This is a genomic window from Loktanella sp. DSM 29012 (assembly GCF_900110705.1).
GTDB lineage: Bacteria > Pseudomonadota > Alphaproteobacteria > Rhodobacterales > Rhodobacteraceae > Loktanella > Loktanella gaetbuli.
In genome coordinates this window covers 1-56819 of the sequence record NZ_FOEJ01000006.1, presented here as the reverse complement: position 1 = coordinate 56819, position 56819 = coordinate 1, and the positions used below count along the sequence as shown (strand labels likewise).

57 protein-coding genes and 1 tRNA gene (1 of these 58 running past the window's edge) are annotated in these 56819 nt (G+C 62.7%); 33 read left to right on the top strand and 25 right to left on the bottom strand.

What is annotated here, in order from left to right; genetic code table 11:
* The 6 genes from BMX27_RS14110 to tgt all read right to left on the bottom strand — a co-directional run.
* Positions 1-490: the 5' portion of a histidine phosphatase family protein gene (locus tag BMX27_RS14110; RefSeq protein ID WP_090160582.1), read on the bottom strand. 116 nt of this gene lie to the left of the window's left edge; the window shows 490 of its 606 coding nt (coding positions 1-490); the start codon lies at positions 488-490; the stop codon falls past the left edge of the window.
* Between the two features lie 70 nt (positions 491-560).
* Positions 561-635: transfer RNA gene (locus BMX27_RS14105), tRNA-Val, on the bottom strand.
* Between the two features lie 12 nt (positions 636-647).
* On the bottom strand, positions 648-1091 hold the full coding sequence (locus BMX27_RS16890) for an HU family DNA-binding protein (protein WP_177172733.1): 444 nt from the start codon (positions 1089-1091) through the stop codon (positions 648-650).
* A gap of 156 nt (positions 1092-1247) precedes the next feature.
* Positions 1248-3656, bottom strand: a complete 2409-nt coding sequence (gene lon / locus BMX27_RS14095; RefSeq protein ID WP_090160580.1) for an endopeptidase La — start codon at positions 3654-3656, stop codon at positions 1248-1250.
* Between the two features lie 266 nt (positions 3657-3922).
* Complete coding sequence (locus tag BMX27_RS14090; RefSeq protein ID WP_090160578.1) at positions 3923-4483, bottom strand: hypothetical protein; 561 nt, start codon at positions 4481-4483, stop codon at positions 3923-3925.
* 16 nt (positions 4484-4499) lie between these two features.
* The gene (tgt, locus tag BMX27_RS14085) at positions 4500-5630 is read right to left on the bottom strand and encodes a tRNA guanosine(34) transglycosylase Tgt (RefSeq protein ID WP_090160729.1); all 1131 of its coding nucleotides are present in this window, start codon (positions 5628-5630) and stop codon (positions 4500-4502) included.
* A 171-nt stretch (positions 5631-5801) separates the two neighbouring features.
* On the opposite strand from tgt, the gene BMX27_RS14080 reads away from it, so the two are divergent.
* From BMX27_RS14080 to BMX27_RS14070, 3 genes are all read left to right on the top strand, one after another.
* Positions 5802-7040 (top strand): glycerophosphodiester phosphodiesterase family protein, encoded by a 1239-nt coding sequence (locus BMX27_RS14080; RefSeq protein ID WP_090160576.1) that lies wholly within the window; start codon positions 5802-5804, stop codon positions 7038-7040.
* 80 nt (positions 7041-7120) lie between these two features.
* Positions 7121-7480, top strand: coding sequence for an SUF system Fe-S cluster assembly protein (locus BMX27_RS14075; RefSeq protein ID WP_056033526.1), 360 nt, complete (start codon positions 7121-7123; stop codon positions 7478-7480).
* Positions 7481-7653: 173 nt separating this feature from the next.
* The gene (locus tag BMX27_RS14070; protein ID WP_056033529.1) at positions 7654-8016 is read left to right on the top strand and encodes a HesB/IscA family protein; all 363 of its coding nucleotides are present in this window, start codon (positions 7654-7656) and stop codon (positions 8014-8016) included.
* On the opposite strand, the gene BMX27_RS14065 is transcribed toward BMX27_RS14070, so the two are convergent.
* Positions 8013-8933, bottom strand: coding sequence for an isopenicillin N synthase family dioxygenase (locus BMX27_RS14065; protein ID WP_090160574.1), 921 nt, complete (start codon positions 8931-8933; stop codon positions 8013-8015). The two genes, BMX27_RS14070 and BMX27_RS14065, sit on opposite strands and share 4 nt — an antisense overlap.
* A 67-nt stretch (positions 8934-9000) precedes the next feature.
* Here BMX27_RS14065 and tpiA point away from each other — a divergent pair, with 67 nt between their 5' ends.
* Positions 9001-9744 carry a triose-phosphate isomerase gene (tpiA, locus tag BMX27_RS14060; RefSeq protein ID WP_090160572.1) on the top strand — a complete coding sequence of 248 codons (744 nt, stop codon included), beginning with the start codon at positions 9001-9003 and terminating at the stop codon, positions 9742-9744.
* 2 nt (positions 9745-9746) lie between these two features.
* On the opposite strand, the gene BMX27_RS14055 is transcribed toward tpiA, so the two are convergent.
* Complete coding sequence (locus BMX27_RS14055; protein WP_143056832.1) at positions 9747-10529, bottom strand: cobalamin B12-binding domain-containing protein; 783 nt, start codon at positions 10527-10529, stop codon at positions 9747-9749.
* Positions 10530-10689: 160 nt separating this feature from the next.
* On the opposite strand from BMX27_RS14055, the gene BMX27_RS14050 reads away from it, so the two are divergent.
* A complete protein-coding gene (locus BMX27_RS14050) occupies positions 10690-11865 on the top strand; it encodes a cytochrome P450 (RefSeq protein ID WP_090160568.1) in 1176 nt (391 codons plus the stop codon).
* Between the two features lie 15 nt (positions 11866-11880).
* Here BMX27_RS14050 and BMX27_RS14045 read toward each other — a convergent pair whose 3' ends face one another.
* A complete protein-coding gene (locus tag BMX27_RS14045) occupies positions 11881-12342 on the bottom strand; it encodes an Lrp/AsnC family transcriptional regulator (RefSeq protein ID WP_090160566.1) in 462 nt (153 codons plus the stop codon).
* Between the two features lie 136 nt (positions 12343-12478).
* On the opposite strand from BMX27_RS14045, the gene cysG reads away from it, so the two are divergent.
* The 6 genes from cysG (at position 12479) to BMX27_RS14015 (ending at position 17926) form a co-directional block, all read left to right on the top strand.
* Entirely contained in the window at positions 12479-13876 is a 1398-nt protein-coding gene (gene cysG, locus BMX27_RS14040) for a siroheme synthase CysG (protein WP_090160564.1), read from the top strand.
* On the top strand, positions 13876-14175 hold the full coding sequence (locus tag BMX27_RS14035; protein ID WP_090160562.1) for a DUF2849 domain-containing protein: 300 nt from the start codon (positions 13876-13878) through the stop codon (positions 14173-14175). Before cysG ends, BMX27_RS14035 begins: the two co-directional genes overlap by 1 nt.
* 3 nt (positions 14176-14178) lie before the next feature.
* Positions 14179-15852, top strand: coding sequence for a nitrite/sulfite reductase (locus BMX27_RS14030; protein WP_090160559.1), 1674 nt, complete (start codon positions 14179-14181; stop codon positions 15850-15852).
* Positions 15842-16576, top strand: coding sequence for a phosphoadenylyl-sulfate reductase (locus BMX27_RS14025; RefSeq protein WP_090160556.1), 735 nt, complete (start codon positions 15842-15844; stop codon positions 16574-16576). Before BMX27_RS14030 ends, BMX27_RS14025 begins: the two co-directional genes overlap by 11 nt.
* Before the next feature lie 43 nt (positions 16577-16619).
* Entirely contained in the window at positions 16620-17015 is a 396-nt protein-coding gene (locus BMX27_RS14020; protein WP_090160553.1) for a DUF934 domain-containing protein, read from the top strand.
* 62 nt (positions 17016-17077) lie between these two features.
* The gene (locus BMX27_RS14015) at positions 17078-17926 is read left to right on the top strand and encodes a ferredoxin--NADP reductase (RefSeq protein WP_090160552.1); all 849 of its coding nucleotides are present in this window, start codon (positions 17078-17080) and stop codon (positions 17924-17926) included.
* A 77-nt stretch (positions 17927-18003) separates the two neighbouring features.
* Here BMX27_RS14015 and BMX27_RS14010 read toward each other — a convergent pair whose 3' ends face one another.
* Positions 18004-18933, bottom strand: coding sequence for a hypothetical protein (locus BMX27_RS14010; protein ID WP_090160550.1), 930 nt, complete (start codon positions 18931-18933; stop codon positions 18004-18006).
* Positions 18934-19107: 174 nt separating this feature from the next.
* Here BMX27_RS14010 and infC point away from each other — a divergent pair, with 174 nt between their 5' ends.
* A complete protein-coding gene (gene infC / locus BMX27_RS14005) occupies positions 19108-19653 on the top strand; it encodes a translation initiation factor IF-3 (RefSeq protein ID WP_090160727.1) in 546 nt (181 codons plus the stop codon).
* 114 nt (positions 19654-19767) lie between these two features.
* Here infC and BMX27_RS14000 read toward each other — a convergent pair whose 3' ends face one another.
* The 8 genes from BMX27_RS14000 to BMX27_RS13965 all read right to left on the bottom strand — a co-directional run bounded on the left by BMX27_RS14000 (position 19768) and on the right by BMX27_RS13965 (position 30040).
* Positions 19768-21711, bottom strand: a complete 1944-nt coding sequence (locus tag BMX27_RS14000; RefSeq protein WP_177172732.1) for an OmpA family protein — start codon at positions 21709-21711, stop codon at positions 19768-19770.
* Between the two features lie 108 nt (positions 21712-21819).
* Positions 21820-22608, bottom strand: a complete 789-nt coding sequence (locus BMX27_RS13995) for an FAD binding domain-containing protein (RefSeq protein WP_090160545.1) — start codon at positions 22606-22608, stop codon at positions 21820-21822.
* Positions 22609-22703: 95 nt separating this feature from the next.
* Positions 22704-25085 carry a xanthine dehydrogenase family protein molybdopterin-binding subunit gene (locus tag BMX27_RS13990; protein ID WP_090160544.1) on the bottom strand — a complete coding sequence of 794 codons (2382 nt, stop codon included), beginning with the start codon at positions 25083-25085 and terminating at the stop codon, positions 22704-22706.
* A gap of 105 nt (positions 25086-25190) precedes the next feature.
* Complete coding sequence (locus tag BMX27_RS13985) at positions 25191-25673, bottom strand: (2Fe-2S)-binding protein (protein WP_090160542.1); 483 nt, start codon at positions 25671-25673, stop codon at positions 25191-25193.
* A 106-nt stretch (positions 25674-25779) separates the two neighbouring features.
* Positions 25780-26784, bottom strand: coding sequence for a molybdopterin-binding protein (locus BMX27_RS13980; protein WP_090160540.1), 1005 nt, complete (start codon positions 26782-26784; stop codon positions 25780-25782).
* Positions 26781-27746, bottom strand: a complete 966-nt coding sequence (locus BMX27_RS13975) for an XdhC family protein (protein ID WP_090160538.1) — start codon at positions 27744-27746, stop codon at positions 26781-26783. The genes BMX27_RS13980 and BMX27_RS13975 overlap by 4 nt, the downstream gene beginning before the upstream one ends.
* Positions 27747-27753: 7 nt before the next feature.
* On the bottom strand, positions 27754-29073 hold the full coding sequence (locus BMX27_RS13970; protein ID WP_090160536.1) for a vWA domain-containing protein: 1320 nt from the start codon (positions 29071-29073) through the stop codon (positions 27754-27756).
* A gap of 64 nt (positions 29074-29137) precedes the next feature.
* Positions 29138-30040, bottom strand: a complete 903-nt coding sequence (locus BMX27_RS13965; RefSeq protein WP_090160534.1) for an AAA family ATPase — start codon at positions 30038-30040, stop codon at positions 29138-29140.
* Between the two features lie 194 nt (positions 30041-30234).
* On the opposite strand from BMX27_RS13965, the gene BMX27_RS13960 reads away from it, so the two are divergent.
* From BMX27_RS13960 to BMX27_RS13910, 11 genes are all read left to right on the top strand, one after another.
* Positions 30235-31188: a hypothetical protein gene (locus BMX27_RS13960; RefSeq protein WP_090160532.1), complete on the top strand. Its 954-nt coding sequence runs from the start codon at positions 30235-30237 to the stop codon at positions 31186-31188.
* Positions 31189-31238: 50 nt separating this feature from the next.
* Positions 31239-32291 (top strand): dihydroorotase, encoded by a 1053-nt coding sequence (pyrC, locus tag BMX27_RS13955; RefSeq protein WP_090160529.1) that lies wholly within the window; start codon positions 31239-31241, stop codon positions 32289-32291.
* A gap of 104 nt (positions 32292-32395) precedes the next feature.
* Positions 32396-33073, top strand: a complete 678-nt coding sequence (locus tag BMX27_RS13950) for an orotate phosphoribosyltransferase (protein ID WP_090160527.1) — start codon at positions 32396-32398, stop codon at positions 33071-33073.
* A gap of 221 nt (positions 33074-33294) precedes the next feature.
* On the top strand, positions 33295-34797 hold the full coding sequence (locus BMX27_RS13945) for a replicative DNA helicase (RefSeq protein ID WP_090160526.1): 1503 nt from the start codon (positions 33295-33297) through the stop codon (positions 34795-34797).
* A complete protein-coding gene (locus BMX27_RS13940; protein WP_090160524.1) occupies positions 34769-35179 on the top strand; it encodes a GNAT family N-acetyltransferase in 411 nt (136 codons plus the stop codon). The genes BMX27_RS13945 and BMX27_RS13940 overlap by 29 nt, the downstream gene beginning before the upstream one ends.
* Positions 35180-35255: 76 nt before the next feature.
* Positions 35256-36539 (top strand): hypothetical protein, encoded by a 1284-nt coding sequence (locus BMX27_RS13935; RefSeq protein ID WP_090160522.1) that lies wholly within the window; start codon positions 35256-35258, stop codon positions 36537-36539.
* On the top strand, positions 36536-37303 hold the full coding sequence (locus BMX27_RS13930; protein ID WP_090160520.1) for a COG3904 family protein: 768 nt from the start codon (positions 36536-36538) through the stop codon (positions 37301-37303). Before BMX27_RS13935 ends, BMX27_RS13930 begins: the two co-directional genes overlap by 4 nt.
* Before the next feature lie 152 nt (positions 37304-37455).
* Positions 37456-38511, top strand: coding sequence for an alanine racemase (gene alr, locus BMX27_RS13925; RefSeq protein WP_090160518.1), 1056 nt, complete (start codon positions 37456-37458; stop codon positions 38509-38511).
* 311 nt (positions 38512-38822) lie between these two features.
* Positions 38823-39614: a DNA repair protein gene (locus tag BMX27_RS13920; RefSeq protein WP_090160516.1), complete on the top strand. Its 792-nt coding sequence runs from the start codon at positions 38823-38825 to the stop codon at positions 39612-39614.
* A gap of 59 nt (positions 39615-39673) precedes the next feature.
* A complete protein-coding gene (gene radA / locus BMX27_RS13915) occupies positions 39674-41038 on the top strand; it encodes a DNA repair protein RadA (RefSeq protein WP_090160514.1) in 1365 nt (454 codons plus the stop codon).
* 27 nt (positions 41039-41065) lie between these two features.
* Positions 41066-41635 carry a CvpA family protein gene (locus BMX27_RS13910; RefSeq protein ID WP_056033615.1) on the top strand — a complete coding sequence of 190 codons (570 nt, stop codon included), beginning with the start codon at positions 41066-41068 and terminating at the stop codon, positions 41633-41635.
* Between the two features lie 2 nt (positions 41636-41637).
* On the opposite strand, the gene BMX27_RS13905 is transcribed toward BMX27_RS13910, so the two are convergent.
* On the bottom strand, positions 41638-42765 hold the full coding sequence (locus BMX27_RS13905) for an AI-2E family transporter (protein ID WP_090160512.1): 1128 nt from the start codon (positions 42763-42765) through the stop codon (positions 41638-41640).
* A 216-nt stretch (positions 42766-42981) separates the two neighbouring features.
* On the opposite strand from BMX27_RS13905, the gene purF reads away from it, so the two are divergent.
* From purF to BMX27_RS13870, 7 genes are all read left to right on the top strand, one after another.
* Positions 42982-44481 carry an amidophosphoribosyltransferase gene (gene purF / locus BMX27_RS13900; RefSeq protein WP_226747311.1) on the top strand — a complete coding sequence of 500 codons (1500 nt, stop codon included), beginning with the start codon at positions 42982-42984 and terminating at the stop codon, positions 44479-44481.
* Positions 44482-44606: 125 nt separating this feature from the next.
* Positions 44607-44897, top strand: a complete 291-nt coding sequence (locus tag BMX27_RS13895) for a mechanosensitive ion channel family protein (protein WP_143056831.1) — start codon at positions 44607-44609, stop codon at positions 44895-44897.
* 219 nt (positions 44898-45116) lie between these two features.
* Positions 45117-45389 carry a hypothetical protein gene (locus tag BMX27_RS13890; protein WP_090160507.1) on the top strand — a complete coding sequence of 91 codons (273 nt, stop codon included), beginning with the start codon at positions 45117-45119 and terminating at the stop codon, positions 45387-45389.
* Between the two features lie 38 nt (positions 45390-45427).
* Complete coding sequence (locus tag BMX27_RS13885; RefSeq protein ID WP_090160505.1) at positions 45428-46072, top strand: SDR family NAD(P)-dependent oxidoreductase; 645 nt, start codon at positions 45428-45430, stop codon at positions 46070-46072.
* Between the two features lie 79 nt (positions 46073-46151).
* Positions 46152-46934 carry a 5'/3'-nucleotidase SurE gene (gene surE / locus BMX27_RS13880; RefSeq protein WP_090160503.1) on the top strand — a complete coding sequence of 261 codons (783 nt, stop codon included), beginning with the start codon at positions 46152-46154 and terminating at the stop codon, positions 46932-46934.
* A 17-nt stretch (positions 46935-46951) separates the two neighbouring features.
* On the top strand, positions 46952-47572 hold the full coding sequence (locus BMX27_RS13875; protein ID WP_371260149.1) for a protein-L-isoaspartate(D-aspartate) O-methyltransferase: 621 nt from the start codon (positions 46952-46954) through the stop codon (positions 47570-47572).
* Between the two features lie 52 nt (positions 47573-47624).
* Complete coding sequence (locus BMX27_RS13870) at positions 47625-48839, top strand: peptidoglycan DD-metalloendopeptidase family protein (RefSeq protein WP_090160499.1); 1215 nt, start codon at positions 47625-47627, stop codon at positions 48837-48839.
* A gap of 57 nt (positions 48840-48896) precedes the next feature.
* Here the strand turns inward: BMX27_RS13870 and BMX27_RS13865 are convergent, their stop codons facing one another.
* Genes BMX27_RS13865 through BMX27_RS13850 form a run of 4 tightly spaced genes read right to left on the bottom strand, consistent with a single transcriptional unit; the run spans position 48897 to position 51326 of the window.
* Entirely contained in the window at positions 48897-49739 is an 843-nt protein-coding gene (locus tag BMX27_RS13865) for an ATP-binding protein (protein ID WP_090160497.1), read from the bottom strand.
* Positions 49736-50605 carry a twin-arginine translocase subunit TatC gene (tatC, locus tag BMX27_RS13860; RefSeq protein WP_090160495.1) on the bottom strand — a complete coding sequence of 290 codons (870 nt, stop codon included), beginning with the start codon at positions 50603-50605 and terminating at the stop codon, positions 49736-49738. Before tatC ends, BMX27_RS13865 begins: the two co-directional genes overlap by 4 nt.
* Positions 50602-51075 carry a Sec-independent protein translocase protein TatB gene (gene tatB, locus BMX27_RS13855; protein ID WP_090160493.1) on the bottom strand — a complete coding sequence of 158 codons (474 nt, stop codon included), beginning with the start codon at positions 51073-51075 and terminating at the stop codon, positions 50602-50604. Before tatB ends, tatC begins: the two co-directional genes overlap by 4 nt.
* A 23-nt stretch (positions 51076-51098) precedes the next feature.
* Positions 51099-51326 carry a twin-arginine translocase TatA/TatE family subunit gene (locus BMX27_RS13850; protein WP_056033637.1) on the bottom strand — a complete coding sequence of 76 codons (228 nt, stop codon included), beginning with the start codon at positions 51324-51326 and terminating at the stop codon, positions 51099-51101.
* Between the two features lie 178 nt (positions 51327-51504).
* Between BMX27_RS13850 and BMX27_RS13845 the strand changes: the two genes are divergently transcribed.
* Complete coding sequence (locus tag BMX27_RS13845; RefSeq protein WP_090160491.1) at positions 51505-52161, top strand: helix-turn-helix transcriptional regulator; 657 nt, start codon at positions 51505-51507, stop codon at positions 52159-52161.
* Here BMX27_RS13845 and BMX27_RS13840 read toward each other — a convergent pair.
* Positions 52158-52970 carry a sulfite exporter TauE/SafE family protein gene (locus BMX27_RS13840; RefSeq protein ID WP_090160489.1) on the bottom strand — a complete coding sequence of 271 codons (813 nt, stop codon included), beginning with the start codon at positions 52968-52970 and terminating at the stop codon, positions 52158-52160. The two genes, BMX27_RS13845 and BMX27_RS13840, sit on opposite strands and share 4 nt — an antisense overlap.
* A 12-nt stretch (positions 52971-52982) precedes the next feature.
* Positions 52983-53972 carry a tRNA dihydrouridine(20/20a) synthase DusA gene (gene dusA / locus BMX27_RS13835; protein ID WP_090160723.1) on the bottom strand — a complete coding sequence of 330 codons (990 nt, stop codon included), beginning with the start codon at positions 53970-53972 and terminating at the stop codon, positions 52983-52985.
* A gap of 113 nt (positions 53973-54085) precedes the next feature.
* Here dusA and BMX27_RS13830 point away from each other — a divergent pair, with 113 nt between their 5' ends.
* Positions 54086-55174 (top strand): site-specific integrase, encoded by a 1089-nt coding sequence (locus BMX27_RS13830; protein WP_090160487.1) that lies wholly within the window; start codon positions 54086-54088, stop codon positions 55172-55174.
* Positions 55175-55263: 89 nt separating this feature from the next.
* On the top strand, positions 55264-56457 hold the full coding sequence (locus BMX27_RS13825) for a DUF932 domain-containing protein (protein ID WP_090160485.1): 1194 nt from the start codon (positions 55264-55266) through the stop codon (positions 56455-56457).
* The last annotated feature ends 362 nt before the right edge of the window (positions 56458-56819 follow it).

The following is a 56819-nucleotide window of genomic DNA, read 5'->3' as shown; positions in this document are numbered from 1 at the left end:
CGGGCCCCAGTCCCAGCACCAGACGGCGCAGCACGCGGCTGATGATGCCGTGACACACGACGACGGCAGGACCGTCCAGATCATCCAGAAACGCCTGCGCGCGGGCGGTCAGTGCCGCCAGCCCCTCACCCGGTGCCCGCGCATAGAGCGTGACATCCCCGTCCGGTCCCTCGACCAGGTCACCCGTGACGAGGTCGCGTCGCAAACAGCCCTGCCACGCGCCCACGTCGATTTCCATCAGGCGGTCATCCGTGCGGATCGTGGTGGCAAGCGGTCCCAACGCGATCGCAGCCGTCTGCACAGCCCGGCCCAGCGGGCTGGTGTAGAAGGCAAATCCGGTCAGGTCCGCACCGGCCAGCAGCGCTGCCTGTGCATGGGCCTGCGCCACGCCGCGCGGTGTCAGCGGTGAATTCAGGTGGCCCTGCATGCGACCCTCGGCGTTCCAGAAGGTTTCGCCATGCCGCAGTATGTAGAGGTCCGGATAGGTCATCCCGTTGGTCCCTTGTTCATGCGCCAACAATGCAAAAAGGCGCCACCCTGCGGTGACGCCTTTTGTATTCTGGTGGGTGATAAGAGATTTGAACTCCTGACATCTTCGATGTGAACGAAGCGCTCTACCACTGAGCTAATCACCCGCGAGTGGGGATTTAGCCGTCCTCGTCGTCGTCTGCAACCCCGGTTTTTGAAGTGTTTGGCCCCGCGCCCTGACCAGCGCCATCCTTCATCGTGCGCAGCTTGAGCGTCAACATCTGCGCGCCCTCACCCAGATCCTTTGATTTGATCGATTTCAACTTGCCCATCGGTGGTAATATCAGCTCGCCACCGGCCAGCAGGATATCGGCCAGTTCCGCCATGGCGGCCTCGATCGCGGGTTTGGCGTCTTTTTTCTTGACGCCAGAGCGCGCCACGGCACGGTCGATGAATTCGGGTTTCTTGATTGGCTCGCCTGCGTCCAATGCGGTCGCGGTCCCGACCACCTTGGGCGCCGGGGCGGCCACTTGCGCCTTGGCCGGGGTCGTGTCGACCTTTGGCGTCGCAGGCTTGAGTGTGACGGTCTTGCCCTCGGTGGCGGGGTTCGTTTTCGATGACATCGCAGGCTCCGATTCCGGTTTGAACCAACCTTAGCGAAACTTTGCGGCCTGACCATGACCGATCCACAGGAATTCACGACCTGTGACGACCGTGCCGCCAAAACGCAAACAGCCCCGCCGGTGTGGCGGGGCTGCGTTGGCTAGGTTTACAGAGGGTCAGTGAAAGCCGGTCGATGCCTCCAGGCCCCGACGGGCCAGCGTGGCCGCTGCGGCGGCATCCTCTGCCTCCTGGTCCCATTCGATCGGCTCGGGCTGGCGCACCAATGCATGTTCCAGAACCTCTGACACATGCGTTACGGGGATCAGGGTCAGACCTTCCTTCACGTTGTCGGGAATATCGGCCAGATCCTTTTCGTTTTCCGCCGGAATCAGCACGGTCTTGATCCCGCCGCGCAGGGCGGCCAGCAGTTTTTCCTTGAGCCCGCCAATCGGCATCGCGTTGCCGCGCAGAGATACCTCGCCGGTCATGGCGATATCCTTGCGTACCGGAATCTGCGTCAGGACCGATACAATCGACGTGACCATCGCCAGACCGGCACTGGGTCCGTCCTTAGGCGTGGCCCCGTCGGGGACGTGCACGTGGATGTCCAGCGTGTCGAACTTGGGCGGCTTGACCCCGATCTGCGGTGCCACCGACCGGACATAGCTACTGGCGGCGTCGATGGATTCCTTCATCACGTCGCCCAGTTTTCCGGTCGTCTTCATCCGGCCCTTGCCCGGCAGGCGCAGCGCCTCGATGCTCAGCAGTTCGCCACCGACCGACGTATAGGCCAGCCCGGTGACGACACCGATCTGATCCTCTTGTTCGGCCAGACCGTAGCGATGCTTGCGCACACCCAGATAGTCGCCCAGATTTTCGGCCGTCACATCAACGGCTTCGACCTCTTTCTTGACGATCTTCGTCACCGCCTTGCGGGCAACCTTGGCCAGTTCGCGTTCAAAGTTACGCACACCGGCCTCGCGAGTGTAATACCGCGCGATATCGGTCAGGGCGCTGTCGTCGACGGCAAACTCCTTGGACTTCAACCCATGGTTTTTCATGACCTTGGGCAGCAGGTGCTGGCGCGCGATCTCGCGCTTTTCGTCCTCGGTGTAGCCGGACAGGCCGATGATCTCCATCCGGTCCAGCAACGGCCCCGGCATGTTGTAAGAGTTCGCCGTCGTCAGGAACATCACGTTCGACAGGTCGTATTCGACCTCGAGGTAGTGATCGACAAAGCTGCCGTTCTGTTCCGGGTCCAGCACCTCGAGCATGGCAGACGCAGGATCGCCACGGAAATCCTGACCCATCTTGTCGATTTCATCGAGCAGGATCAGCGGGTTTGTGGTTTTCGCCTTTTTCAGCGCCTGAATGATCTTGCCCGGCATCGACCCGATATAGGTCCGACGGTGACCGCGGATTTCGGATTCGTCGCGTACGCCACCCAGCGAGATGCGGATGAACTCGCGTCCCGTCGCCTTGGCCACGGATTTACCAAGCGAAGTTTTACCCACGCCCGGAGGGCCGACCAGACACATGATCGGGCCTTTCAGCTTTTTGCTGCGCTGCTGCACGGCGAGGTATTCGACGATGCGTTCCTTGACCTTTTCAAGGCCATAGTGGTCGTCATCCAGCACCTTTTGCGCGTGACCAAGGTCCTTTTTCGTGCGCGATTTGGTGCCCCATGGCACCGCCAGGATCCAGTCCAGGTAATTGCGCACGACAGTAGCCTCTGCCGACATAGGCGACATGTTCTTGAGCTTTTTCAGCTCGGCATCGACCTTTTCGCGGGCTTCCTTGGACAGCTTGGTGTCATTGATCCGCGCTTCCAGCTCGTCGACCTCGTTCTGGCCGTCCTCGCCGTCGCCCAGCTCCTTCTGGATCGCCTTCATCTGTTCGTTCAGATAGTATTCGCGCTGCGTGCGCTCCATCTGGGTCTTGACGCGGGTCTTGATCTTCTTCTCGACCTGCAGCACGGACATTTCGCCCTGCATCTGGCCGTAAACTTTTTCAAGACGCTCGGACACGGACAGGGTTTCCAGCAGTTTCTGCTTTTCATCCACCTCGATCCCCAGATGACCTGCGATCAGGTCGGCCAGCTTGGCAGGCTCCGTCGCTTCGCTCACGGCGGCCATGGCTTCTTCGGGGATGTTTTTCTTGACCTTGGCATAGCGTTCGAACTCTGCCGCGGCAGTGCGGGTCAGCGCCATGAGTTCGTCCTCCTGACCGGGGACTTCCTCCAGATAACGGGCCGATGCCTCAAAGAACTGGTCGTTCTCGTGGAATTCCGTGATTTCGACGCGCGCACGCCCTTCGACCAGCACCTTGACCGTACCATCGGGCAATTTGAGCAATTGCAGCACATTCGCCAGAACGCCGGTCCGGTAGATGCCGTCGATCGCGGGATCATCTTCGCCCGGATTCATCTGGCTGGACAACAGGATCTGCTTGTCGTCACGCATCACCTCTTCGAGCGCGCGGACGGATTTTTCGCGGCCGACGAACAGCGGCACGATCATGTGCGGGAACACAACGATGTCGCGCAGCGGCAGGACGGGGTATGATGTCGCAAGTGGCTCTTGCATGGTATTTTTCCTTGTTTTGGCAAGACGGACCGGCCCCAATGCGGCGGCGCTCGTCCATCTCCTCGAACACAATATCTGGGGCATCAACCGATGCATTTCAACCAGACGATTGCCGCGCACTGACGGTCATGATGAAACCTGCGCCGCACAATAACAACCCGCAGATATCAATTCAGCCGGCGCCGCACGCTCGACCCCGCAGCCCGTCCGGCCTGCCCTACAGCGCTATCAATGAAAAGGCAGGCCGATGCGGACCGCCCCATCTGTCATTCGCGGGTCAGCACCGAGGCGACGGTCACGAACAGGACCATCTCGCCCGTGTTCACGTCAAACTGATCAAGACGCAGGATGCGGTCGTCGAAATAGGGGATCAACACCACCTGCCCTTCGAACCGCACGCCATCGGTATCCGCCTGATCGAAACCGAATGTGGCCACGAATTGCGGCAACTCCTCTGGTCCGCAGGGCGTGTCCGACAGCACATCGGCCAGCACCTCGGCTTGTGTGGTCTCCAGCAGATCATCCACCTGATCCACGTTATAGACGGGGGTGGGTGACAGGACCATCGGCAGACCCTCGCCCCCCATCGCCGCCGCGATCGCCTCGACACTCAGGATACCGTCCGTCCCGATCGTGACACGTTCGGCCTCGGCGCGGGGCTGGATTTCCGTCTGGTCGATGACCGCGTTGACCGCCGACAGATAGGTGTCACCGCGCCAATCACCTGCCAGCATGTCCAGCAGGGCCGCATTGTCGGTGACGCCGCACAGGCTTTCTGCGCGCAAGCCCGCGGGCAGCAGCAAGAGGATGGCAAGAATGAAACGCATGGCTTGGCTCCTGAATTTATAGCGGGTCAATATCGCCCTGTGCGCGTCCCGCGTGAAAGCCGGCCTCCCATTCAGCAAAGGTGCCCGCTGCGATGGCCGTGCGCATCTCTTGCATGATGACTTGGAAGTAATGAAGGTTATGCCATGTCAAAAGCATGCCCGAAATCATTTCCTTGGCCCGGAACACGTGGTGCAGATAGGCGCGGGAATAGCCTGTGCAGGCCGGGCAGTTGCATCCCTCGTCCAGCGGGCGGGGATCGTCCTGATGGCGGGCGTTCTTGATGTTCACGACGCCGTAGCGGGTGAACGCCTGCCCCGTGCGCCCGGACCGGCTGGGCAGCACGCAATCCATCATGTCGATCCCGCGTTTGACCGCACCCACGATGTCGTCGGGTTTGCCCACCCCCATCAGATAGCGCGGCTTGTCCACCGGCAGCATGTCGGTCGCATAATCAAGGCAGCCAAACATCGCCTCTTGTCCTTCGCCCACGGCAAGTCCGCCGACGGCGTACCCCTCAAACCCGATGTCAATCAGGGCCTTTGCGCTTTCGGCGCGCAGGTCGCGTTCCAGACCACCCTGCTGGATGCCGAACAGCGCATATCCCGGCCGGTCACCAAAGGCCGCGCGACTGCGCGCAGCCCAGCGCATCGACAGCCGCATGCTGTCCTCGATGCGCGTGCGGTCCGCCGGCAAGGCGGGACATTCATCAAAGGCCATCACAATGTCCGACCCCAGCAGGCGCTGGATTTCCATGCTGCGTTCCGGTGAAAGATGATGGCGGGATCCGTCGACGTGACTGCGAAAGGTCACACCGTCCTCGGTCAGTTTGCGCAGCTCTGCCAGTGACATCACCTGGAACCCGCCGCTGTCGGTAAGAATGGGTTTGTTCCAGTTCATGAACCCGTGCAGCCCGCCCAGCCGGTCGATGCGTTCCGCAGTGGGGCGCAGCATCAGGTGATAGGTATTGCCCAGCAGCACATCCGCCCCGGTGGCCGCAACACTGTCCGGCAGCATCGCCTTGACCGTGGCCGCCGTCCCCACCGGCATGAAGGCCGGTGTGCGGATGTCGCCGCGCGGCGTGTGGATCACACCCGTGCGGGCCGCCCCGTCCGTCACATGCAAATCGAATGAAAAGCGGTCTGTCATTGTATTGGCCCCGGTCATGTCGCCCCTCCTTAATGCGAAGTGCGCGCGGATGGAATGCATGGGCGAAGACCTGCCACTCAGAGGATTTCATCTGGCCGTCACAAACCTGATGCGTCAGCGTTACAACTGCAGGTTCTAGACCGCCTGCGATAACCAATTAGGGAGAACCCGATGAAAACCCGCATGCTGACATGTGTTGCAGCCCTGGCCGCAACATCCGCCCTGGCCGAGACGCACAGCGCCTCTGGACCGCTGGATGGCTATGGCCCGCGCCCTGCATATCTGATCAGCCAGATGCAGGACGGCCCGCTGAAGGACGCGCTTGCCGCCTGCGAGGGTCAGCAGATCGCCCGCACCGATTTCTCGATCGGTCACCGCGGCGCGCCGCTGATGTTCCCCGAACATACCGTCGAAGCGAACCGCGCCGCCGCTGGCATGGGCGCAGGCATCCTTGAATGTGACGTGACATTTACCGCCGATCACGCACTGGTCTGCCGTCACGCGCAGAACGACCTGCACACGACGACGAACATTCTGGCTACCGATCTGGCCGAGAAATGCACCGCACCCTTTACCCCCGCCGATGGCGATACGCCGGCCAGCGCGGAATGCCGCACGTCGGATCTGACACTGGCCGAATTCCAGACCCTGCGGCCCAAGATGGACGCCGCCGATTCCACCGCCACCACGGTAGAGGCCTATCTGGGCGGCACTGCAGACTGGCGCACGAACCTGTACGACGACAACGCACAGCTGATGACCCACGCCGAGAGCATTGCGCTGTTTGCCGACCTTGGCGCAAAGTTCACCCCCGAACTGAAATCCGCCAGCGTGCCGATGCCCGACGGTGATTTCACGCAAGAGGACTATGCACAGAAACTGGTCGATGAATACGTCGCCGCCGGGGTCGATCCCGCAGATGTCTGGCTGCAATCGTTCAATCTGGACGATGTGAAATACTGGATCGCGAACACCCCGGATTTCGGCGCGCAGGCCGTTTATCTCGACGACCGCTATGAGGCATCGGACGATGACGAAGGTGCGATCGACCCGCTGGACACCGCGACTTTTCAGCCGACGATGCAGGAACTGGCCGATATGGGCGTGAACTATATCGCACCGCCGCTTTGGATGCTGATCACGCTGGACGATGCAGGCCAGATCGTTCCGTCGCCCTATGCGACTGCGGCCAAGGACGCCGGTCTGAACATCATCGCATGGAGCTACGAGCGCAGCGGTCCACTGGCCACCGGTGGTGGATGGTATTTCCAGTCCGTTGCAGACGCGATCAGCAGTGACGGCGACTACTACGAAGTGCTGGACGTTCTGGCACAAGACGTCGGCATCGAAGGCATGTTCAGCGACTGGCCTGCGACGGTCACCTATTACGCCAACTGCATGGGCCTGTAATCACGGCCGCGCGGGTCACCCTTTACGGCCCGCGCCGCTAATCCTATATGATTGGTCAGGAATAGCCGGGAATCGAAGACATGACCGATCAGACACCGATGGAAGGCACGCCACTGATTGCGCCCTCCTCTACCGATCATCCACTGCACGAAAAGATCGTCGAGGCCTGCCGGTCCGTCTATGATCCCGAAATCCCGGTCAATATCTATGACCTGGGCCTGATCTATACGATCGCGATCGACGACGAAAACGCAGTGAACATCACGATGACACTGACGGCCCCGGGTTGCCCCGTGGCTGGCGAAATGCCGGGCTGGGTCGCCGATGCGGTCGAACCTCTCGAAGGTGTGAAGCACGTCGACGTCGAAATGACCTTCGAGCCGCAGTGGGGCATGGACATGATGTCGGACGAGGCGCGGCTGGAACTGGGGTTCATGTAACCCCGACTGCCGTCGTTTCAGACCCGATCTTCGGGGCGCGACCACGATGCACCACGCGCATGCGATCTTGTGCGATCGCATCGGGCTGCTCCCTCTTGCGCACTGCGAGACCGCCCCCCTTGAGACACGGTGCCATCCCGCCTACATTGAAAAGGCATCAGAAAGGACATCCCATGTTCGGCATTCCCGGCAAACAGGCCGTCACAATCACCGACAAGGCCGCGCGCCAGATCGCGAAACTGATGGCCAAGGACGGGTCGCAGGGCCTGCGTATCGGCGTCAAGAAAGGCGGATGCGCTGGCATGGAATACACGATGGACTACGTGTCAGAGGTCGATCCGATGGACGAGGTCGTGGAACAGGATGGCGCACGGGTGATGATTGCACCCATGGCGCAAATGTTCCTGTTCGGCACGGAAATCGACTATGAAACCACTCTGCTGGAAAGCGGTTTCAAATTCCGCAATCCGAACGTGGTCGACGCCTGCGGTTGCGGCGAATCGATCAAGTTCAACGAGGCGATCACGACCACTTAGGTCTTTTGCAGGTGGACATAGGTTTCGTTGAACCGTCTTTGCAGATGATCCAATGCCATCACAGGTGCGGCACCCGCAGGGGCGACATTTGCATCATGGTCAGGGTTGAAGAACAACGGCACTGAAATCCGTTCGTCCTGCGTGCCGATGACGCGATGCGGGGTCGCTTTGACCCTGCCACCGGTCCAGATTTCCAGCATCTCTCCGAAATTGATGACGAATTCACCGGGTGGTGCGCTGACGGGAATCCAGCCGCCACCGCGCTGGCGAACCTCCAGACCGGGCGATCCGTCAGTCGCCAACAAGGTCAGGCACCCGTAATCGGTATGCGTCGCGATCCCGAAATCCTTGGCCCCCGCCGAGGCCGGCCGCCGCGGATATAAATTCCCACGCAGCAGGGCCATCGGTGTGCCGAACTTGTCCGCAAAAAATGGGCCATCCTCGCCCACGGCATTTAGAATCGCGACCAGCAGACCGCGCGCCACAAGACAGGCATCGGTAAAATAACGCCGCAGCAGCGGCGCGAAATCGGCTGGCTGATCGGGCCATTGGTTGCGCGCATAGGCCGGAATGCCCGCCGTCCGATAGGGATGACTGGCAGGCAGCGTGACGCCACAATCAAAAACCTGTTTGTAATCGGGATTGGCGTCGGGATTGACCTGTTCCGACCCGGACGCCCCCCAGCCCCGGTTCGATCCGGTGCGGGACATGTCGACGGCTTGCTTGGCCGCGGCTGGCAGGTGGAAAAATGCGCGGTAGGCCGCAATGACCTCTGACACGCGTGCGGGCGTCAACGCCGTGTTGTGAATGGTCAGGAACCCAACCCCGGTTGCTGCGGTCGCGGCCGCGTCACGCGCTGCAGCGTGGCCTGCGTGCTGCGGATCGGTCAATGCGGCGGCGTCAATACGTGGGATCATGGTCGCCCTTTCCGTTCTGTGTGCGACTTGCTACCAAAGCCGCGGGCATTGGCAAAGGGGACCTCTCATGCGACGCAAACTGGCGGCAGGCAACTGGAAGATGAACGGCTTGGTCGATGACCTGAGCGAAATCAAGGCGTTGACCGAGGCACACCCGGACCCGGACGTGGATATGCTGATCTGCGCCCCCGCCACACTGATCGCACAAATGGCCTGGGCGCGTGGGACCCATGCGCTTCAGATCGGTGGTCAGACGTGCCATGCCGAACGCAGCGGCGCACATACGGGCGACATCAGCGCACCGATGCTGCGTGATGCAGGTGCCAGCCATGTGCTGGTCGGCCATTCCGAACGCCGCACCGATCACGGCGAAACTGACGCCGATGTCGCAGGGCAAGCCGCAGCCGCTCATGCAGCAGGCCTAGTGGCGGTGATCTGCATCGGTGAAACGCTGGACCAACGCGAAAGCGGTCATGCGCTGACGGTCATCACAGACCAACTGCGCGGATCGCTGCCGCCCGGTGCGACAGCCGCCAACACGGTCATCGCCTACGAACCGGTCTGGGCGATCGGCACCGGCAAGGTGCCCACCACCGAACAGATCGGCGAGGTGCATGGTACCCTGCGCGCCACCCTGCGCGACCTGATGAAACAGGCCGAGGGCGTGCGTCTGCTTTATGGTGGGTCGGTCAAGGGATCGAACGCGGGCGAAATCTTTGCCGTCGCGGATGTGGATGGCGCTCTGGTCGGTGGCGCCAGCCTGAAGGCCGCCGATTTCTCTCCCATCCTGTCGGCGCTGGAAAACGCCTGAGGTCAGCCCGGCAAGCGCTGCCGCAACCGCAACACGGCGCTGGGCAGATCCGTCAGCCAGTCCTCGGGCGGGACACCGGGAATCTCGGGCGCTGATTCCACAATACCACCCGCCATCAGCACTGCCCCGTCGGGCAGTGCTGCACGCAGGTCATCCACCAGGCTGGCAAAGATCAGCCCGTCCCCCTGCCCGTAACCCACAAGCACCACGACATCGTGGCTGCCTTCGCGGGCACGTTTCAGGATACTCGCCTGCGTCCCACCAATGCAGATTTCGACATCCCATCCGTCATCGCGCAGCAGGTTGGCGAAAATCTCGATTCCCAGCGTATGGGTTTCACCCGGGGCCAGCGCCAGCATGGCGTGGGGCGCATCGCCCTTGCGCCCATCTGCGCGGTCCTGATGCGCGCTGAGTTCACGGACGATCTGATGCAGTCGTCCGGATCCCAGTGTCACCTCGGCAAAGCTGCGGCTATCTTCGGCCCAATCCTGCCCCAGCCTGCGCGCCGCGGATGCGATATAGCCAATGTAGATCTTGGCCGGCGAATTGCCGTCATCAAGCAACCCCTTGATGTATTGCTTCAGCGGCTTGCTGTCCGGCTCTGTCAGCAGCTGGCACAGGCGGTCGATTTCGGCGCGGCCGGGATCGAATCCCTGTTCTGCCGCCTTTGGCATCCTGAAGGCCAGACGACGCATCGCCTCCTTGGCCACATCACGCACGGAGTCATCCGACGTGCGCCGGTACGCTGCTTCGCCTTGGTTTTTCCGGCTGTCTTTATCGGTCACGGTCTCCCCTCCCGGCAGACTCAAGCGCTGTCAGTAGCCTGACTTATCCTGCACCCCGTTGTATACATTTTTTTACGGAATGCTTTGGTATGCCGACCGGGGGGACAGAATGCCGCAACCCATGCTTGCACATGGTCGCGACTGGTAGCATGCAGAGATCATGGAACATTTTGATCAAAGCCCGACCGATCCGGCCTTCGTGCAGGACCCATATCCGTTTTACGACAGCATGCGGGCAGCCGGTGATTTCGCCTACTGGACGGACTATGCCATGCCCTGTGCGGTCAGCCATGCCGCCGTATCAGCCGTGCTGCGTGACAAACGCATGGGCCGCGCGCCACTGACGCAACCAGCAGCCGACCCCGCGCGCGCCGCATTCGACGCCGTCGAGGCCCATTCCATGCTGGAACTTGAGGCCCCGGACCACACTCGCCTGCGCGGTCTGGTGCTGCGCGCCTTTACCTCGCGCACCATTGCCGCCCTCGAGGACGGAATCAGGTCACTGTGCCATGACCTGATCGACCGTTTTCCGGACGGCGACTTCGATTTGCTGGACGCATACGCCCGGCCCGTGCCGGTCATTACCATCGCCCGCCTGCTGGGTGTTCCGGAACAGGCGGCGGATGACCTGCTGCGCTGGTCAAACGCTATGGTTGCGATGTATCAGGCCCGCCTGACACCGCAGATCATGGCCGAGGCGGACAGTGCCACTCGCGCGTTTACCGCTTTTCTTCGGGATCATATCGCTGCCAAGCGCGCGACACCCGGCGATGACCTGTTGTCGACGCTGATCGCCGCCCGCGACGGCGACGCCCGCCTGTCGGAACCGGAACTGATTTCGACTGCGATCCTGTTGCTGAATGCAGGCCACGAGGCGACGGTTCACACCCTGGGCAACGGCGTGGCGACCATGCTGAAAACCGGACAGCGCCGCGCCGATGCCGCCGCGGTCGAGGAAATCATGCGCCATGACCCGCCGCTGCACATGTTCACCCGCTGGGTCTATGCCCCCTGCGAGGTGCTGGGACAGACATTTCAACGCGGCGACCGAATTGCATGCCTGCTGGGGGCTGCCAACCGCGACCCTGCGATCTGGTCAGAGCCGCACCGGTTCGACCCCGACCGTTCGGGTCCGGCACATGTGGCGTTCGGCGGCGGCATCCATTTCTGCGTCGGCGCACCGCTGGCACGTCTGGAGTTGCGTGTCGCTCTCGATGTGCTGTGGGAAAGGCTGCCGCATCTGGAACAGGTGACAAGGCCTGTCTATGCGGATGCGTTTCATTTCCACGGGCTGGAACGTTTGATGGTGCGGGACGCCTCTGGCGGGAGTATTTGAGGCAAGATGATGCGACTAGAGCGGCAGCGCCACCGTGGATTTGATTTCCTCCATCGACAGCAGCGCCGTGACGGTGTGGACCTTTACCTCTGAAATGAGCGCCTGATAAAAGATGTCATAGGCGCGGGCATTGGCGACGCGCACCTTGAGGATGTAGTCGATGTCGCCTGCGAGGCGGTGCGCCTCTTGCACCTCTGGCCGGGCGGTCAGCGCATTCAGGAACCGCTCCTGCCAGACCGCATCGTGTTCGCTGGTGCGGATCAGAACAAAGAAGCACGCCTCGAACCCCAGGGCCTCGGCGTCCAGCAGGACGGTCTGCGATTTGATGATCCCCGCCTCGCGCAGCTTGCGGATCCGGTTCCAGACCGGCGTCTTGGACGACCCGATTTCGGTGGCGATCTCGTCCAGCGACCGTGATGCGTCGCGCTGCAATGCCGCAAGAATTTTCCGGTCTGTGTCATCGATACGGATCGACATTCGCATATCCTGCCATTTGTAGAACATTGCACCAAAACAGTGCGGCCACTGGAACGTGCGTTCTTAACTAAGCGGGCCACTGTCAAAATACCAGAACAATGTTCTATATGTCAGGGCAGAACCGAAAGGATGCGCAATGGATCATTTTCCCGTTTTCATGGCCGTCGCTGGACGCCGCATCGTCCTGTCCGGTGGTGGCGAGGCCGCCCTGGCCAAGCTGCGCCTGATCCTCAAGACCCGCGCCCATGTGACGGTCTTTGCCGCTGACGCCCATCCCGACCTGCACCGATTGGCGCATGAGGGCAAGCTGACGCTGGTCCAGCGCGCGATGGAGCCCGGCGACGCCATGTGCGCCGTGCTGTTTTATGCCGCCAATGAGGACGATACGGAGGATGCCCGCGTGGCGGACCTAGCGCATCGCGATGGGGCGCGCGTCAACATCGTCGACAATCTGGCCGACAGCCAATTCATCACGCCTGCCATCGTGGACCGTGACCCCGTTGTCATCGCGATCGGCACCGAAGGGGCCGCACCCGTTCTGGCCCGCAAGATCAAGGCCGACCTCGAGGAACGTCTGCCGACATCGCTGGGCCTGCTGGCGCGGATCGGCAAGACGTTTCGGTCTGCGGTCGATGTTTTGCCCATGGGTCGCGTGCGCCGCGATTTCTGGTCCGCATTCTATTTCGATGCGGGGCCGAAGGCGCTGGAAGCTGGCGGCGAGGAGGCAATCCTGCAGACACTGAACACCCTGCTCGATGATGCGATCAACGCACCCGCCAAGGTCGGTCATGTCGATCTGGTCGGGGCGGGACCGGGCGACCCGGATCTGCTGACGCTCAAGGCGCGTCGCGCGCTCGATACCGCTGATGTGGTGATCTACGACCGGCTGGTGACGTCCGAGATTCTGGAACTGGCGCGGCGCGAGGCGCTGATGATCGACGCCGGCAAGGAAGGTTTCGGCAGCGCCATGGCGCAGGACGACATCGATGCGCTGATCGTGCAGCATGCGCAGGACGGGCACCATGTCGTGCGCCTCAAATCCGGTGATCCTACCGTGTTCGGACGTCTGGACGAGGAAATTGAGGCCTGCACCGCCGCCGGTGTCAGCTGGCGCATCATCCCCGGTATCACCGCCGCAAGTGCCGCCGTCGCAGGTCTGGGCCAGAGCCTGACCAAACGTGGCCGCAATTCATCCGTGCGGTACATGACCGGCCACGACACACGCGGCTTTGCCGATCACGACTGGAAAGCGCTGGCCCGCCCCGGCGAGGTCGCCGCGATCTACATGGGCAAACGGGCGGCACGGTTCATTCAGGGCCGCCTGCTGATGCATGGGGCCGATCCCGCAACCCCCGTGACCATCATCGAAAACGTCAGCCGCACCGATCAGCGTATTCTGGCCACCACATTGGCCCAGCTGGAACCGACCCTGACAGAGGCCCGTTTATCAGGTCCGGCCCTGACGTTCCTCGGTCTTGCACCGCGCGACGCATTGGCCGCCAGCACCGACATCCCCGCAGAGGAATTTGCATAATGCCCAAGGCTTTCACTCCAAAGGTCATCACCGCCAACGCGCTTCTCGAGGGTGACGCCGTCTGGCTGACCGACGACGACCGCTGGTCGCGCGACATCGCAGAGGCCGAACTGCTGACCGACGAGGCCCACGCCGAACTGCGCCTGCTGGAGGCCAGCGCGCGTCAGTCCGAAATCTCAGGGGCCTATCTGGCCGACGCACAAGAGGGCGAAGCGGGACCAGAGCCCGTGCATTTCCGAGAGGCGTTCCGCACGCGCGGACCATCGAACTATCCCCACGGCAAACAGACGAGGGCCTGATCCATGTACAAGTATAACGATTTCGACGCCGCATTCGTTCGCGAACGTGTCGCCCAATTCCGCGGTCAGGTCGAACGCCGCATCGACGGGTCCCTGACCGAGGACGAATTCAAGCCGCTGCGCCTGATGAACGGTCTGTATCTGCAACTGCACGCCTACATGCTACGTGTGGCCGTGCCCTATGGCACGCTGAACAGCGCGCAGATGCGCCAGCTTGCCATGATCGCGGACCGTTGGGACAAGGGCTATGGCCATTTCACCACGCGGCAGAACATCCAGTACAACTGGCCGGAACTGCGTGACGTCCCCGATATCCTTGACGCACTGGCGGACGTGGAAATGCACGCCATCCAGACCAGCGGCAACACGATCCGCAACGTGACGGCGGACCATTTCGCCGGTGCCGCTGCAGATGAAATCGCGGACCCCCGCCCCTATGCGGAACTGTTGCGGCAGTGGTCCACGGACCATCCCGAATTTCAGTTCCTGCCGCGCAAGTTCAAGATCGCGGTGACCGGGGCCGAGGCCGACCGCGCGGTCATCCGCGCCCATGACATCGGACTGCAACTGGTCCGTAATGACGCTGGAGAAATCGGGTTCCGCGTGCTGGTGGGCGGTGGTCTGGGCCGGACGCCGATGATCGGCAAGGTGCTGACGGACTATCTGCCCGTGGCCGACCTCCTGCCTTACTGCGAGGCGATCGTCAGCGTCTACAACCTGCTGGGCCGCCGCGACAACAAGTACAAGGCACGCATCAAGATTACCGTGCACGAGAATGGTATCGACCAGATACGGGCCTTGGTGGATGAACGGTTTGCACGCATCCGCGCAGAGTTTTCAGGCGTCGATCAGGCCTTGCTGGCGGAAATCCAGACCGCCTTTGCGCCGCCTGCGTTCAAGACCGCGGAAACCGACGGGTATGAGGCGGCCCGCCTGGCCAACCCTGCGTTCCGGTCCTGGTCAGATACCAACCTGACCGCGCACAAGGCGGACGGATATGCCATCGTCAGCGTCTCGATCAAAAAACACGGTGCCACGCCGGGCGATGCGACATCTGACCAGATGCGCGCGCTGGCCGATATCGCCGAAACCTACGGTCATGACGAGCTGCGCATCAGCCACGAACAGAACGTGATCCTGCCGCATGTGCATCAATCCGATCTGCCTGCCGTCTATGCCGCATTGCGTGCGGCGGACCTTGCGACGGCGAACATCGGGCTGGCGTCCGACATCATCGCCTGCCCCGGCATGGACTACTGCGCGCTGGCAACAGCGCGGTCGATCCCCATTGCACAGCAAATCGCGACCCGGTTCGACGAACTCAAACTGGAACACGAGGTCGGCCCGCTGAAGATCAAGATTTCAGGCTGCATCAACGCCTGTGGTCACCACCATGTGGGTCACATCGGCATCCTTGGCCTCGACCGTGCAGGGGTGGAAAACTATCAGATCACGCTGGGCGGCGACGGGTCCGAGGACGCGGCGATCGGCGAGCGGGCCGGTCCCGGTTTCAGCGCCGATGAGATCATCCCAGCCATCGAACGGCTGGTGCTGGGCTACCTTGATCTGCGTGAGGACGCGTCCGAGACATTTCTTCAGGCCTACCGCCGTCTGGGCGCGGGTCCGTTCAAGGCGGTCCTTTATCCTGACAAGGAAGGCGCACGCGATGCCGCTTGATAACCTGTCCGACAGGGTCACGTCCCTGAACGAGGCCTACAAACACCATTCGGCCCGCGCTGTTCTGGAACGCGCCCTGACCGACGGCCAGACAGGCAAACTCACGCTTGTCAGCTCTTTCGGGGCGGAATCCGTGGCGCTGCTGCATATGGTGTCGGTGCTGGATCGCAACCTGCCGGTGTTATTTCTGGATACCGAGATGCTGTTTGCGGAAACGCTGACCTACCAGATGGAAGTCGCGGAACGCCTGCACCTCGGCGACGTGCGCGTCCTGCATCCCGATCGTGATGCGCTGCTGGCACGCGACAACGAAGGGCTGCTGCACCTGTCGGACCCTGACGGCTGCTGCGCCCTGCGCAAGACCGAACCGCTGATGCGCGCCTTGGGCGAATTCGACGGCTGGATCACCGGGCGCAAGCAATACCAAGGCGGTCAGCGCAAGGCATTGCCGTTCTTCGAGGCAGATGGCGACCTGCTCAAGGTCAACCCGCTGGCGCATTGGACCCGTGACGATGTGCAGGATTACATGGTCGAAAACCGCCTGCCCCGGCATCCGCTGGTGGCTCAGGGGTATCCGTCGATCGGCTGCGCCCCCTGCACGACCAAGGTCGCACCCGGCGAAGACCCGCGGGCGGGCCGCTGGCGCAACCGCGAAAAAACCGAATGCGGCATCCATTTTGTCGATGGCAAGATGGTCCGTATTCCGGCTGGTGCCGGACTTTGAACATCACAGACGCGCGGACCACAATGTCCCGCAGGAGTAACCGATGAGCGTGATTGTAACCGATAGCGGGTTTGCACCCGATGATTTCACAGGCACCTTTGTCCCCATGGGCGAAAACGGCGTGGCCGTGGACGTGCCCTCTGATGCCGACCCCGACGCCGTGCGCGCGCTGACTGGCGCGCAGGTCGTGCGGATCGCATTCCCCAGCTTTGCCGATGGGCGCGGATTCACCCTCGCGGCGATTTTGCGCCGGGCAGGTTTTACCGGGCGTCTGCGGGCCCATGGTCACGTGCTGGCCGACCAATACGCCATGGCGCGCCGCAGTGGTTTTGACGAGGTCGAGATCGACGACACGCTGGCCGCCCGGCAACCGCAGGATCAATGGATCGCCCGTGCTGACTGGCGCGCCCACGCCTATCAGGCGCGTATGCGCGGCTGACTTTCACCCCTTTTCTTTTTGCACTAGACGGAGGGCGGCGCAGACGTGCCGCTGATGACCCAATGACAGAGCAACGCCCCGTGACAGATACCGCCGCAAGACCCGTGCCCACCCTGCCTGACGCCCAGACCGTCACGGCGGTGCAGCACTATACGGACAAACTGTTTTCATTCCGTGTGACCCGCCCCGCATCGCTGCGGTTCCGGTCCGGCGAATTCGTCATGATCGGTCTGATGGGCGATCCGCACCCAGAAACCGGCAAGCAAAAACCACTGCTGCGCGCCTATTCCATCGCATCGCCCGCATGGGACGACGAGTTGGAGTTCTATTCGATCAAGGTCGAGAACGGCCCACTGACATCGAAATTGCAGCACATCCAGCCCGGCGACCAGATCATCCTGCGCCCCAAACCCGTGGGCACTCTGGTGCATGATGCGCTGCTGCCCGGCAAACGCCTGTATATGTTCGCCACGGGTACGGGCTTTGCCCCCTTTGCGTCGCTGCTGCGCGAACCCGAAACCTATGAACGGTTCGAAGAGGTCATCGTCACGCACACCTGCCGCGACGTGGCGGAACTGACCTATGGTGCGAATCTGATCGCCGATCTCAAGCAGGACGAGATGATGATCGAACTGCTGGGCCAAGATGCGCTGGACAAGATCCGCTACTACCCGACCACTACCCGCGAAAAGAGCGACAAGATGGGCCGGATCACGACCCTGATCGAGAACGGCGACCTGTTCACCGATCTGGGTGTGCCGCCACTGAACGCGCAGGATGATCGCGCGATGGTCTGCGGCAGCCTGGCCTTCAACAAGGACATCGCGGCGCTGATGGAGGCCGCTGGCCTACATGAAGGTGCCAATTCCGAACCCGGCGAATTCGTCATCGAAAAGGCATTCGTCGGCTGAACGCACCTGTCGAGACATCATAAAAAAAGGGCCGCATCCCGTCATGATGCGGCCCTTTTGTCGTCGTCTTGGCGCGGTCAGTTCACGCCCATCGCGGCACGGATCTGATCCAGCACGCTGGACAGCATGTCGGGATTGTCGCGCACCGTTTCGGCGGCGCGGGTCAAGACTGTTTTCTGCATCGTATCCAGCTCGCTTGCCTCGATACGCGCAATGACGGTATCCGCGTCGAAACCTTCGGGGGTCAGCAATTCGCTCAGCGGAACCTCGGCTGTGTCAGTGCCGGCATCGGCGGCGGCTGCGTCGCCTTCGGTCGTTGTCTCGGCGGTTGCGACCTCTGCCTCGGCAGCCACCTCCGCGTCAGGTGCAACGGCTTCGTCCATTGCTGCATCAGCTTGATCTACGGCTGCGTCGACCTCCTCGGCTGCTGCATCTGCGGTGGCATCAACGGTAGCGGCGGCATCAGCGGCGGCTTCTTCCGTTGCGGCGGTCGCGTCGTCGACAGCTGCGGCGGCGTCAGCGGCTGCGTCTTCGGTGGCGGCGGTCGCATCATCGACAACTGCGGTGGCGTCAGCAGCCGCGTCTTCGGTTGCAGCGGCGGCATCCTCGGTTGCAGCTTCAACCTCGGCGGCGGCTGCATCTGCGGCCTCCTGCACGGCTGCGGCGGCATCGGCAGCAGCGGCATCAGCTTCGGCGGCCAACGCTTCGGCTTCGGCAGCGGCTGCTTCGGCGGCAGCAGCCGTTTCTTCGGTCGCGTCGCCTGCTACGTCCGTCATGGCGTCAACCGCTGCATCTGCTGCGGCGGCAGCTTCATCGGTCGCGTCTTCGACTGCGGCTGCCGTGTCTGCCGCAGCGTCTTCGACGGCCGCCTCTGCGTCTTCTGAGGTGACGGCGACGTCATCCGTCTGGCCCGACACAACAGCCTGAGGGTCCTGCCCATCTACAAAATACTGATACCCGAAAAAGCCGAGAACAGCGACGACAACGATAATGACAAGTGCTTGCATGGCATTTGGTCCTTCTGATCCAGTTTCACCTTTTGGTGATCCGGTTTCTACTTGGTGTCGGTCGCGAGAAAAGAAAAGGGGTAACCCGCAACCACCAATTGCCGCTTGAAGGTCGCGGTGCAGCGCATTACCTACATTTGCAACCCTCAAGACAACGATCGAAGGATAAAGATCATAGGACGCAGACCCCACAACGCGCCACCACAGCGCGACACTGGCCCCCGCATCAACGACCGCATTCGGGGCGGAGACATCAGACTCATCGGCGCCGAAGGCGAGAATGTCGGCGTCGTGTCGCCCGAACGGGCGCTGGCCATGGCCGAAGAGGCCGGTCTGGACCTGGTAGAGATTTCCCCCAACGCCAATCCGCCCGTCTGCAAGATCATGGATTTCGGAAAGTACAAGTACGAGACCCAAAAGAAGGAAGCCGAGGCGCGCAAGAAGCAGAAGATCATCGAGATCAAGGAAATCAAATTCCGTCCAAACACCGATGATCACGACTACGGCGTCAAGATGAAGAACGTCTACAAGTTCCTTGAAAACGGGGACAAGGTGAAAATCACCCTGCGTTTCCGTGGCCGCGAAATGGCCCACCAGGAACTGGGTCGCGCCCTGCTGGAACGTGTGGCCGAGGACACCAAGGAACACGGCAAGGTCGAAAACTTTCCCAAGATGGAAGGCCGCCAGATGGTCATGTTGATCGGACCGCTGCCCAAGTAAGCGATCCATATGGCAAAGTTCAGGGGTCAGCGCATCGGCGCTGACCCCTTTTTCATTGCGACAGGCCCATATTCAGCGGGCACGGGGGCGGGACTTTCTCCCGCCCGCTTGTTTTCAGCTGTCGCGCAGCAGCGGTGTGATGTTGCGAACAGCCGCACGGCGATTCGCGCGCTCGGCTTCCAGCGTGCGCACCTTGAGATAGGATTCGCCGTAGCCTTGCGTCACCAGGTTTTCCGGCGGCACGCCGAAATACTGCGTCAGCGCCAGCGCGACCGTTTCCGCGCGACGGTCCGACAGGCCCAGGTTATAGGCCGCATCGCCGACCGCATCGGTGTGGCCTTCGATCAGGAAAACCGCACTCGGATCATCCTCGATCACCGCCAGCATCGCCCGGCCCAGTGCACCCAGCTCTTCGGCCTCGCTGGGCTGAATTGCAGCCGAACCGCTGGCAAAGGTAATCGTGTCCAACTCGATCTGCGGTGACAACTCGCGTACCTGCTGCACATCGCGGATCTGTTCCAGCGAATAGGACCGGCCCGTCTGTGTCAGCAGACCCGCCGACAAGGCCGCACGCAACGCCGCATCATCGGCATTGCCCAGCTGCGTTTCCTGCCCGGTCTGGACCTGCGGCAGGGACGTGACATCAATCGGGTCCACCTGTTCCAGATCGTTGATCAGTTGGACCTGCGTGCCATCCACACGCGTCAGCGTACGGCGCAGGACGGTGCCGTCGGCGGCACGGATCGTGGTCACGAAACTGCCGTCCTCTCGGGTGACGGTCGTCAGGGTCGATCCGTCGTCAAAGGTCTGGGTTGCGATTTGCGCGCCCGGTTGACGCAACAGCGTGTTGTCGTCACGCAGCACCCGCAACTCGCCTTCACGTTCCACAATCACGCGGTCACCGGAATTGGACACGACGGCGTCGCCGTTGTTGAGGATCGCACCGACCGTCGCGGCCCCCAGACCCAGCAGCAGTGCCTGCTCGAACCGGGACAGACCGTCATCGTCATCCTCTGCGGTGGCGGTATCGCTCAGCACCTGCGTGTCGAAATCCTCGTCTGCGGACCGCACATCCTCTGACTGGACTTCCTCTGTCACGACCTCTGCGCTGTCAGATTCAGCCGTTGCAGCGGCGGATTGCTGGCGTGCCGCAGCGCGTTCCGCACGACGCGCGTCGCGGGCGGCCAGCTCTTCTGCAGTCGGCTCTGCCAGTGTCTCGGCATCTGCCGGACCGGTCGCAGGCACGTCTTCGACCGCCGTATCTTCTTGCTGCGCGTCTGGCGCGACAGCCGCATCAGGGGCGTCTCCCGCAGCGGCATCTGTGCTGTCGTCCGCGGCAGTGGCCTCCGCCTCCGGCGCTACCGGTGCCTCGGCTTCTTCTGGGATTTCAGCCTCAGCAGGCGTTGTCTCGGGTGCCACAGTCTCGTCGGGGGTCGTAGCGTCTTCAGCAGTCGGGGCGGCCTCCTCGGTCGGTGTTTCCTCATTCACCTGTGGCTCTGTCGCAGCGGGTGCCTCGTCCTCGGCGGGCGGCATGGCCTCGGGTGCTGGCTCCGCGACCGGCATGTCCTCAGGTGTAGGCTCTACGACCGGTGCGGCTTCGGTGGCAGGCTCCTCGGTGTCTTGTGCCTCAGCCTCGGGTGCGCTTGCCGGGGCTTCCGGTTCGGCGGCGACGGGTGCCTCATCCACCGGTGCAGTATCGGCAGGCACAGCCTCGTCCTGCGTGGCAGGTGCGTCAGCCTCGGTCGCAACCTCTGCCGGATCTGGTGCCGCCTCTTCGCCTTGATCTTCGACAGCAACAGGCTCGCCTTCAGCCGTGGCGTCTTCGATCAACGCCTGGGCGGCCGCCAATTGCGCCGGACCGCAGACAGCGGGATCATCCGTCACGACCAGATCAGCGGTCACGGCCTCTTCTCCGATGGCCACCGCCAATGCCTGCGCATCCGCCATGGCGGCACCGTCAGGCAAATTGCAGGGAAAGACCGCCTCTTGCGCCGAAGCGGATGAGACGGACAGCCCGATCATCAGGGCTGTGGTGGAGGTCAGGGTCAATCGCGTCATGGTGTTCCTCGCAAACAAAAGGTGCCCCCGGCACATGCCGGGGACACCTGATCAACCCTTGGAAATCACCACCGTTCCCGCTGCGCAGGACCGGTGGCGGGGTTCCGCCTAGACGGCCCGCGCGACCGCGCGCTTTGCCATCACGCCGCACAGATGCGCGCGGTAATCCTTGGATCCGTGCAGATCGCCGATCATGCCGTCCGCATCGACAGACAGCCCGTCCAGCGCATCTGGCGTGAAATTGGCCGACAGCGCTTCCTCGGCAGCAGACCAGCGGAACACGCCGGATTCAGACGCGCCCGTGATCGCCACCCGGACACCATCCGCAAATCGTGCGACAAAGACCGCAACCAGCGGAAACCGGGACGCAGGCTGGATGAACTTTTCATAGGCAGCCGCCTGCGGGACGGGGAATTTCACTTCGGTGACGATCTCGTCTTCTTCCAGCGCCGTCGTGAACATCCCTTGGAAGTAATCATCGGCCGCGATCTCCCGCCGGTCCGTGCAAACGGTCGCATCGCAGGCCAGAACCGCCGCCGGATAGCAGGCGGACGGATCATTGTTCGCCACACTACCACCGATGGTGCCACGGTTGCGCACGGCCGGATCACCGATCCGGCTTGCCAGATAGCTCAAGGCCGGAAAACTGTCGGCAACAGCCTCGGCCACCGCCCGGTGCACTGTCGCACCCTTGACGCAGATCCGGCCCGCGCTGTCGGTGCTCACCCCCTTGAGATCGGCGATCCCGTGCAGGCTGACCAGCGTCTCGGGCATCGCCAGACGCGCCTTCAACGTCGGGATCAGCGTCTGTCCTCCGCTCAGCGCCTGTCCTCCTGCGGCGATTGCCGCCTTTGCCTCATCCAGAGTGGTGGGGCGCGCAATATCGAATGCGTACATTATGTCTCTCCTCTTGGCGGATCTGCGGGATCACCGCATCATCTTGCCGAAAATACTCCGGGGTCCGGGGCAGCGCCCCGGTCCCTCACTTTCACCTAGGCCGCGTCGGTCCGTGCGGCGTGCATCGCGGCCCAGACGCGGCTGGGCGTCAGCGGCATGTCGATATGGGCCACGTTCATGCCTCCCGACTGGATCGCATCGATGACCGCATTCACGACCGAAGGTGGCGACCCGATGGCACCGGCCTCGCCGCAGCCCTTCACACCCAACGGGTTGTGCGTGCAGGGCGTCTGGCAGGAATGATCGACCGAATAGAACGGCAGATCATCCGCGCGCGGCATGGCGTAGTCCATGTAGGACGCGGAAATCAGCTGGCCGTCGGCATCATAGGCGCAGTTTTCCAACAGCGCCTGACCGATACCCTGCGCAATCCCGCCGTGCACCTGCCCCGATACGATCATCGGGTTGATGACATTACCGAAATCATCCGCAGCAGAGAACCGCTCGATCTTCACATGGCCGGTTTCGGGGTCCAGCTCCACCTCGCAGGCATAAGCGCCAGCCGGATAGGTAAAGTTGGCCGGATCGTAGAATGCCGTCTCCTCCAGCCCCGGTTCGATATCCGTCAGCGGATAGTTGTGCGGCACATAGGCCGCCAGGGTCACATCGCCCCAGGCGACCGACTTGTCCGTGCCGGCGACGCTGAATGTCCCGTCCTTCAGCTCGATATCCCCTTCAGAGGCCTCCAGCAGGTGGGCTGCGATCTTCTTGGCCTTGTTGATCACCTTTTCGGCAGCACGCACCATGGCCGATCCGCAAACGGCCAGCGACCGCGACCCATAGGTGCCCATCCCGAACGGAATCTTCGAGGTGTCACCGTGGACGATGTCGATCTGGTCCTCGGGGATACCGATCATTTCGGAAATCACCTGCGGAAAGGATGTCTCGTGCCCCTGTCCGTGACTGTGGGCCCCAACCATGACGCTGATCGATCCCGTCGCGTTCACCCGCACGGTCGCCGCGTCATAAAGACCCGCCCGCGCGCCAAGTTGCCCCACAAGGTTGGACGGCGCGATGCCGCAGGCCTCGATATAGCTGTTCACACCCAGACCGCGCAGCTTGCCACGGGCCTCGCTCTCCTTGCGCCGCGCGTCAAAGCCCGCGAAATCGGCAATCTCGGTCAGCTTGTCCATCGTCGCATTGTAATCGCCGGTATCGTATTCCACCGCGACAGGCGTCGCATAGGGGAACTGGGTGATATAGTTCTGCCGACGCAGTGCGACCGGATCGACACCCAGCTCGCGCGCGGCCATGTCGATAACGCGTTCCAGCTGATAGGTCGCCTCGGGTCGGCCCGCACCACGATAGGCGTCGACAGGCACCGTATTGGTGAACACCGCCTTGACGTTCACATAGACCAGCGGCGTCTTGTAGTTGCCCGCCATCAGCGTGCCATGCAGCCAGGTCGGCACCGATGGCGCAAAGGTCGACAGATAGGCCCCCATGTTCGCGTAGGTTTCGGTCCGGATCGCGGTAAAGTTGTTGTCTGCATCCAGTGCCAGCTGGATCTTGGACACGTGGTCCCGGCCATGTGCGTCGGACATGAACGCCTCTGACCGCGTGGACGTCCATTTGACAGGACGGTTCAGCGCCTTGGCGGCAAATGTGCAGAACGCCTCTTCCTGATAGTGGAAAATCTTGGTGCCGAACCCGCCGCCCACGTCGGGGGCCACGACCCGCAGCTTGTGTTCCGGAATGCCCAGCACAAAGGCACCCATCAGCAGGCGGATCACGTGGGGGTTCTGGCTGGTGGTGTGCAGCGTGTGCATGTCGTCGGCACGGTCGTATTCACCCACGGCCACCCGCGGTTCCATCGGGTTGGCGACCAGACGGTTGTTCACCAGTTCCAGGGTGGTGACATGCGCCGCCGCTTCGAATGCAGCATCGGTCGCGGCCTTGTTCTCCTCGACGAAACCCCAGTCGTAACACAAGTTGCTCGTCAGTTCGTCATGGACCTTGGTGGCCCCCTCGGCCACGGCGGCCTTCATATCGACCACGGCCGGCAGTTCGTCGTAATCCAGTACGATCGCCTCGGCGGCGTCGCGGGCCTGCGCACGGGTTTCAGCTACCACGGCGGCAACCGGTTCGCCCACATGTCTGATCTTGCCGTGCGCCAGCACTGGGTGACGCGGTTCCTGCATCGGCTGGCCATGACGGTCAGTGATTTGCCAACCACAGGGGATCGACCCGACAGCCTCGAAATCCGCACCCGTAAAGATACGCACGACACCCGGCATCGCCGCGGCTTCTGCCGTATCGACACCGTTCAGCTTGGCATGGGCCACATCAGCGCGCAGGAAATGCACGTAGAGCTGGCCGTGAATGTTGATGTCATCAGTATATTTTCCGGTACCAGTCAGAAACCGGATATCTTCGCGCCGCTTGCTGCTAGCGCCAATTCCACTGTCTTTGGGCATTGCTCTCTCCCTGAACCGCGCATCGACGCCTCTCGGCCCGCCTGCGCATCATCTTGCCAAAAATACTCGAACCGGCGGCACGCCTCCCTGCGCGCCGCCCGCAAATTACTCGGCCGCCATCGCGGGCATCTCTTGTCCGCTGGCCGCCATGATCGCCTTGACGATGTTGTGGTAGCCCGTGCAGCGGCAGATATTGCCCTCGAGGTACTGGCGCACCTCGTGCTCGGTGGGCTTGGGGTTTTCCTTCAGCAGGCTTGCGGCCGTCATCACCATACCGGGCGTGCAATAGCCGCACTGCAAACCGTGATGATCCTGAAACGCCTGCTGGATCGCGGACAGCGTGCCGTCCTCTGCAGCCGCACCCTCAATGGTGGCGATTTCTGCGCCATCGGCCTCTGCCGCGAACATGGTGCAGGATTTCACCAGCTCTCCGTTCACGTGCACGGTGCAGGCACCGCATTGCGACGTGTCGCAGCCCACATGCGTCCCGGTCAGACGCAGGTCGGACCGCAGGAAATCCACCAGCAGTGTGCGGCCCTCGACCTCTCCGGTCACCTCCCTGCCGTTCACCTTCATCGTCAGTTTCATGTGCAACTCTCCCTTTCGCATTGGGATCAGTTAAGCACCCAATTTCACGTCTGAGAAGGCCTTCTTGACGCTGCATTGCGGCATCGGCGGATGCTGCGTCGCGTCATCACCGCGCGGTGATCGGCCTGCGCGGCAAGGGACGCGATGGCATTTCCTTGAGCAGGCCACCCACACCCATTGCGGCGATTTCGGCCGGACCGACCGGCAGGCCGCAGATGACCCGTTCCAGCACCCAGTCCGCCCCGTTCAGCGCAGGCGACCGCGCACAGCCAGGCAGGCCGATGACAGGTTTTTCGCCCAGTTGCGCGATGAACAGCAGGTTGCCGGGATCGACGGGCATGCCGTAATGGATCAATCTCCCGCCCGCCTGCATGACGCCGGTCGGCGCGGTATCCGCCACATCAGACGTAGCAGACGCCGTCAGGATCAGCGCAAGATCGCCCGGTGCATCATGCAGCGCCGCAGCAATCGCATCTGCATCATGCGACACCACGACGCGTTCCGACAGGGTCACCCCCAACCGTGCAAGGCGCGTGGCCAGCGCGCGCCGCCCCTTCGGGTTCGGTATGGTGCGATCGGTTGTCGTCTCGATCAGCGTGGCGCTGTTCAGGCGCGGCGGATGCAGGGTGACAGGCTGGCCCGATGCAGCCTGACAGGCCCGGTCCAGATCCGCGCGGGGCACCCCGAAAGAAATCACCTTGATCGTCGCGATCAAGGTATCCACCGCCACCCGCGTGAGGGGTGCCAGCGTTGCCACGGTGATCATCGGGCTGACGGCATTGACGGCGTTTATCGTTTCGGCCGCGATCCCCACGACACCGGCCCGCGTGGCCACGATGTTGACCCGACCCGTGCTGGCAGGCGTGACCCGCAGGTGCAGCGACCCCTCGGGCACCAGCGCCGCACCCAGCTGTGCTGCGGCGCGGTTTTCATCCAGATCATCCACTGCCAGCAATGCGACCGTGACGGGATCGTGACCCGCTGCCGCAAGCTCTGCCAGATGCGCATCGGTCAGAACGGTCCCCTTGCGAATCCGCATGGTTGCACCGTCGAGCGAATGCGCAAGAATCGCGCCCAGCGCCTCTGCCGTCCGAACGGGGCCGAACCTCATGTGGCGCGGCGCAGGGTGGCGATCACCTGCGCCATCACGCTGACAGCGATTTCGGCAGGTGCGCGCCCGCCCAGGTCCAGACCGACGGGCGCGTGAATACGGTCGATCTGTGCGGCGGTAAAACCGGCCTCGGTCAGTCGCGCGACACGTTTGGCGTGGGTGCGGGTCGATCCCAGGCAACCCAGGTAGAATGCATCCGACCCCAAAACCTGCATGATCGCGGGATCGTCCAGTTTCGGATCATGGGTCAGCGTCACGACGGCGGTGCGGCTGTCGGGGGCCAGGGCCGTCAACGCCGCGTCAGGCCAGTCCTCGATGATCGTCTCGCCCGGAAACCTGTCAGCCGACCCAAAAACGCCGCGCGGATCGATCAGCACCGGATCGAAACCGCAGGCCCGCGCCATGGGCAAGAGCGCCTGCGCGATATGCACGGCCCCCACGACAATCATCCGCAGCGGCGGGTTGTGCACGGCGACAAAGGTGCGTGCGTCGTCCTCGACACCGGACCGGTCCAGCCGGAAACGGTCAGGATGGTCCGCAAGTTCCCCAACCCTGCGCGCGCCACCCTCCAGGTCGATGACATAGGCCACGGGTTCTCTGGCCGCGATCCGGGCGCACAGGGTTTCCAACACATCCAGCGGCATCGCCCGGCCCACAGGTTCGACCAGCACCCGGATGCGCCCGCCACAGGCAAGCCCCACCGCAAAGGCATCGTCGTCGCTGACCCCGTAGTCCAGCAGGCGTGGCTTGCCATCTTGCAGCGCCTCGATGGCCTCGAGGATCACCGCCCCCTCGACGCAGCCGCCAGAGACCGAGCCTTCCATGTTGCCATCACCGTCGATGACCAGCAGCGAACCGACCCCGCGCGGCGCACTGCCCCATGTCTCGATCACGGTGGCCACAGCGACAGCGCGGCCCGAGCGGTGCCAGTCCAGCGCGAGGGTCAACAGATGCGGTGTCATGGCAGGATCATCCTATGGTATTGGCCGCGCGGGTGAACGCAAACGGGTTCTGCGGTGCGTCGGTTGCATTGTCTGCGAGGGCCGCCATCAGTCGCTGTTTCTCGCCCGTATCATCGGGCCGCGCCAGGGCTTGCGCAAGCCCGGCGAGCGAGGCGATGTTATGCCCCGACCGAAAGCTGGACACATGCGGCAGCATCGCAGCGATCCCCTTGGCCTTGGGCGCGAAACCGTCCCACCGCAAAAGCGGGTTCAGCCAGATCAGCTGGCGCGCGGTCAATGACAGGCGCTGCATTTCGCGCCCCAGATCGGCTGTCGGGTCACGGTCCAGCCCGTCGGTGATCAACAACACGACCGCCCCCTGCCCCATGACGCGGCGCGACCAGTCGCGGTTGAAATCGTGCAGGCAGGCGGCGATGCGCGTCCCGCCTTCCCAATCCTGCGCCTCTGCCCCGGCGGCGGACAGCGCCGCGTCCACGTCGCGGGTGCGCAGATGACGGGTGATGTTCGTCAGCCGCGTGCCAAAGGTAAAGGCATGGACCTGCGCCCAGCCCTGCCCCTGCGCATTGGCGACACCGTGCACGAAATGCAGCACGGCGCGGGAATATTGCGACATGGATCCCGAGATGTCGCACAGCACCACCAGATTGGGATAGCGCAACCGCCTGCGTTTGGTCGCAAAATCCGTGATCTCGCCGCCGCGCCGCATCGCCATCCGCTGGGTGCCGCGCCAGTCGGGAATACGCCCCGGCAAGGCCTGCGTGCGCCGCGATTGCAGCGGTTTCACAGGCAGCGACATCTGCGCAAGAATGCGTTTTGCAGCAGCCATTTCGGCCAGACTCATCTGTTCGAAATCCAGACTGCGTAACCTTTCCTGGGTGCTGATGGTCTGGCTTGCGTCGATGTCCAGCAGGATTTCGTCGTCCTTGGCCTCGTCCTCTGGCTGGGGGGCGTCACGTTCCTCACCATCCAGCAGCGCCTCTGCCGCGCGTTTTTCGGCGGCCTGCGCTGTCCGTTCCTCGGCCACACCACGCACCATGGGCTGCATGAAGGACATCATCTGTTCAAGGTAGCGCGGATCGCGCCAATACAGGCGAAAGATCTGGCCAAAGGTCGCCTGTTCCTCTCGTTTCGAGACGAAACAGGCATGCAGGGTCCAGTAGAAATCCATCCGGTCGGTGAACCCGGCGACCTGCACCGCGCGCACGGCGTCGATCACCCGCCCTGGCCCGATGGGCAGACCCGCCCTACGGAGCGCCCGCGCGAAATGCGCGATGTTCTGCGCCAGCTTCGGGTGTTCCGGCAGGTCGAGATCGGCCAGTTCTACCATCCGGCGGCGACTGGGGGTTTCACACCCCCAGACCCCCGTGGAGTATTTTCGGCAAGATGATGCATCAGACAGGAATCGAAGCGCGTGCCTCGTCCAGGATCTGTTTGGCCTTGGAGCCTTCGAGCTTTTGGATGTCGTCCTGATACTTCAGGATCGCGCCCAATGTGTCGGCGATCACCGCGGGCGACAGGTCGATCACATCCAGTGCAAGCAGGCATTTCGCCCAGTCGATTGTTTCGGCAACCCCCGGTTTCTTGAACAGATCCTCGGTGCGCAGACGCTGAACGAAGGCCACGACCTCGCGCGACAGGGCCGCAGATGCCTGCGGCGCGCGGGCGTGCAGGATGTCAATTTCCCGGTCGAAATCCGGGTAATCGACCCAATGATAGAGACAGCGACGTTTGAGAGCGTCATGCACTTCGCGGGTGCGGTTCGAGGTCAGGATCACGATGGGCGGCTCTGGTGCCTCGATTGTGCCCAGTTCCGGGATCGTGACCTGAAAATCCGAGAGCGCCTCGAGCAGGAAGGCCTCGAAGGGCGCATCCGTCCGGTCCAATTCGTCGATCAGCAGCACGGGCGCGCCGCCCGGTTGCGGCCGCATGGCCTGCAACAAAGGACGTTCGATCAGGTAGTCTTCGGTAAATAGCTCTGATTTGAGCGCATTCCGGTCGGTGCCGCCCGTTGCCTCTGCCGCGCGGATGGCGATCATCTGTTCGGCAAAGTTCCACTCGTAGACCGCTGACGCCGCGTCCAGCCCTTCGTAGCATTGCAGCCGGATCAGCCGGCGCCCCAGCGCCGCGGCGATCGCCTTGGCGATTTCGGTCTTGCCTGTGCCGGCCTCACCTTCGAGGAACAGGGGGCGGCCCAGCTTGAGCGCCAGGAATGTCACCGTGGCAAGGCTGCGCCCGCAGATGTAGTCCTGTTCCGCCAGCCCGGCCTGCACGGCATCGATACTGTCAAATTCCATTGTCGCCCTCCCCCTCGTGCCTCAAACCTGCACCACAGGGCGCAGAGGTCAAGCACGGCATGGACGCCCCGTGCCAAAGGCCGTAGATTTGCGCTAAGGGCGTCACCGCACAATGTCCCAAAAGCGGCGCGCCGACTGCCTAATTTCGCCCCAATGCGACGGCATCTGAGATGTCTGAACCGCGGAGAACTGCCATGATCGACCACAGATTGACCTTCGAGACGGACCTCAAGGGGTTGGAAATCGACGATTGGCTCGTGGCACTCGAGGAACTGGTCGAAGATCACGGGTCCTACACACCGCTTGGGGATGATTTCGGAGCGGCCTTTCTGGATGCGGGTCCGAAACTGCTCGTGACGTTCGAGAATGCGACCGAAGTGATGAGCCTGCCCGATGCAGCCCCCCGTGGCTTCGCCTTTGCCCGGCGCGAAGGCTGGTCGCACCTGGCCATCATCAGCCGCGGCGAAAGCTGGTTTCGCGATGAACGCGTTTACCGGCATTTCGACCGTCTGATCGACGACGGGTTTTTCGAGGATTTCGAGGACGTGCTGTTCTATGGTGCCCAAGCGGGCGGCTATGCGGCTGCCGCCTTTGCCGTTGCGGCACCCGGTGCGCGCGTGCTGGCATTGCGGCCACAGGCAACGCTGGACCCGGCTGTTGCCGGCTGGGACATGCGGTTCGTGAAATACCGCGGCCAGAACTTTACCCGCCGCTATGGCTATGCCCCCGACATGATCGACGCGGCCCAGCGCGCCTATATCGCCTATTGCCCGCAGCAGCGCATGGACGCGATGCATGCCGCCTTGTTCACGAAACCCAACGTGTCGATGTTGCGCGTATCGGGATTGGGCGGTCGCATGGATGTCATGTTCGAGGCGCTGCGCGTGCTGGATGACGTGATCCGGGCGGCCATGGACGGCACCCTGACCCATGCCCGCTTTGGTCAGTTGATGCGTGCGCGCAAGCAGTCCGGTGCCTACCTGCGCAACCTGCACAAGCGTCTGCTGGACACCGGGCATGACGCACTGGCCGTACAGCTATGTTATGCCGTTCTGGCGCGCGGGCCGAACCCGTTCTTTGCCAAGCAGTTGCAGGAAATGGGCAAACCGCTGCCCAAATCCGCCAAGGCCGAGATCGACGCGGTCTGATCGGTCGGTGTGATCTGGTCAGGGCCGGTGGTTGCGTATAAAGACGCGCCATGCCTGATAGAGATTTGACCGAACTGACGATCCGCCGCCCCGACGACTGGCACCTGCACCTGCGGGACGGTGCCATGCTGCGCGCGGTCCTGCCCGAAACCACACGGCATTTCGGCCGCGCCATCGTGATGCCGAACCTCGTGCCGCCTGTCGTGACGGCCCGTGATGCGACGGCCTATCGCGCCCGGATCATGGACGCGATGCCCGCAGATGCGCAGTTCACGCCGCTGATGACCCTCTACCTGACCGAGGACACGGATCCCGACGATGTGGCGCGCGCCCACGCCGAAGGGATTGCAACGGCTGTCAAACTCTATCCTGCCGGGGCCACGACGAATTCTGCATCGGGCGTGCGCGATTTCGACAAGGTGCGACCGGTGCTGGACCGGATGGCCGAAATCGGCATGCAGTTGTGCGTCCACGGCGAAGTCACTGACAGCGCTGTCGATATTTTTGACCGCGAGGCGGTGTTCATCGACAAGGTCCTCAAGCCGATCCGCAAGAAGAACCCTGACCTGCGGATCATTATGGAACACGTCACCACTGAGGATGCGGTGGATTATGTCCGCGACACGCCGAAAAATCTGGCCGCGACGATCACGACCCATCACCTGATCATCAATCGCAATCACATTCTGGCCGGTGGCATTCGCCCGCATTACTATTGCCTGCCGGTGGCCAAGCGCGAAAAGCACCGTGTCGCACTGGTGCAGGCTGCCGTGTCGGGTGACGTGCGGTTTTTTCTGGGCACCGACAGCGCCCCGCATACGGATGCACGCAAGTTGCAAGAATGCGGCTGCGCCGGGGTGTTCAGCGCGCCGAACACCATGTCCTGTCTGGCCGAGGTGTTCGATGCGGCCGGGAAATTGCCCAAGCTCGAGGCCTTTGCCTCGCTCAACGGGCCTGCGTTCTACCGCCTGCCGCCGAACGCGGATACGATCACGCTGCGCAAGGGCGATCCCGTCACCTATCCCGATCATATCGCCACCGATGATGGGCCGGTGACAGTGTTTGACCCCGGTTTCCCACTGCACTGGTGCGTCGTGGACTGACCCGGGATAACGGGCCGATGGGGCAGCACAGGGGCTGTGCTGCCTCTTAACATCCGGTCCCAAAGGCCCTAAACCCGCGCGAACCCACAGCCAGGAGCCGCGCCATGATCCCGTCGTCCTTTCCCGAAAAATCCGAAATCGCCCGCCTGACCGCGTCCATGCTGCTGGAAATCGGCGCGATCGATTTCAATGCGACGACGCCGTTCACCCATGCTTCTGGCAAACAGGCCCCGACCTATGTCGACTGCCGCAAGCTGATCTCTTTTCCGCGTATCCGTTCCACGCTGATGGATTTCCTGACCATCAGCATCATGCGCGACTGCGGGTTCGAGGCCTTTGACAACGTGGCGGGTGGTGAGACCGCAGGCATCCCTTTCTCGGCGCTGGTGGCCGAACGCATGGCGCTGCCGATGACCTATGTGCGCAAGAAACCCAAAGGTTACGGTCGCAATGCGCGGATCGAAGGCGTGATGTCAGAAGGCCAGCGCGTGCTGCTGGTCGAGGATCTGACCACCGATGGCGGATCGAAACTGTCATTCGTGGATGCGATCCGCGACACAGGCGCGAACTGCAACGCCACGGCTGTGATTTTCTATTACGGCATCTATCCTGACGTCGAGGAATCACTGGCCGCCCACGGGGTCAAGCTGGTGTCTCTGTGCACCTGGTGGGACGTGCTGGACGTGGCGCGCGCCAACCAAAGCTTTGACGCGGCGACCCTGGACACGGTCGAGGCCTACCTGCGCGATCCGAACGGATGGCAACCCGGTATCATGGTCTGATCAATTTCGTGGTCTGATCACCGTCCTGGTTTGATCACCATATCCTGATGCCGGACCGGGGGCGCTGCCCCCGGACCCCCGGGATATTTCAGACCAGAAGAAGAACTGGGTTCTGCGCGAATCCAGCCGATCGCGTTATCCACAGAAACATACAATTTGAGGCAGGCCGACGGCTGGGTTACACCCGTCGACACAGCAGACCGGGGATCAGGGGACAGGGCATGAACGAGGCAACAACTTTCAATGCGACGGGCGTGCACGAGGCCAGCATCGACCAGATGCCCCATTCGATCGAGGCCGAACAGCAGTTGCTTGGCGCGATCCTGACCAACAACGATATCTTTGACCGGATTGCATCCATCGTCGGCCCGCAGCATTTCTACGATCCGGTACATGCGCGGATTTTCGAATGCGCAGCGGCCCGGCTGGCCAAGAACGCGCTGGCCAGCCCCGTTACCCTGAAAAGCTACATGGAAGAGGATGAGGGCCTGAAGGAATTGGGCGGCGGTGCCTATCTTGTCCGGCTGGCGGCCTCTGCCGTGTCTGCCTTTGCGGTACGCGACTATGCCCAGATGATCTACGACCTCGCGATCCGGCGGCAATTGATCCAGGTCGGTCAGGAGATCGCATCAAAGGCCTGCAAGGTCGATGTGGCGTCCGAACCCAAGGACCAGATCGTCGAAGCGGAACAGGCTCTTTATGCGCTGGCGGAAAGCGGGACGGCCGACAGTGGTTTCCAGTCGTTTCTGCGGGCGGTCACGGATGCGGTCAACGTCGCCAACGCCGCCTACCAGCGCGACGGTGGCCTGGCTGGCGTGTCTACGGGTCTGAATGATCTGGACAAGAAATTGGGCGGGCTGCACAAATCCGACCTGCTGATCCTTGCCGGGCGTCCGTCGATGGGCAAGACGTCGCTGGCCACCAACATCGCCTACAACATCGCCAAGGCCTACAAGAAAGGCACCTTGCCGGACGGATCCGAGGGTGCGGTCAACGGTGGCGTGGTGGGGTTCTACAGTCTCGAGATGTCCGCAGAACAGCTGGCCGCCCGCATCCTGTCGGAGGCGGCGGAAGTGCCGTCCGAACAGATCCGCCGCGGCGACATGTCAGAGGTCGAGTTCCGCCGTTTCGTGGATGCCGCCAAGAAACTGGAATCCTGCCCGCTGTTCATCGACGACACCCCGGCGCTGCCGATTTCCCAGTTGGCCGCGCGGGCGCGCCGTCTGAAACGGACCCACGGGCTGGACGTGCTGGTCGTCGACTACCTGCAACTGGTGCGCGGCACCGGCAAGGGCGAAAACCGGGTGAACGAAATCTCGGAGATCACGATGGGCCTGAAGGCCATCGCCAAGGAGCTGAACATCCCCGTGATCGCCCTGTCCCAGCTGTCGCGTCAGGTCGAATCCCGCGAGGACAAGCGCCCGCAGCTGTCGGACCTGCGCGAATCCGGCTCGATCGAGCAGGATGCGGACGTCGTGATGTTCGTGTTCCGCGAGGAATACTACAAGGAACGCGAAAAACCCGGCGACCACGAGATGGACAAGATCGCCCTGTGGCAAGAGGAAATGGAACGCCTGCGCGGCAAGGCAGAGGTCGTCATCGGCAAACAGCGTCACGGCCCCATCGGCACGGTGGAACTGTCGTTCGAGGGCCGGTTCACCCGCTTTGGCAACCTGGTCAAGCCTTGGCAGGACAATGGCGGCGGCGGCGACGTCGGATTTTGATATCCGTGTCGTCACGCCGGCAGACATCCCCGATCTGGTCGTCATGTCGGACGCGCTTGGCGCATTTCATGGCGACGACAGCCACGCCTGCCCGGATGCCCTGACGCGCGATCTCTTTGGCACACCGCCCTGGCTGTGGGGGCTGATCGTACGACGCGGATTGAACCTGCACCACATTTTTGTCGTACCCGACCTGCGCGGGCGTGGGCTGGGGCGTGCGATCATCACCGCTGTCGAGGAACATGCACGCGGACTGGATTGCGCATATGTCAGCATCGGCACTGATCCCGACAATACCGGCGCGCAGGCGGCCTACGAGGCGATGGGCTATGCCCGGCGAAACCCCGGTCCAGCCTTCCGCAAGGTCTTGAACCCGGCCTAGGCGAAACCGCACGCGCCCGTTATTTGCATCCCGCTCAGCACCGCCTATCTTGGGCTGAACCAGCAGGAGCACCCCCATGTCCGACGACGACCCCCGCCTGTCCCGTGCGCAGGCGCGCGGCATCCGCAACGCCCGCGACCTGCAATCCCATGTCGACTGGCTGGACAGCATCACGGGAACGGCGCTGGGTGTGCTGGCCGTGGCATCGGGCATCTATACCTACCTCGGCGTGTCATCGCTGCTGGATGACAACGGTGCACTGTCGGTCTTTGCGGCGCTTGCCTATTCGGTGGCCGTGTCGGTCGGGATCTTCGTGTTCTGGTCCTACATGATGCGCCTTTTGCCCGCTGTGCGCACCGGGGCCGCGCGGATCGGGCTGATGCTGTCGATGGCGCTGGGGTCGCTGGCCATCGTTGCGATGTCGTCCTGGCTGAACGCGGCAGCGCTGGCCGGGGCCGCCGCCGTCGAACAGCATCTGGCCGAAACCGTGCAGGACTACCAGGCCGCGCTCGAACGTGCGGACGAGATCACGCAATCCGCGCAATCGCTGGCGCGTGACGTGGCCCGCGTGCGGCAGTCCTTTGACGATCTGTCCGAACAAGAAGCAACGGGTCAGCTTTCGGGATTCGCCGGTCAGGGGGCCGTATTCCGTCTCTTGCGCCAGAAATCGGACGAGCTGACGGCGCTCGAGGCCCAGATCACCGCACAGCAACCCCTGGTCGAACAGGCCTTTGTCGAAGGCAATGCGATCCTGTCACGGATGCGCGCGCTGACCGTGGAACAAGGTCCGGTCGAGGCACGATCGGTGCCGTTCAGCGAAGAGGCCGTGCGCCTCGCCAATGTCATCACGCAGTTGCGGCAATTGTCGGTAGCGCCTCTGGTCAGCCGCGCCGCCACCGACCTTGCGGATTCGGTCGTCCTGCCGCAACTGGACGGCAGCAACGACACCACGCGGGCCGGACAGCAGGCAACGATCGATGCCGTGCTGGCCGTGCTGCGCCAACGTGCCGAGGGGCTTCAATCGGCGGCACAGGCCGTGCTGTCGATGACGCCGCCTGCAGACATCAGCTATACGCCGATCTCTTCCGCAGACGCCGTGATCAAGTACGCCGGCAGCTTTGTGCCCAGTTGGGCGGGGGCCATCGCCATCGACCTGCTTCCGGCCGTGCTGGTGCTGATCCTCGCCGTCACACAGGCCGCGATCCGTGTCGGCCGCGAAGGCACCGCCACCGAGGACAGCATGACCCTGGCCGAACTGCGCGCGGCCGTGACGGCGATCCGTGACATGGACACTTCGCTTGATCGCGCGCCGCGGCCCGTCCCGCCACCACCACCGCCCGCCCAAGAGCCGGACACATGACGGCCAGACCGCATCAGACAGGCCGCTGGCTAAAATGGATCCTCGGGCTGCAGGTCGTCTTTGCGGGCGTGATGCTCAGCTCTGACCTGGCACGCATCCTGCCGCAGATCGCAAGCCCCTCGACCGCGCCCGGCCTGACTGAACCACTGGGCCCCGGCGACCAGACCCGGCGCTATGATCCCAGCCAGGTCAGTCCGCGCGCACCCCGTCCAGGATCGCGTCCGATCCCCGCAACGACGGACATGCCCTCGCGGCTGGAATTCGTCGACACGGTCTGGAACGGGGCACCTGTCATTACCCTTACGGGCAGCATTGCACCGGGTGACGCCGACCGCTTTGCCACCTTTCTTGCGACCGTCGATCCCGCGCCGGAACAGGCGTTTCTCAACAGTCCGGGCGGGTCGGTCAGCGATGCGCTGACCCTTGGTCGTGCCCTGCGCGCCGCAGGGATCGGCACGCGCATGACAGCGACGGACATCTGCCTGTCCGCCTGCCCCTACATCCTGTCGTCCGGCACCACGCGACAGGTCGAGGACGGCGCATTGGTTGGCGTGCATCAGCATTATTTTGGGGAAAACACCGCCCTGCCCGCCTTTCTCGCCGTCGAGGACATTCAGCGCGGCCAGGGCGAGGTCATGAGCTTTCTCGACGACATGGGGGTCGATCCGCTGGTCATGCAGCACGCGCTAGTCACCCCACCTGACGAAATCTACCTGCTGACCGCCGGGGAGCTGACCGAATACAGGATCGTCACGGCTGACTAAGATGACGCGCGACCCCCGGCAGCACCGGACACCTGCATCATCTTGCCCGAAATACTCCCGCCGGAGGCGCCGCATTTTCGCAGAAAATGCGTCACCCCCGCTGGCTACTCCTCCCGATTGCCCAGCCCGCAAAACAGTGGCACAAGGCAGGTATGAGCACTGGACATCTGACGATCGACCTCGGCGCCGTGGGCGCAAACTGGCGCAGCCTGAACGCGCTGACCTCCTGCGAAACCGCTGCCGTGGTCAAGGCGGACGGTTACGGCCTGGGGGCGGGCCGCGTTGCGGCAGCGCTGGCAAAGCAGGGCGCGCGGATCTTCTACGTCGCGGTCGCCGAAGAAGGTGCCGCCCTGCGCGCAGCCTTAGGCGACCGGGCCCAGATACGGGTTCTGACCGGCCACATGAAAGGCGACACACAGCTGCTGGTGGACCACCACCTGACACCGATCCTGAACAGCCTGTCACAGATCGACCGCCATTTTCGGGATCTGCCGGACCATCCCTTTGGTCTTCAGCTTGATACCGGCATGAACCGGCTGGGACTGGAATGGGATGACTGGGCACAGGTGGCCGAACCCGCCCTTCGGCGCAAACCTGTCGTGGTGATGTCTCACCTTGCCTGCGCGGATGAACCCGATCATCCCATGAATCCCTATCAGCTGGACGTGTTTCACCAGATGACCGATGGCATCACCACACCGCGCAGCCTTGCTGCGACCGGCGGGATGCTGCTGGGGTCCGAATATCACTTTGATGAATGCCGTCCCGGAATTGGTCTTTATGGTGGCCTGCCCTTTGCAGCGGCGCGGCCTGTGGCCCGGCTCGATCTGCCGATCGTGCAGATCCGCGACCTGACCGAAGGCGAGGTCGTGGGCTATGGGAACAGCTGGCAGGCCGAACGTCCCACGCGCCTCGCCACCTTGTCGGCCGGATACGCCGACGGGTTGCTGCGCGCGGGATCGGGGCGGGCAACGCTTTGGGCGGGGTCACAGCCCTGCCCGCTGGTCGGTCGTATTTCGATGGATCTGATCACGGTGGATATCACCGATCTGCGGGATGATCCCGTTTCACTGTCCATCCTGTCACCGGATCAGACCGTTGACGACCTGGCCCGCGCGGCCGGCACCATCGGCTATGAAATCCTGACCAGCCTGGGTGCGCGCTACAGCCGTCGCTACGCCGGAGAAGCGACCCGATTCGGGTCCTAATGCGATGAATCTGGCAATATTTTGACGCTCTCCGGCAACACCGGCGGTCAAAGTGTCGAAATCAGATAGGGGATAGCGAAATTATCCACAATTCTGGTTCGACTGGCGGAAAAACGCCTAACAATCTGAAAATCCTGACGGTTTTTTCAACTGTCAATTGACGATAGCCTACCCAATCCGGGGGGCCGTCAATCATTGTTTCGCAGGTGTATACAATCGAGACAGGCCGTTCCGCAAAGCATGTAGGACGCCCTCGAAATTCGCCCTATGGTTAATCCGTAGTATGAGACTTTCCGATCGGACCCACCGCGATGTCGCTTTCCATTCGTTACGTGATCCAGATCTTGCATGCCGTGTCGTTGTTTGTCGTGGCCGTCGTGGCGGTGTCAGCGTTGGTGTTCACATCGCTCAGTGCGCTTGGCGTGACCGGTTGGCTGACATTCGAGGCATCTGTGGGCGGTGTACCCTATCCACATGCGGGGATGTGGCTTCAGATCGGTCTGACGGTCTTGCTGTCCGCGATGGCGTTTTTCCTGCCGACCAACGCCCGGATGATGGCGCTGGAACGCAGTCACCGCGATTTCCAGATCAGCATGGACGATATCAAGGTCGCCTATAACGCGGTGCATCATGCCGACCGTCAGGGCATCTTCAGCCTCAGCTCCGAATTTGATGCGGTGCGCGAACGGCTGGCCTATCTGCGCGATCATCCCGACCTCGTGCGTCTGGAACCCGGCGTCCTCGAGGTGGCGGCACAGATGGGCCAGACGTCCCGGCATCTGGCCGAAGTCTATTCAGAAGATCGGGTCGCGCGTGCCAAGGCGTTCCTCGCCGCCCGCCAGAAAGAGGCCGAGGATCAGCAAGAACAGATCCTGGAGGCGTTGCACATCTGCGAACAGATCCGCAGTTGGTCCGCGCAGGTCGAGATGGAGGAATCTCGCGTCGCAAACCAGCTCGCGCATCTGGACGAAGCGTTGCAAAGCGTTCTGCCGCTGCTGGGATACGCGCTGGAACATGACACATCGCTGGATCAGGACACGGAACAAGACGCACCACCCAGCAACATCGTTAATCTGCCCGCACAGAAACCAGCCGCCGAATAGGCTGACCTCCGCGAAAATGCGCCGTTGCCAGTCAGCCTGCTTTGGGGCAAAAGGTGAACATGGCTAAGGATCTGACATTTACCTGTTCCGACTGCGGTGCGGCATCGGCCAAATGGTCGGGGCGTTGCGACGCCTGTGGCGCATGGAACAGCATCGTCGAGGATGCGGGCCTGTCCAGCGGCCCCAAAAAACAGGGACTGGGCAAACATCGCGGCAAATCGATCCCGCTGACCGACCTTGCCACCCAAGAGGCGGAACCGCCCCGCACGCAGTCCGGTGTCACGGAACTGGACCGTGTTCTGGGGGGCGGCCTGACCAAGGGGTCGGCCCTGCTCGTCGGCGGGGATCCCGGCATCGGCAAATCGACATTGCTGCTGCAGGCCGCGGCACGGTTTGCGCGCAACGGCCTGCGGGTCGTCTACATTTCGGGCGAGGAATCGAATGCACAGGTACAGATGCGCGCCCGCAGGCTGGGCTTGGAAAAATCGCCCGTGCGTCTGGCCGCCGAAACCAACCTGCGCGACATCCTGACGACATTGGATCAGGACACGCCTGATCTGTGCGTGATCGATTCGATCCAGACCATGTGGTCCGACACCGTCGAAAGCGCACCGGGCAGCGTCAGTCAGGTCCGATCCTGCGCGCACGAATTAACGACCTTTGCGAAAAAGCGGGGCATGTCCGTCGTCATGGTCGGCCACGTCACCAAGGAAGGTGCGATCGCAGGCCCCCGCGTCGTCGAACACATGGTCGATACCGTGCTCTATTTCGAAGGCGAGCGTGGGCACCAGTTTCGCATCCTGCGCAGTGTGAAAAACCGCTTTGGCCCGGCCGATGAAATCGGCGTGTTCGAAATGACCGGCAAGGGTCTGGCAGAGGTTAAAAACCCCTCTGCCCTGTTCCTGTCCGAACGCGGCGAACCGGCCCCCGGTTCTGTCGTCTTTGCCGGGGTCGAAGGCACACGCCCCGTCCTGTGCGAAATTCAGGCGCTGGTCGCACCCTCGCCGCACAGCCAGCCGCGCCGGTCCGTCGTGGGTTGGGACGGCGGGCGGCTTGCCATGATCATGGCGGTTCTGGAATCGCGCTGCGACGTGCCGTTCACCGGTCTGGATGTCTATCTGAACGTCGCGGGCGGCCTGCGGATCAATGAACCCGCCGCCGATCTGGCGGTGGCCGCAGCACTGGTTTCCGCCCGAGAGGATGCCGCCCTGCCCAAGGAGGCGGTCATTTTCGGTGAAATCAGCCTGTCGGGTGCGTTGCGTCCGGTCATTCAGACGGAAAATAGATTGAAAGAGGCGCAGAAACTTGGTTTTACCTCGGCGATCATGCCGCGCGCGCCCAAGGGCACGCAAGGCGCCGGGATGGACCTGCGGGAAATGCAGGATCTGGCCGGTTTCGTAGAACAGGTTTTTGGCGCGCGCTAGCGGCCACGGGCCAGCCGGGGGACGCACATGGACGGTTTCACCATCATTGACGGCATCGTGGCCGCCACAATCGTTATTTCGGCGCTGCTGGCCTATTCGCGCGGTCTGGTCCGCGAGGCGATGGCCATCGCAGGCTGGATCGGGGCGACGATTCTGGCGTTCCTGTTTGCCGGTCAAGCCGAACCGCTGGTGCGCCAGATCCCGGTGCTGGGTGATTTCATCGGTGACAGCTGCGAATTGTCGATCATCGCGGCCTTTGCCGTGGTGTTCGCCGTGGCGCTGGTGGTCGTTTCGATATTCACACCCCTGTTTTCCAGCGTGATCCAGCGGTCGGCGCTGAATGGTCTGGACCAGGGACTGGGGTTCCTGTTTGGCGTTGCCCGCGGTGTCCTGCTGGTGACGGTGGCGTTCTTTGTCTATCAGACGGTACTGTCTGCACAGGATATCGCCATGGTCGAGGACAGCCGTTCCGCACGCATCTTTACCCAGTTCGGCGGCACGCTCGAAGATCGCGACCCCGAGGCAGCACTGGGCTGGATCACGTCGCAGTATGCCGCGTTGATCGGCGAATGCGGTGCCACGACCGACGTTCAGTAACCTCAATCATCCTTGTGCGCGCCGTGATCCTCAAAGGCGATCGGCGCGCGCCGCAGGTCCCGCAATTCCGAACTGTCGGCCCCTGACAGGAAATTGCTGACGATAGCCAGGCTGTCGATATTGTCTGCCACCACTTTGAACACCACCAGGAACGGCACGGCGACCAGCGCGCCGGGAATACCCCATAGCCACGCCCAGAGCACGACCGTCAGGAAAACCGCGACGGTATTCATCTTGAGCTGACGGCCCAACAGCGACGGGGTCACGAAATTGCCCTCGATCGTCGTGAAGGTAAGATAGACCAGAGGGGCCAGCAGGGCATATCCGAATTCGTCAAAGGTGATGATCGAAATTGCCCCGACCATCAAAACCCCGGCCATCGCCCCCAGATACGGCAGATAGTTCAACAAGAACGCCACGATGCCCCAGAGCCAGCCATAAGGCAGCCCCAGCAGCGTCAGAGCGACGCCGATGCACAGTCCCAGCGACGCGTTGATGACCGTAATCGTCAGCAGGTAATGCGACACCTTGCGTTCGATGTCATAGACCATGGTCAATGCGCGTTTCTTGCCACTCATGGTTTCAAAGCTCTGGACCAGCTTGATGTAGAACATGTCACCCGACGCCAGCAGAAATGTCGCCAGCACCAGCGCCACAGCCAATGTGGCACCCAATGTGCCGGCCATGTCGAATGCACTGTCCAGCATGGTCGGCTGTTGCACCACGACCTCTTGGGCTGCTTCACCGCCCGCTGCGGCCATCTTGGCCACGTCCTCGCCAGCCTGCCGCACACTTTCGAGCTGGCGGAACACGCCAGCCAGTTTGAACTGCAATTCGCGCGCCAGATCATCGAAATCCGACATCCAGGTGCTGACTGTTCCCGCGCCAAACAAAATGATCAGCCCGATCAACGTCGTGGTGATCGCGATCAGGCCGACGCCCGATGCCCAGTGCGGGACCCCGATGCGCGACAACCCGCGCGAAACCGGCGACAATGTCAGGGCAATCAGAAACCCGAGCATGACAGGCAGGATCAGGTCACGCGCAAAATAACAGGTCACGAAAATCGCGATCAACATCAACAGGGTCAGGCTGCGCCGTATGGATTCAAGGTGCGTCGCTGATTTCATTTGGGATGGGGCTTTCGTTTTGGCTGCAACTGGGGCAAAGCGCCGCAGCTTAGGTTTTCAACACCGCAGGTCACGCAATGTTCCCGATCACGTGATCGCGGTGGCCATTTTCGGTCTGACCTGCCCCGCCATGCAAATGTCGTGTGACAGTCTCGTGACTCTGCCGCGGGCATTGGTTAAACGCATCGCAACCGCCCCCGGAACCGGAGCTGCCACGTGCGCAATGCGAGCCATCCTGCCCCCGCGAAATCATTGCCTTCTCATCCGTTCGATCCCGATGATGACAAGCTCAAGGAGGAATGCGGCGTCTTTGGCGTCGTCGGCGTTTCGCAGGCTTCCAACTTTATCGCACTCGGCCTGCACGCCCTGCAACACCGTGGCCAAGAGGCCGGTGGTGTCGTGACCTACGACAGCACCACGGGGTTCAATCAGGCCCGCCGCATGGGTCTGGTGCGGGACAATTTCACCAGCGCGGAAACGCTGGCGCTGCTGCCGGGCAATATCGGCATCGGTCACGTGCGCTATTCCACCGCCGGGTCCAAGGGGCAGACGGCGATTCGTGACGTGCAGCCGTTCTTTGGCGAATTTTCCATGGGCGGCGCGGCCATCGCGCACAATGGCAACATCACGAATGCCGTGGCCCTGCGGCGCGAGTTGATCGAGCGTGGCTCGATCTTTCAATCGTCCAGCGATTCCGAATGCATCATCCACCTGATGGCGAGGTCGATGGGCCGCACGATCCCCGACCGTATGGAAGAGGCACTGCGCAAAGTCGAAGGCGCGTTTTCCGTGGTCGCCATGACCCGATCCAAGCTGATTGGCTGTCGTGACCCGCTGGGCGTGCGTCCGTTGGTGCTGGGTCAGCTGGGCGACGGCTGGGTGCTCGCGTCCGAAACCTGTGCACTGGACATCGTGGGTGCCGATTTCATCCGTGAAATCGAACCGGGCGAAATGTTGGTCATCAGCGCGGAAGACGGCGTGCAAAGCCATTTCCCGTTCCGCCGCCGGAAATCACGCTTCTGTATCTTTGAACATGTCTATTTCAGCAGGCCGGATTCGTCGCTGGGGGGCCGTTCGGTCTATGAAACCCGAGAGGCCATCGGCCGCGAACTGGCCAAGGAAGCACCGGTCGATGCCGATCTGGTCTGCCCTGTTCCCGATAGCGGCACGCCCGCTGCAATTGGTTATTCGCTGGAATCCGGCATTCCCTTTGCGATGGGGATCGTGCGCAACCAATACATGGGCCGCACGTTCATCGAACCGTCCGAACAGATCCGCAACATGGGCGTGCGCCTGAAACTGAACGTGAACCGTGCCCTTATACAGGGCAAGCGGGTGATCCTGGTCGACGACAGTGTCGTGCGCGGCACCACCAGCCAAAAGATCAAGGAAATGATCCTCGAGGCCGGCGCCGCCTCTGTGCATTTCCGTATCGCCAGCCCGCCGACGGTCTGGCCCTGCTTTTACGGCGTGGACACGCCCGAACGTGAAAAACTGCTCGCCGCCCGCATGACAGAGGCCGAGATGACAGCCCATCTGGGCGTCGACAGCCTCAAGTTCATCTCGCTGGACGGGCTTTACCGTGCCGTGGGCGAGCCCGGTGGCCGCGATCCGAAATCCCCGCAATATTGCGACGCCTGTTTTTCCGGCGACTATCCCATTGTGCCCTCGGACAAGATCGAGGCCGGTTTCAAGACCAAGGAACCGGCGGAATAGAGCGCAAAACACCTGCCGCCCGGTTCATGATCGTGCCGGGCACCAACGCCCCCGTCTGACGCCCATTGCGGCATAGGGGGGCTCGTATCGTCGCACCCGACGCAGACATATGCTCTGACTGTGTGGTGGTCCTGACGTCTACAATTTTCTACGCATCCTTTGACGGCGTGATGGCCGACCCCGCGCCTGAAACCATCCCTGTCAGGCAGGGCGATTCCGCCAATATCATCCGCCTGCGCTGGTGGACCAAATCATCGAAAGTGGACCGCATCCACATTCGGTGTAATCTCATTCAGGAAACCTGCACCGCGTTGGACAAGGCCAGTATCGGTCTGCCTTACCCCACGCAGGTGCACCTGTTCCACGACAAGACAGAGGCCAGCGACGGCATCAGGTCGCGGCAACGCGAGGTCTGACCCGCCAACCGCGACGACCCTGGACTGCGCCGCATCGCGGACGCCTTGCGGGATCGTGATCGCAAGGGTTTAAAACGGGGCGGGGCTGCGCTGAAAACCGCCGATCCGGTCACCTGATTTGAGCACATCCCAGCACGGATGCCGCGCTGCGGCATTTACCGCTGTTCCCTCATTCAGAACTCCTTCAGTTGGCGCGCGAGCCCAGATGGAGCCGAGAACATGACCGACGCAAGCACGACCAACCCCATCCCCGACGACGTGGCACAGATCGCTGTCGCAGAAGAAAAACTGGACATGACGACCTTGGCACTCATCGGACTGCGGCTGTCGCAAAACGGCAATGCGGCGCTGATCCGAACCGCACGCGGTGCGATCAGCCAGGTAACGATCGGTGATCGCGTGGATAACATGACCGTCGTGGCCGTATCTGAACAAGGGCTCAGCCTTCTGGACCGCAGCGGTGTCACACGCAGGTTGACGATGCCAGGCTGACACTGGACAGCGCCGCCTTGCTGCGGCAAAGGGTGCGCATGACAGATAAGATCGCCCTCATCACCGGTGCCTCTCGTGGCCTTGGCGCGGCACTTGCCACCGCCCTCGCACCCACGCACCATATCGTTGCCGTTGCACGCACCGTTGGCGCGCTCGAAGAACTGGACGACGCGGTCAAGGCCGCGGGCGGTCAGGCCACGCTAGCGCCGATGGACATTTGCGTCGACGCAGCCATGCAGCAACTGTGCCGCGGTATTTTTGATCGTTGGGGCAAGCTGGATCTGTGGGTCCACACGGCCATCCACGCGGCACCCCTGGCACCTGCCGGACACATCGGGCCCAAGGACCTTGCGAAATCGCTCGATGTCAACGTGACGGCCACGGCCCGGCTGATCGGTTATGTCTCGCCGCTTCTGGGTGCGCAGGGGCGCGCGGTGTTCTGCAACGACCACCCTGCAGGTCAGAAATTCTACGGCACATATGGTGCCACCAAGGCCGCACAGCTGGCGCTGGTCAACAGTTGGGCCGCCGAGACGGTCAAGACCGGACCGCAGGTCCGCCTGATCGACCCCGCCCCGATGCCCACAGCATTGCGCGCCCGGTTCTATCCCGGCGAAGACCGCAGTGCATTGGCCAGCCCGGCATCAGAGGCCGCCCGGCTGCTGCCCGAAATACTGGCTTGATCCTAACCCCGCGCGGGGCAAGCGCTTGCCCCGCCTTTTTCCATGACCTAACGTGCGGCAACACGCGCAAAGGGCTGTCATGCGGATACTCATCACCAACGACGACGGCATCAACGCCCCGGGTCTGGCCGTCCTGCACGACATCGCGTCCGCAATCGCTGGTCCCACGGGCGAGGTCTGGACCGTGGCCCCCGCGCAGGAACAATCCGGCGTCGGGCATTGCATCAACTATACCCATCCCACGATGGTCACACAGCTGGACCCGCGGCGTTTCGCGGTTCAGGGATCGCCGGCCGATTGCGTGCTGGCCGCATTGTTCGACATCCTGCCCGGGGAACCCGATCTGATCCTGTCGGGCGTGAACCGCGGCAACAACGCCGCTGAAAACGTGCTCTATTCCGGCACGATCGGCGCCGCGATGGAGGCTGCGTTGCAGGGTCACCGGGCCATCGCATTGTCGCAGTACTATGGTCCACGGAACATGGACCCCGAACATGCCTTTGCAGCCGCCGCCGCCCATGGTGTTGCCACCATCAACAGGCTGCTGGCCGCCGACGTTTGGGACGATGCCGACTACTGCCTGTTCTGGAACGTGAATTTCCCCCCCGTCCCGGCCGCAGAGGTGGCGGGATTTCAGGTCACGACCCAAGGGTTCCGCCGCGGCGGTCATCATCACGTGGTCCGCGCCGAAACCCCGGGTCACCGGCATTTTTTATGGGTCAAGGGAGGCGATCAGCAACGCGCGACCGGGGCAGGCACCGATGCACAGGCCAATGTCGATGGCTATATCTCGGCCACGCCGATGCGCGCGGACCTCACGGCGCACGATGTGATCGACCAGATGCGGGACAGGCTGGCTTGACCGATCCGCAAACCCAGATGCAGTTCCTCTTTGCCCTCAGGTCCAAGGGGGTGACGAACGAACGCGTGCTGACAGCGATGGAACGCATCGACCGGTCGCGATTTGTCAACAAGGGCCTCTTTGCCGAACGTGCCTACGAGGACATGCCGCTGCCCATTGCCTGCGGCCAGACCATCAGCCAGCCGTCGGTCGTCGGGATCATGACGCAGGCCCTCGATGTTCAGCCCCGACACAAGGTCCTCGAGATCGGAACCGGGTCAGGCTATCAGGCGGCGATCCTCAGCCAGCTCGCGCGCAGGGTTTATACGGTGGACCGTTTCCGTCGCCTCGTGACCGAGGCCCAGACGATCTTTGACGCGCTCGATCTGCACAACATCACCGCATTGGTCGGCGACGGCAGCCACGGGTTGCCGGAACAGGCCCCGTTCGACCGCATCCTTCTGACCGCAGCAGCCGAGGACCCGCCCGGCCCGCTTTTGGCGCAATTGCGCGAGGGCGGGATCATGGTGCTGCCCGTGGGCCAGTCAGATACCGTTCAGACCCTGATCCGCGTGACACGTACACCACAGGGCCTTGATTACGCGGAATTGCGCGATGTGCGCTTTGTTCCCTTGATTGAAGGCCTCGGAGAGGACTAAAACGATGGCCAACCCGCGCAAGACGGACCCCGCAGTGGACAGGAGCCCATCCATGACCCAGACCCGCCGTAACGCAGCCCTGCGCCTGACCTTCAGTTGCGCGGGGATCGCCTTGATGGCGGCCTGCGACGCCGGCCTGCCGGACATCGACTTGCGGGATCGCACCGGCGCATTCGATACATCGCCGGCGGTGGGAAATCTGCCGGATCGACCCGATCCCGACCAGCGCGGCGTCATCACCTATGCCGACTATCAGGTCGCCGTCGCGCGACGTGGCGATACGGTCGCCTCGATCGCATCCCGCGTCGGTGTCGATCCCGCGACGCTTGCCAGTTTCAACGGGATCGAAAAGGGCGTCACGCTGCGCGATGGCGAGGTGCTGGCCTTGCCGACCCGCGTTCCGGGCGCACAAACGACGGTGCCGCTGGATGTGACCGCGGTGGCAACAACGGCGCTGGACCGCGCAGATGCCACATCCGGCGGGCTGGCCGTACCGGCCGCGTCACCGGCCCAGACGACCGCCACCCAACCGATCCGCCATCGCGTCGAACGCGGTGAAACGGCGTTTTCGATCAGCCGCCTGTACAACGTCCCCGTCGGCACGCTGGCAGAATGGAACGGTTTGGATTCCAGCCTCACCGTGCGCGAGGGTCAGTTCATTCTGGTGCCGCAGGGCGGCGGTGCCGCCGATCCTGCGGGCGGCCCGATCACGGCCCCCGGTATCGGCAGCACATCGCCCGTGCCACCCTCGGCTGCGGCCCCCCTGCCCGCCAGCACGCCATCCGTCGCGGCACCTGTGACATTGCCCGATGCACCCGATCTGACGACAGCGGCCCCGACAGTGTCGGAAACAGCATCCGCACCGCCGCCGCCTCCACCGCCAGCCCCCGCCCCGGCGGCCACACCCGCAGCAAACGAGGCACGTTTCGTCAGGCCGTTGGCTGGCGCGATCATCCGCGACTACAGCCCCGGGCGCAACGAAGGCATCGACATCGCGGCGACCGCGGGCACCACGGTTAAGGCCGCCGACAGCGGCACCGTTGCAGCCGTCACACAAGACACGTCAGGCACATCCATCGTGGTTGTCAAACATGCAGACAACCTGCTCACCGTCTACACCAACCTCGAGAACCTGAGCGTCGCCAAAGGCGACAGCGTCGCACGCGGCGGCAATCTGGGTCAGGTTGGCGCAGGTGACCCGACATTCGTGCATTTCGAGGTGCGGCGCGGGCTGAACTCGGTCGATCCGAACGAATTCCTGCCCTGAGCCTTTCTTCTGGCCCGAAATATCCCGGGGGTCCGGGGGCAGCGCCCCCGGGCGATCCTACTGGATCGCCACGCCGCGTCGTCCTGCCAAATCCGTAAAGTACTGCCAGGCCACGCGACCGGACCGGCTTCCACGGGTGGCCTGCCATTCGATCGCTTCGGCGCGCAGTGTGGCGTCATCAATGGCGATGCCGTAGGAATCGCAATACCCGCGGATCATGGTCAGGAATTGATCCTGATCGCAGGCGTGGAACCCCAGCCACAGGCCGAAACGGTCCGACAGGGAAACCTTTTCCTCGACCGCCTCGCCCGGTGTGATCGCCGTGGCGCGTTCGTTCTCGATCATCTCGCGCGGCATCAGGTGCCGCCGGTTCGATGTGGCGTAAAGCACGACATTGTCGGGCCGCCCTTCGATGCCGCCGTCCAGCACGGCCTTGAGCGATTTGTAATGCGCATCATCGTGGCTGAACGACAGGTCATCGCAAAACAGTATGAACTGCGCGTCCGCACCGCGCAGCAGGTGCAGGCAGCGGCTGATCGACGGCAGGTCCTCGCGCTGAATCTCGATGATCTTCAGCTGCGGATGGCTGGCATTCAGTTTGCCATGCACCGCCTTGACCAGACTGGATTTTCCCATCCCGCGCGCGCCCCACAACAGCGCATTGTTGGCCGGCAACCCTTCGGCAAAACGGCGGGTGTTTTCCAGCAATGTATCACGCGACCTGTCGATCCCGACCAGCAGGTCAACATCCACGCGGGACACGCGATCAACGGGCACCAGACTGTCAGGATCGGCCTGCCAGACGAACGCGTTCGCCGCGCTGAAATCCGGGGCGACCGCAGGGCCCGGACGCAGCCGTTCCAGGGCGGCCGCGATCCGTTCGAGGGCTGCATCACTCATTTCGCGTCATCATCGATCGGGTTTCCGTCAAGATCCTCATTTTCGCCGACAATGCCTTCGGCGCGCAGCTTGGCCAGACGCTGCCGTTCGACACGCGCGACAAGCTGGATCGACACCTCGTACAGGCCATAAACTACGACAAACAGGATCACCTGACTGACGACATCCGGCGGTGTCGCCAACGCCGCCACCAGCAGGATGCCGACCACGGCATATTTACGCGTGTTGCGCAGACCCACCGCGCTGACCAGACCAGCCTTGCCCATCAGGGTCAGCAGGACGGGCAGCTGGAAACACAGGCCAAAGGCCACGATAAATTTGATCGTCAGGTTCAGATAGGCCTTGGCCGATCCCTGAAACAGCAGACCCGCCGCCTGCGTCGTTGCCCCTTCTGGTCCGTCGGTCAGTGTGTTGCCCTGCTGAAACCCGAGAAAGAAATCGAACGCCAGCGGCGTGATGACGAAATAGGCGAATGACGCGCCGAGGAAAAACATGAACGGCGAGGCCACCAGAAACGGCAGAAACGCGCCCTTTTCGGTCTTGTACAGCCCCGGTGCCACGAACCGCCACAACTGGTAGCTGATGACCGGGAACGCCAGCACCAGACCGCCCAGCAGTGAAATCTGGATCGCGACAAAGAAACCTTCTTCGAGGGCGATAAAGATCAGGCCGCAGTCCTGGCCGTCCAGTTCAAGCGCGCGGCACAGCGGACGTGTCAGGAAATCAAATATCGGGTTCCAGACGGTGAAACAGATGATCATCCCGATGATGAACGCAACCAGCGACCGGATCAGCCGGTCGCGCAATTCGGTCAGGTGCTCGATCAGCGGTGCGGCACTGTCGTTGAGTTCGTCGGCAGCGCTCATGCCTTGGCCTCATCCTTGGGTTTGGGGGGCGTGTCCGTGGTATCGGTCGCCTCGGCTGACATGAAATCGGCGTTGTCTGCGTCCATTTCGGCCTGAGCCGCCTCGCGCGCCTGACGGTCCTCGGCCGCCTGTGCGGCAGCGGCACTGATCTTGTCCTTAGCAGCCTGCCGTTCGGCGGACAGCTTGGCCGTGGCGGATGCGGGCTTGTCCTTCAGACCGGCGGCCTCACGGGCCTTGTCCAGTCCAAAGGCCTGCGGATTGGCCGCCGCCTTGATCGACTTGGAGATATCCTTGACCCCCGCATCGTCGGCCGCAGCCTCCATCGCGCGGCTGAATTCGGACGCCATGGCCCGCGCCTTGCCGGTAAACTGTCCCAGCGTGCGGAACATGTTAGGCAGGTCCTTTGGCCCGATCACGATCAGGGCCACGATCCCCAAAAGGATCATTTCGCTCGCGCCAAGGCCGAACATGGGCAGCGCCCCCTATCTGTGGCTTAGACTTTGTCTTTGTCGGCTTTGTCGACGCTTGCGTCAGGTGTGACGTCGCGCGCGTCGCCAAAGCTGTCGTCCAGTTCTTTCTTGCCGTCGTCGACACCGCGTTTGAACGCGGTGATGCCCTTGCCGACCTCGCCCATCAGCGACGAAATCTTGCCGCGCCCGAACAGGACCAGTACGACGACGGCGATCAGCAGAAGGCCCGGAAGGCCGATGTTGTTCAACATTTCAAATTCCCCTTTGCGCGCGGCGGGTGGCTTCCCACGGCGGTAATGACCCAACAGACATAAAACGCGGTGCGCCCGTTTGAAAGGGCTTTCACGGAATTGCAAACGGGCAATCCACCTTTTTTTGCTGGACTTTTCACAACTTGCGACAGAAACCTGTCAGGAGGGAGGATCGCCTGTGAAACGTGCCGACAGGCTGATGCGGATCGTGCAATTGCTGCGCCGTGGCGGGCTTCACCGGGCCGAGGCGCTGGCGCAGGCCACAGGCGTGCACGTCCGCACGATCTATCGCGACATGGACACGCTGGCCGCCTCTGGCGTACCGGTCTCGGGGGAGCGCGGCGTGGGCTACCGGATCACCGCAGCGGTCACACTGCCCGCGCTGAACTTGACCATGGACGAGGTCGAGGCACTGACGATCGGTCTTGCAGTCGTGGCACAGGGCCATGACGGGGAACTGTCGCGCGCTGCACAGGGTCTGTCGGCAAAACTGGACGCGCTCTTGCCAGAGGAATCGGGCGATCCCGCGCATCACGCACTGGCGATCTATCCGTTTGCCGATGCCGCACGCGGGTTTCAGCACCTGGCGGCGTTGCGGCAGGCGGTGCGGGCCCGCCAGCGCGTGCAGGTGACAATAGGCGATCAGACCGCGACCTTGCGGCCGCTGCGTCTGGACTATTGGGGCAGGCTCTGGACGTTGACGGCGTGGAACGAAACCGGTCGCAGGTTCGACGACCTGCGACTGGATCAAATGACAGGGCTGCGCCTGCTGCCCGGTCTATTCGTCGACGAACCGGGCAAGACGCTGGCCGACTACCGCGCAAATGCGTTCTAGAACAGCACCTTGCGCAGCATGTTCAGCGCCACCAGGATCAGGAACACGCCAAACCCCCGCTTGAGCGGTTTTGCGTCGATCCGGTGGGCCAGCGCGGCCCCCATCGGGGCGGTGATCAGCGTCATGGCGATGACCAGCAGGAACGCCACCGCATTGACCGACCCGATCGTGAACGGCGGCGCGTCCTGCATTGGCGTCAGCAGGAAACCCACGACCGCAGGCACCGCGATGATCACGCCAAATCCAGCCGCCGTTGCCACAGCCCGGTGGATGGGCACCCCGAACAGCGACATCACCGGCACGCCGAAAGACCCGCCACCAATCCCCATCAGCACCGATAAAAAACCCAGCATCGGTGACAGGATCGCGCGCAGCACGCCCTTGGGCATCGCATCGCCCAGTCGCCAGTGATTACGCCCCGTCGCCATGTAAAGGCCGACAATCACGGCCAGAACGCCGAAAATCGCCTGAAGCGCGCTGGTGCGCAACTGTGCCACCAGCAAGGTGCCAAGGATTGCACCGATCACGATGCCCGGGGCCCATGTTTTCAGGATATCCCAGTCAACCGCACCCTTCTTGTTGTGCGACATGACCGACCGGATCGAGGTCACGATGATCGTAGCGAGGGATGTGCCAAGGCACAGGCGCATCACCTCTGGCCCGTCGAACCCCAGCCCCACGAAGGCGTAATAGAACGCAGGCACCAACACGATGCCACCACCGACGCCCAGCAAACCGGCCAGAATCCCACCAAAGGCGCCGATGACCAGCAACAGCGCCCCCATCTGCAACAGCAACACAACATCCATGACTGGTTCCCCCTATTCAGCGGCAACCTGCGTCACGAAGGCGAGCGCGTCCAGCATCGTTTGCGATGATGCGCCGTCGCGCGATGCATTTTCCGACAGGTGACGTCGCCACATCCGCGCACCCGGCCGACCCTGAAACAGCCCCAGCATGTGCCGGGTGATCTGGTGCAGGCGGCCGCCCTGCGCGATATGCGCATCGACATAAGGGACCATCTGCATGACCGCCTCATGCGCCGTGATGGCGTGATCGGTGCCAAAGATGCGGCGGTCAGCATCCAGCAGGATCGCGCTGGGGTCGTGATAGGCCGCCCGCCCGACCATCACGCCATCCAATCCCTTGGCCAGAAAATCCTCTGCAAGATCAAGGCTGTCTATCCCGCCGTTCACGCTGAGATGCAGGTCTGGAAAGCGGTCCCGCATCGCCAGCACCAGGTCGTAATCCAGCGGGGGTATATCGCGGTTTTCCTTGGGGCTGAGGCCTTGCAACCACGCCTTGCGCGCATGGATCGTGAACCGCGTCACACCCGCCCCCGCGACCCGTTCCAGAAAATCGGGCAGCACCTGCGCGGGGTCCTGATCGTCCACACCGATCCGGCATTTCACGGTGACCGGAAGATGCGTGGCGTCCTGCATCGCCGTGACACAGGCCGCGACCAGATCGGGTTCTGTCATCAGGATGGCACCGAAACGCCCTGACTGCACACGGTCCGACGGGCAACCGCAATTCAGATTGACCTCGTCATAACCTGCTGCGGTCGCGATTTGTGTCGCCTCTGCCAAGAGCGCAGGCTCTGATCCACCCAGCTGCACGGCCACGGGATGTTCCTGTGCATTGAACCGCAAGAGCCTGTCGGTGTCGCCCAGCACCACAGCAGGTGCCGTCACCATTTCGGTATAAAGCAACGCCTGACGCGACATCAACCGGTGAAAATACCTGCAATGCCTGTCGGTCCAATCCATCATGGGGGCCGTAGACAATCTAGCGTGTTGATTTATTTGCATTTTTTGTGTATCTTCAAACTGTTGGCGGCGGATGCTGCTACGCTGGAACACGCCCCAATATCCCCGAATTTGCCCCTCTACGACGACTCATTGCACACACAGCGCACACGAAAATGGCCTCCATCACCAAGCTCCCCTCCGGTGCCTACCGGGTCCAGATCAGACGAAAGGGCCGCTACGCGAGCGAGACGTTTCTCCGTCGCGACGATGCCCATCGCTGGGCCCGCCAAGCGGAGACCCGGGTCGATCAGGGGTTGGCGCCGAACAAGTCGTCCGTTTCCCGCCTCCAGACCTTTGGCGACCTCATTGACCTTCATATAACCGATATGTGCGAGGTAGGGAAACCGCCGCGTCGCAGCAAGGCCGCCACACTCACCACGTTGAAGCGCGATCTTGGGAAGGAACGGATCGGTCACCTCGATCGGCAGAAGCTGATCGACTACGGCAAGATGCGTGCGGACCAAGGCGCGGGACCAGTGACTCTCGGGATCGACATCGGGGTGATCAAGATGATCATCACCCACGCTGCCGCCGTGCACGGGCTCGATATTTCTCCCGAACCCGTTGATCTGGCGCGTGTCGCGCTCAAGCGTCTCGGCCTGATCGGCAAGGGCACGGAGCGGGATCGTCGCCCCACCACCGATGAGTTGAACCGCCTCTTCCGTTGCTTCGATGACAACGAACGCCTGACCCTGCCGATGACACGCATCGTGAAGTTCGCGGTGACCACCGCCATGCGGCTCGACGAAATCTGCCGGGTCGAATGGACCGATCTCGATGTCGACCGCCGGATGCTCCTGATCCGCGACCGAAAAAACCCGCGCAACAAGACTGGAAACGACCAGCGGATCCCGCTCTTCGCCGCCTCGGGGTTCGATGCCTGGGTGTTGGTCACCGATCAGGCCAAGGAACTCGGGCACGCAAGAGGCCGGATCTTTCCCTACAACTCGAGATCGGTCGGAACGGCCTTCCGGCGCGCCTGCGTCGAGGTCAGCGTAAAGGACCTGCATTTCCACGATTTGCGCCATGAGGGCACAAGCCGCCTGTTCGAGGCCGGATTCGCGATCGAACAGGTCTCGCTGGTCACCGGCCACAAGGATTGGAAGATGCTGCGCCGGTACACGCATATCCGCCCGGAAACGCTGCACCGCCTCGCGGCGTCGCGCGCCCCTTCCCCGCTCGAGACCCGCGTAGCCGAGTGACCGGAGGGTCGGAGGGGTGCCGTCCCGGCCCGTGACGGGTTTGGAGGTCGAGAGAGAGGCTTTCGGCCGCCCGTCGCGGGAGAAAACCCATGAATACCCAGATTATCGATGCCGGGCGTGACATCAGCGGCGGCTACAAGGTGGATGTGTCGCGCGGCACCAACGTGGACCGCGTGTCGTCGGAGTGGTTCTCGCGGCCGGATGACGAGCGGTATCTGTCGCTCGACGATCTCTTCGCCTCGGTCAAGGGCCGGGCGGAGCGGAGCCGGACGCGCACCGTGGAGAGTGCGGCGATCCGGGTCGAGGCGCATCGCGACGACCCGGAGAAGCTCGGGCTTGTCCTGCCGGGCGCGGATGAACCCATCGCACCGACGCATTGGTCCTTTGGCCAGCTCTCGAGCCTCGTCGGCGCGCCTGCCGCCTATCTACGACAGTTGCCCGCGCCGCTGGCGGGGATCAACCTGCAATACGGGCTGACGAACCACCGGGCCGAGCAGATCAAGACCATGGAAGTCGCCAATGGTCGCACGGAACTGCGCGCCGTGACCGGCCCCGATTACGGGCGTATCTACGACCACGAACTGGTCTCCGCCGTTCAGCGCATCGCGGGCAACGGCACGGGCGACACGCGCTGGAAGGTGCCCGGCGTGCTCGACTGGTCGACGGGCATCTACAACCCCCGCGTGGACGTGACTAAGGAGACGACGACGCTCTACGCTTCGGACCGCGACGTGTTCCTGTTCCTCGTCGACGATCTCAACCCGATCGAGGCGGGGCTGCTGCCCGATGGCTCGCCCGACCTCTATTTCCGGGGGTTCTATTGCTGGAACTCCGAGGTGGGGGCCAAAACGCTCGGCATCGCCAGCTTCTACCTGCGCGCGGTCTGCCAGAACCGCAACCTGTGGGGCGTCGAAGATTTCCAGGAGATCACCATTCGGCATTCGAAATACGCCGCCTCCCGCTTTGCCCACGAGGCTGCGCCTGCGCTCAGCCGCTTCGCCGAGTCCTCGCCCGTGCCCTTCATCGACGGCATCCGCGCGGCGCGCGAGAAGATCGTCGCGCGGACAGACGAGGACCGTCAGGACTTCCTGCGCAAGCGCGGTTTCTCGAAGGCGGAGACGGGGCGGATCGTCGAGTCGGTGCTGGCCGAAGAAGGCCGCCCGCCCGAGAGCGTCTTCGACTTCGTGCAGGGGATCACGGCGGTGGCTCGGTCAAAGCCGCAGCAGGACGCGCGGTTGGTGATGGAGGGGAAGGCGAAGGTGTTGTTGGAGAAGGTCGTTTAAGAACATTCGGGTGGCGGCCTTCGAACAGCGTCGCGGCCCGTTAAGGACACGATAGATCGCCGCCTTGCACGAAAGCCTCAATCTCGCCAATTTGTTGATGAAGGTAAGTTTGAATTGCGACCGCGTCACCGCAGGCCTCTTTGGTCCATGTAAGGCGTTCGGTCGAAATAGGGGCCAGTTCACTCGGGAGAGCTAGTTGTCTTACATTATTGCGCATGTGGCATTCGATAAGTCAGGAAAGACCTATCCAGTTAATTGTCTCCGAACTGACCTGCTCCCCTAAAAAGTCCGCGATTTGGGGTTAGTCTGTTCCTTGTAAAGGAGACGGACGATGAAGCGATCAAGGTTCACGGAAGAACAGA

Coding starts and splice junctions, on each gene's coding strand:
- BMX27_RS16890 (WP_177172733.1), bottom strand. CDS start 1,091: ATGTCATCGAAAACGAACCCCGCCACCGAGGGCAAGACCGTCACACTC.
- lon (WP_090160580.1), bottom strand. CDS start 3,656: ATGCAAGAGCCACTTGCGACATCATACCCCGTCCTGCCGCTGCGCGAC.
- BMX27_RS14090 (WP_090160578.1), bottom strand. CDS start 4,483: ATGCGTTTCATTCTTGCCATCCTCTTGCTGCTGCCCGCGGGCTTGCGC.
- tgt (WP_090160729.1), bottom strand. CDS start 5,630: ATGACAGACCGCTTTTCATTCGATTTGCATGTGACGGACGGGGCGGCC.
- BMX27_RS14080 (WP_090160576.1), top strand. CDS start 5,802: ATGAAAACCCGCATGCTGACATGTGTTGCAGCCCTGGCCGCAACATCC.
- BMX27_RS14075 (WP_056033526.1), top strand. CDS start 7,121: ATGACCGATCAGACACCGATGGAAGGCACGCCACTGATTGCGCCCTCC.
- BMX27_RS14070 (WP_056033529.1), top strand. CDS start 7,654: ATGTTCGGCATTCCCGGCAAACAGGCCGTCACAATCACCGACAAGGCC.
- BMX27_RS14065 (WP_090160574.1), bottom strand. CDS start 8,933: ATGATCCCACGTATTGACGCCGCCGCATTGACCGATCCGCAGCACGCA.
- tpiA (WP_090160572.1), top strand. CDS start 9,001: ATGCGACGCAAACTGGCGGCAGGCAACTGGAAGATGAACGGCTTGGTC.
- BMX27_RS14050 (WP_090160568.1), top strand. CDS start 10,690: ATGGAACATTTTGATCAAAGCCCGACCGATCCGGCCTTCGTGCAGGAC.
- BMX27_RS14045 (WP_090160566.1), bottom strand. CDS start 12,342: ATGTCGATCCGTATCGATGACACAGACCGGAAAATTCTTGCGGCATTG.
- cysG (WP_090160564.1), top strand. CDS start 12,479: ATGGATCATTTTCCCGTTTTCATGGCCGTCGCTGGACGCCGCATCGTC.
- BMX27_RS14035 (WP_090160562.1), top strand. CDS start 13,876: ATGCCCAAGGCTTTCACTCCAAAGGTCATCACCGCCAACGCGCTTCTC.
- BMX27_RS14030 (WP_090160559.1), top strand. CDS start 14,179: ATGTACAAGTATAACGATTTCGACGCCGCATTCGTTCGCGAACGTGTC.
- BMX27_RS14025 (WP_090160556.1), top strand. CDS start 15,842: ATGCCGCTTGATAACCTGTCCGACAGGGTCACGTCCCTGAACGAGGCC.
- BMX27_RS14020 (WP_090160553.1), top strand. CDS start 16,620: ATGAGCGTGATTGTAACCGATAGCGGGTTTGCACCCGATGATTTCACA.
- BMX27_RS14015 (WP_090160552.1), top strand. CDS start 17,078: ATGACAGAGCAACGCCCCGTGACAGATACCGCCGCAAGACCCGTGCCC.
- BMX27_RS14010 (WP_090160550.1), bottom strand. CDS start 18,933: ATGCAAGCACTTGTCATTATCGTTGTCGTCGCTGTTCTCGGCTTTTTC.
- BMX27_RS14000 (WP_177172732.1), bottom strand. CDS start 21,711: ATGACGCGATTGACCCTGACCTCCACCACAGCCCTGATGATCGGGCTG.
- BMX27_RS13995 (WP_090160545.1), bottom strand. CDS start 22,608: ATGTACGCATTCGATATTGCGCGCCCCACCACTCTGGATGAGGCAAAG.
- BMX27_RS13990 (WP_090160544.1), bottom strand. CDS start 25,085: ATGCCCAAAGACAGTGGAATTGGCGCTAGCAGCAAGCGGCGCGAAGAT.
- BMX27_RS13985 (WP_090160542.1), bottom strand. CDS start 25,673: ATGAAACTGACGATGAAGGTGAACGGCAGGGAGGTGACCGGAGAGGTC.
- BMX27_RS13980 (WP_090160540.1), bottom strand. CDS start 26,784: ATGAGGTTCGGCCCCGTTCGGACGGCAGAGGCGCTGGGCGCGATTCTT.
- BMX27_RS13975 (WP_090160538.1), bottom strand. CDS start 27,746: ATGACACCGCATCTGTTGACCCTCGCGCTGGACTGGCACCGCTCGGGC.
- BMX27_RS13970 (WP_090160536.1), bottom strand. CDS start 29,073: ATGGTAGAACTGGCCGATCTCGACCTGCCGGAACACCCGAAGCTGGCG.
- BMX27_RS13965 (WP_090160534.1), bottom strand. CDS start 30,040: ATGGAATTTGACAGTATCGATGCCGTGCAGGCCGGGCTGGCGGAACAG.
- BMX27_RS13960 (WP_090160532.1), top strand. CDS start 30,235: ATGATCGACCACAGATTGACCTTCGAGACGGACCTCAAGGGGTTGGAA.
- pyrC (WP_090160529.1), top strand. CDS start 31,239: ATGCCTGATAGAGATTTGACCGAACTGACGATCCGCCGCCCCGACGAC.
- BMX27_RS13950 (WP_090160527.1), top strand. CDS start 32,396: ATGATCCCGTCGTCCTTTCCCGAAAAATCCGAAATCGCCCGCCTGACC.
- BMX27_RS13945 (WP_090160526.1), top strand. CDS start 33,295: ATGAACGAGGCAACAACTTTCAATGCGACGGGCGTGCACGAGGCCAGC.
- BMX27_RS13940 (WP_090160524.1), top strand. CDS start 34,769: ATGGCGGCGGCGGCGACGTCGGATTTTGATATCCGTGTCGTCACGCCG.
- BMX27_RS13935 (WP_090160522.1), top strand. CDS start 35,256: ATGTCCGACGACGACCCCCGCCTGTCCCGTGCGCAGGCGCGCGGCATC.
- BMX27_RS13930 (WP_090160520.1), top strand. CDS start 36,536: ATGACGGCCAGACCGCATCAGACAGGCCGCTGGCTAAAATGGATCCTC.
- alr (WP_090160518.1), top strand. CDS start 37,456: ATGAGCACTGGACATCTGACGATCGACCTCGGCGCCGTGGGCGCAAAC.
- BMX27_RS13920 (WP_090160516.1), top strand. CDS start 38,823: ATGTCGCTTTCCATTCGTTACGTGATCCAGATCTTGCATGCCGTGTCG.
- radA (WP_090160514.1), top strand. CDS start 39,674: ATGGCTAAGGATCTGACATTTACCTGTTCCGACTGCGGTGCGGCATCG.
- BMX27_RS13910 (WP_056033615.1), top strand. CDS start 41,066: ATGGACGGTTTCACCATCATTGACGGCATCGTGGCCGCCACAATCGTT.
- BMX27_RS13905 (WP_090160512.1), bottom strand. CDS start 42,765: ATGAAATCAGCGACGCACCTTGAATCCATACGGCGCAGCCTGACCCTG.
- BMX27_RS13890 (WP_090160507.1), top strand. CDS start 45,117: ATGACCGACGCAAGCACGACCAACCCCATCCCCGACGACGTGGCACAG.
- BMX27_RS13885 (WP_090160505.1), top strand. CDS start 45,428: ATGACAGATAAGATCGCCCTCATCACCGGTGCCTCTCGTGGCCTTGGC.
- surE (WP_090160503.1), top strand. CDS start 46,152: ATGCGGATACTCATCACCAACGACGACGGCATCAACGCCCCGGGTCTG.
- BMX27_RS13875 (WP_371260149.1), top strand. CDS start 46,952: ATGCAGTTCCTCTTTGCCCTCAGGTCCAAGGGGGTGACGAACGAACGC.
- BMX27_RS13870 (WP_090160499.1), top strand. CDS start 47,625: ATGACCCAGACCCGCCGTAACGCAGCCCTGCGCCTGACCTTCAGTTGC.
- BMX27_RS13865 (WP_090160497.1), bottom strand. CDS start 49,739: ATGAGTGATGCAGCCCTCGAACGGATCGCGGCCGCCCTGGAACGGCTG.
- tatC (WP_090160495.1), bottom strand. CDS start 50,605: ATGAGCGCTGCCGACGAACTCAACGACAGTGCCGCACCGCTGATCGAG.
- tatB (WP_090160493.1), bottom strand. CDS start 51,075: ATGTTCGGCCTTGGCGCGAGCGAAATGATCCTTTTGGGGATCGTGGCC.
- BMX27_RS13850 (WP_056033637.1), bottom strand. CDS start 51,326: ATGTTGAACAACATCGGCCTTCCGGGCCTTCTGCTGATCGCCGTCGTC.
- BMX27_RS13840 (WP_090160489.1), bottom strand. CDS start 52,970: ATGGATGTTGTGTTGCTGTTGCAGATGGGGGCGCTGTTGCTGGTCATC.
- dusA (WP_090160723.1), bottom strand. CDS start 53,972: ATGCAAATAAATCAACACGCTAGATTGTCTACGGCCCCCATGATGGAT.
- BMX27_RS13830 (WP_090160487.1), top strand. CDS start 54,086: ATGGCCTCCATCACCAAGCTCCCCTCCGGTGCCTACCGGGTCCAGATC.
- BMX27_RS13825 (WP_090160485.1), top strand. CDS start 55,264: ATGAATACCCAGATTATCGATGCCGGGCGTGACATCAGCGGCGGCTAC.